A 44,081-nucleotide genomic window follows, 5' to 3' on the forward strand; every position below is an offset into this window, starting at 1 on the left:
AAGGCCATTGACGGAATGAAAACAGGCAGAGGTTCTCATACTGCCGGTGTGATTGAGGCTGATTCAATAGCATCCGTATCTGAAGGTGAAAGCCATCAGCAGTTACGAATTCAATTTTCGGGGAAACAAACAGCGGAAGATTCGTTAAAGGGTATTCTGATGATTGAAGGGCTGCTGCTCACTGCGAAAGAATTTGGTTTTTCAGAAGTGCTGTTTACACATACGCGTGCAAAAAAGATCGGGGAATATGATGTAACAAAGCCGATTTCTGTTCCCGCTGCGCCTAATCCGATTCCTGTTCAGTAAACAGATAGAAAAACCCAAAACATGATGTTTTGGGTTTTTCGCTTGTTATGGAAGGTCAATCAATTTAACGGATACAATATCCTGAATAGCGGTCAGCTCATTGACGACTTTTTCATCTAAGTGTTTGTCAAAAGAAAGCATCATGATCGCTTCTCCGCCTTTTTCTTTACGTCCTACCTGCATGGTGGCGATATTGACATCATTATCACCGAGGATGCGGCCGACACGCCCGATAACGCCGGTTGTATCTTGATGCTGGATGTACACAAGGTGTCCGGCAGGGTTTAAGTCAATATTAAATCCGTTCAATTCAACGATACGCTCACCGAAGTGCGGGATATACGTAGCCGTTAATGTAAATGTGCTCCGGTCTCCGGCTACTTTTACGCTGATGCAGTTATCATATCCAGATTCAGAGGAGGAAATCTTTTCACTGAAGCTGATACCGCGTTCCTTAGCGACACCGCCGGCATTGACTTCATTAACCGTTGAATCAACACGCGGTTTTAGGAAGCCGGACAGCAGGCTTTTTGTAATAAACGATGTTTCAAGTTTGGCGATGGTTCCTTCATATTGTATTGCGACATCCTTTACGGGTTCCTTCATGCACTGGGACACGAGGCTGCCGATTTTGTCAGCAATTTGATGATACGGCTGAATTTTTTTGAATTCGTCTTTTGTCATTGCCGGCAGGTTGATCGCTGACATGACAGGCAGGCCTTTTGCAAACTGCAGGACCTCTTCCGACACTTGAGCAGCGACATTCAGCTGGGCTTCTTTTGTGGAAGCGCCTAAATGAGGTGTGGCAATCACTAACGGATGATCAGGAAGCTTTGATTCAACAGGCGGCTCCACTTCAAACACGTCAAGCGCAGCTCCTGCGACATGGCCGCTTTCCAGCGCCTCCAAAAGCGCGGCTTCATCAATTATTCCGCCTCTTGCACAGTTTACAAGGCGAACGCCTTTTTTTGTTTTGGCAATCGTTTCTTTATTAAGCAATCCTTTTGTTTCCTTTGTTAAAGGAGTGTGGACGGTAATGATATCTGCGTTTTCAAGCACTTCTTCAAACGTACGGCTGTTGACGCCGATTTTGCCTGCTCTTTCTTCAGTTAAAAACGGATCGAACACATGAACCGTCATGCCGAAAGCTCTTGCGCGCTGTGCAATTTCGCTGCCGATTCGGCCCAGGCCGATAATGCCCAATGTTTTTCCGTAAAGTTCCGCGCCGACAAAGGCCGTCCGGTTCCATTCTTTTGATTTCACTGAGATATTGGCTTGAGGAATATGTCTCATTAATGAAGAAATCATCGCGAATGTATGCTCTGCAGTGGAAATTGTATTTCCGTTTGGCGCATTAATGACGATAACACCGTGTTTTGTGGCCTCATCGATGTCGATATTGTCCACGCCGACACCGGCTCTGCCGACGATTTTTAATGAAGTCATTTTTTTGAATAACTCTTCCGTTACTTTCGTGGAACTGCGGACTAACAAAGCATCAAAGGTATGTAATTCATCTTCTGCGTCCGCTGCGTTTTTTTGAACAATTTCTATAAAATCTGATTCCATCAGCGGCTTTAAGCCGTCACTGCTCATCTTATCTGAAACCAAAACTCGAAACATTGTTAGATTTCCTCCTAGTTTAGCTGACTAAATATCTGATAATTTATCATATTCTTAATAGAGTGTCAACGTGTATTGACGCAGTAAAGGAGAAAAGGAACCCACTCATTTCAATTGTGATAAGGCAGTGAACATGATAACTATTTTATTTTAAAATTGAGCAGTTCTCTATACAATTACATACGGATCGTTTATAATGTGAATAAATTCATATGATCAATCTTCGGGGCAGGGTGAAATTCCCTACCGGCGGTGATGAGCATAAGGCTCTAAGCCCGCGAGCTGCTTCGGCAGCAGGATCCGGTGACATTCCGGAGCCGACAGTATAGTCTGGATGGGAGAAGATGGAGGTTCAGCGAGCGTTTTGATGACCATATCAAACGTTTCTTTGTCAAGCCTAAGTAAGCTCCCGCTTTTTGATAAAAGCGGTTTTTTTATTGGGCTGTAAAAGAACCTTTCCACTTTTCGAGAGATTGGATCGAAAAGGAGAGAGCATTGTGAAAGTGAAAAAATTAGTTGTCATCAGTATGCTTAGCAGCATTGCCTTTGTGCTTATGCTGTTAAATTTTCCGTTTCCGGGACTTCCGGATTACTTGAAAATCGATTTCAGTGACGTTCCTGCGATCATCGCCATCTTGGTTTACGGACCTGCGGCGGGTATTGCGGTGGAAGCCATTAAAAATATTCTTCAATATATCATTCAGGGAAGCATGGCCGGCGTGCCTGTCGGGCAAGCCGCCAACTTTATCGCGGGGACGCTGTTTATTTTGCCGACAGCGTTAATGTTTAAAAAGCTGAATTCTGCAAAAGGGCTTGCGGTGAGCCTGTTGGCGGGAACTGCGGCTATGACCGTATTAATGAGCGTTTTAAACTATATTCTGATCCTGCCCGCATATACTTGGTTCTTACATTCACCGGCACTGTCAAACAGCCAATTAAAAACAGCGATTGTGGCGGGGATTTTACCGTTTAATATTGTAAAAGGCATCATCATTACGATCGTATTTACATTTATTTTTACGAAGCTTAAACCTTGGATTGAACAAAAACGCAGTATTCAAACGCCATAACGAAAAAAGCGTCCGGCTATGGAAAGAAGGCCGGACGCTTTTGTTTGTTCTTATAAAAAATAAAGACCCCGGCTGTAATTGGACCGGGGTCTTTTCTGAATGCAAAAGCTCCTCGCAGAGGGCTTTCTATTCGTATTTCAGCGGGTCGCCTTCGAACGGTTCATCCGCAACCTTGATTGAATCAGTAGGGCACCCTTCAAATGCGTCAATCATATCTTCTTCCAGAACTTCCGGAACTTCGACGACGCCTTTATTTTCGTCAAGTGTAACGAATGCAATGCCTTCATCATCATAATCATAAATGTCTGGTGCAGCTGCTCCGCAAGCGCCGCATGCAATACACGTATCTTTATCTACAATTGTGTACTTTGCCATGAATAAAACCTCCCAGATTGTTCGTGTTGGAACAAATGGTTTACCTTATATATTTTTTAAATATAACACCTATTCCTCTTACTTATTGTAATGATGTTAGTGTCAAATTTCAACAGAAAAATGATTGAGAATGCTTATCACATAAGGGATTCTCTATAGCACTTCCCCCTAAAAGATGACTTTAAACGTCAATTTTATTTGAAAATCTGTTAAAATAAAAAGAACAAAACAACGAATCTTGTCGGGAAGAAATGTAGGTGTGTTTAGATTGGCGATAAACTACTTCGATACCGTGGTTCTCGACTGTCTGGACAAAATAGACGGCGAACGGACACAAAGTGCTGTGTTTCATTTATTAAAAGGAAAAAAGTCGTCCCAAACCATACAGGATGCCGGGTTATTTCAAATCGCTAAATATTTCGGCATGGCTTCCCAGTGTGAACGCGGTGATATAGCAGCTTCAATTCATAAGCTCACCGAGCACTCTTACATTGAAGCCGGAAAAGAAACGGGCGCATTTAAAGTGACGGCCCGCGGCGTTCAGGAGCTCAAACAGGCGTTTGCCGAGCGGCCTTGGCCTGAGCACTGCCACGGCGCCAATTATCAAACGCCGGCCGCCATCTTTTGGAAGCGGCTGTCCCTGCTCGTTCAGGTGCTGTCAAATAAAGAGCATGAATGCAGTCAATATATACCGGTCACCAATGATGTGCAAACACTGAGATGGGTTAAACGGTTCATGCGGCAAAAGACAGACCATAAAGAACTCTCCGTCAAGCTGCATGACATGCTTTCTCATTATTTGAATCAATTGAACGGAAAGCAGGCGCTTATTTTTGTCTACTCATTAACCTCATTTGAACGAATCGGAAGCACAAATAAACAGCTGGCTGATGAATTGAACGAAGATGAGTGGTATGTGTCCATCCAGTTTTGGGGGGTGCTGCATTATGTTATTCAATCACTGCCTCAATGTGCACATCTCATTTTGCGGGAGCTGCTGTCCGATCTTCAGGCAGAAAGCGCCCTTACACAGTCCGCCAGAAAAACCCTTGAGCTTGTGCAAAAAGGATTTCCGATTGAACGGATTGCGGCCATCAGAAACTTAAAAACCGCCACGATTGAAGACCATATTGTGGAGATTTCTTTACATCAGCCCGCCTTTTTTATTGAACAGTATATTTCTGAAGAGGAGCAGCGCATGATAGCGGCATTTGCAAAACAGCATCAAACCAATAAAATCAAACGGATTCGTGAAGGATTGCAGATGCGCTTCAGCTATTTTCAGATCAGGCTGGCGCTGGCAAAGACGGTGAAACAAGTATGACTGAGCTGCAAAAAGCATTATATAGGCATTTTGGTTTCCGCTCGTTTAAAAAAGGGCAGGAAGAAATTATTAACAGCGTGCTTCAAAAGCAAGATACAATCGCAATGCTTCCGACGGGCGGGGGGAAATCATTGTGCTACCAGCTTCCCGGTTACATGCTGGAAGGTTTGGTGCTGATTATTTCACCGCTTCTCTCATTAATGGAAGACCAGGTGCAGCAGCTGAAGGCAGGGGGAGAAAAGAGAGTGGCGGCTTTAAACAGCATGCTGAGTCCAAACGAAAGGCATTTTATTCTCAGCAACATCAGCCGGTACAAATTTCTCTACATGTCTCCTGAAGCTCTGTCGTCACCATATGTGCTGAAACGTCTGAAAAGCGTACCCGTCAGTTTATTTGTCATTGACGAGGCTCATTGCATTTCCGAATGGGGACATGATTTCAGGCCTGATTATTCAAAACTCGGGCCCTTCAGAAAAGCACTCGGCCAGCCGCCTGTGCTGGCGCTGACTGCGACGGCAACGAAAGAAACGCTGCTTGACGTGGCGGATGTGCTCGGGCTGGAGCATGCTGTGAGACATCTTTATTCAGTCAACCGGCCGAATATTCTTTTGGCGGTTGAAAATTGCGCAGATACAGCCGAAAAGATAAATAGGATAGCAGAGCTTACTGAAAAGCTTGAAGGCCCCGGCATCGTATATTGTCCGACGAGAAAGTGGGCGGAAGAGCTTGCAGCTGAGCTGAACGAAAAAACGGGAAAGCGGACGGACTATTATCACGGAGGAATGGACTCCGGAGACAGAATTTTGATTCAGCAGCAGTTTATCCATAATCAGCTTGATTGTATATGCTGTACAAATGCGTTTGGCATGGGTGTGAACAAGGCTGATATCCGCTTTGTGATTCACTTTTCTCTTCCTCAAACGGCTGAAGCCTTTATGCAGGAAATCGGCAGAGCGGGCCGCGACGGCAAACCGAGTGTCAGCATTTTGCTGAGAGCTCCCGGCGATATCGAGCTTCAGCAGCAGATCATTCAGATGGAAAGCCTGTCGGATTATGATCTGGAAGCCATTCTGTCCATCATAAAAAAAGCCGGAACAAGAGAAGAAAGGCAGCTTCGCGACGTTCTGATAAACGGAGGCGTTCAAGAAACACAGGCGCGGACAGCCGTCCATCTGTATCTTCAGGGCATAACGTCCAAGGAGCTTCTTCAGGAAGAGCTGACACGCCGTTTAGAGAACAAGCTTCATAAAATGCACCGCGTTTCGGCGCTATTAGGGCGAAAAGAGTGTATAAGAGAAGCGCTATTAGCTTATTTTGATGAATCGTACGAGCCTGACGGTCAATCCGGGCAATGCTGCAGCAGCTGCGGAATCGACCTGTCGCCCTACGAACAAAAAGGAGAACGGAAAAACATGGAGCGGTTTGAAAATTGGAAGCTGGAATTAGATCGAATCTTCGGCCTGCGGTCTGCGGGTGAGCTCAGCTGAGACGGCAAAGCGAAATGATCTATCAGCTCACAGATCGGGAAATTGTAAAACAGCTGTATTTTACGCAATTTGTTATATTGATTGCGTCAGCTGTAATAGGCTTTTTCTTTTTTGAGGATTTGCACGATTTTTTCAAGCTGTGGAATATCAGGGACGAATATATCATATGGTACGGTGTAACTCTTGCCGTCTTCGTCATTTTTGCCGATATGGCGGTGATGAAGTGGTGTCCCCGTCATTTATATGATGACGGCGGGATTAACGAATTGCTTTTTCGGAACAGGCCGGTGCCTCATCTGCTGTTTTTGACGCTTCTGATTGCGTTTACTGAAGAAATCTTATTTAGAGGCGTCTTGCAGACACATATCGGTTTATGGGCAGCAAGCCTTGTTTTTGCCGTGCTTCACTTCAGGTACTTGACGAAATGGCTGCTATTTATCATGGTAACAGGTATCAGCTTGATGCTTGGGCTTATCTATGAATGGACCGGCAATTTATTCGTTCCGGTTACAGCGCATTTTATTATTGATGCGGTATTTGCCTGTCAGATCCGTTTTCAATATGTTAGGAGGGGTTTGCATGACGGAAATGTCAAGAGTTGAAAGAAAAAAAGCTCAGCTGCGTGCCGAGCAGCAGATTGCCGCGGCAGCGGATGAACAAATTGATTATCTTGAAGACAGCCTCCCGACAAGACAATCTGTAAAAGAGGAGCGTAAAAAAAAGGAAGAACAGGTGAAAGAAAAAACCAAATCGAAAACGCCGCTGTTTACCTTTCTCACCGTGCTGTTTATCGTTGTAACGATAGGCGTCTTTTTCGGCCTTCTTTATATGACCAACAGCAGCAGATTTGACCCGAAGGATTATGAAGATGTCTTCATCGACCACAGCGAAAGCGCGCCTGCCGTTATCCCGAAAACGGATGTGCAGAAGGAAACGTCAGAAACCGCTCTTTTGCAAAAGCCTGAAAAAAAGGCAGAGAATAAAAAAGAAAAGCAAGAAAAAGTAACGGCGCCGAAAAAAACGGCAGAAAAAACAGCTGCAGTTTCAGAAAAAACAGCTGCGGCTGAAACCGATACAGTTTCAGAAAAAAAGGAAAAACCGGCAGATACCGAATACGCGGAGACAAAACAGCAGTCTCCGCCGGCTGTCCGTGAAGCAACGGCTGAAACAAATAAGCCAAATGAACCGGAGACCCGAAAAGAGCAGCGGGTCGTGAAACATACAGTGCAGCAAAAAGAAACGCTTTACCGCATTTCTATGAAATATTACAAAAGCAGAGCGGGCGAGGAAAAAATCCGCAGCTATAACCATTTAAACGGAAATGAAGTTTATACCGGTCAGGTTCTGAGCATACCTTTATCCGATTGAATGCATGTTTTTACCGCGTCTTTCATATAGTGTATCAATGAAAATGGACAAGGTGTGAAGCGCATGGATTCATTATGGAAGCAATTAGACGGATTTGTTGACGGGCCGACAAAACAAATGCTTCAGGCGCTGGTCAAAAGAAAATTGAAATACGAAAATTATGCCAGACAATGCCGAAGATGGCAGTGGGCTTCCCTCGTTTGTTTTTCCCTGATGTGCGTATTGCTCATCTTTAAAAGCTTCAATGCGCCGCAAACTTCTCCGCAGCTGATTCTTCAAGAGATATTAAGCCATACCGTTTATTTATGCTGGATTATGGCTTCCGCTTTCGCATACTGCACTTCTTACTATTTTAAAAAAAAGGAAGAAAAAGCTGAGGGAGAATATCATAAGCTGAGATGTGAAATTATCCAAAAAAGCACGGATTTGTGGCCGCAGCCGGAGAAATGGAGAGCGAGAGAATCTGTTTTTCACCTGATGAAACATCGGTATGATATAAATCTTTATTTTGAAAGCAAATAAAATGGGGCGTTTTCCGGAAAGGATAGAAACGTCTTTTTTTGTTTGTCCGTCTAATCATAGACATTTACAGAATGGAGAGTGCTTTTATGAAGCTTACAGCCGGTATTGCGGGCGCATTGGCAGGAGCGGCTGCTGTCATGGCCGCCGTCATGTACAAAACAGCAAAAGGCAGCCATCTGAAAACACATACCTTTACCCTGCGGAAGATGAAAGGGATGGAGCCGCTCACATTTTTCTTTATTTCTGACGTGCACAGACGTTTAATTGACGAAAGCCTTTTAAAGGAAGCATCCGCTCATAAGCCTGATGCGGTGTTGCTCGGCGGTGATTTAGCCGAGGGCGGAGTCCCTTACGCGAGAATTGAAGAAAACATCAAGCGGCTTACAAGACTCGCACCCGTGTTCTATGTATGGGGGAATAACGATTACGAAGTCAGCCAGCAGAAGCTGCTCTCTATTTTCAACACATACAAGGTCATTCCGTTAAGAAACGAATCTGTTTTGTTTACTTATAAAGGAGAGACCGTTACGATCATCGGTGTCGATGACATCAGAATGATGATGGATGATTACGGTTCTGCAATCAGAAATATCGACGAAAGCCGGGTAAATGTACTGCTTTGCCATAATCCCGATATCCGCGGGCAGATGAGTGAATCAGACGGGATTGACGCTGTATTCAGCGGCCATACGCATGGCGGACAGATCCGGTTCGGACGATTCGGGCCGTATGAATTAGGCAGAACAGGCACCGTAAAGCAGGCGCATTATTTGATCAGCAACGGATACGGCACGACAAAAGTTCCGCTGAGATTCGGAGCAAAACCCGAGACGCACATCGTCCGGCTGTGCGGACCCGATGAGTCTTTTTCTTAAAACGGGCGGCCCGGCGGATAAAAAACGGCATTGTGCTTGTCTTCCCGCTGTACACGGTGTAAACTGATAACAAATTAAGAACCAATGACTCATTTATTCATATACTGTGTTATATGATTTGTGTGCAAGAAGAGGCAGGAGGGAACATTATGCGGCTTGAGCGTCTGAATTATAATAAGATTAAAATCTTTTTGACCCTCGACGATCTTACAGATCGGGGACTGACAAAAGAAGACCTCTGGAAGGACTCGTTTAAAGTCCACCAGTTATTTAAAGATATGATGAATGAAGCAAATACAGAGCTCGGCTTTGAAGCGAATGGTCCGATCGCGGTTGAAGTGTATTCTCTTCAGGCACAAGGCATGGTTGTGATTGTGACGAAAAATCATGACGCGGAGGCAGAAGACGACGAATACGATGATGACTATATCGAGATGCAGGTCAAACTTGACGAAAGCGCGGATATTATTTATCAATTTCATTCCTTTGAAGATATCATTCAGCTTGCCGGCAGCCTGCATCGCATCGGTATTACCGGCGGCACCGTCTATCACTATGAGGACCAGTATTATGTAAGCCTTGAAGACCTCGGCTCTCATTCTGCCGAAGGCGTCGTCGCAGTTTTAGCCGAATACGGGCATCCGGCGACCCTGACGATTTACAGGCTTCACGAATACGGAAAACTGATTATGGACGGAAATGCAGTGGAAACCATCCAAGCTCATTTTTCGTAAAAACGTATATGAAACGGCTGCTGTTATTGGCAGCCGTTTTTTTAAAGCGAAATAATGGAAAAATCATTGTTTTTCTTCTATGCACAGCCAATATGAAGGTGTATACTATTCACTGAAAGGGAGCATGAGAGAAACAGAAGATTTTAGGAGGTTAACTCAAATGGCAGCCGATCGATTCACCGGTCATATTGATGAAGACAAACATGATGTATTAAAATCAACCCAAACCGTAATACATAAAGCGCTGGAAAAATTGGGGTATCCAGAGGAAGTGTATGAACTGCTGAAAGAGCCGCTCAGATTATTAACGGTTAAAATTCCGGTTCGGATGGATGACGGATCTGTAAAAATATTTACAGGCTATCGTGCGCAGCACAATGACTCCGTCGGTCCGACAAAAGGCGGTATTCGTTTTCACCCGAATGTAACGGAAAAAGAGGTGAAAGCACTTTCCATTTGGATGAGTTTAAAATGCGGAATCATTGATCTTCCTTATGGCGGTGGTAAAGGCGGAATTGTTTGTGATCCGAGAAATATGTCATTCAGAGAGCTTGAAAGGCTGAGCAGAGGGTATGTCAGAGCAATCAGCCAGATTGTCGGACCGACAAAAGACGTTCCGGCACCTGATGTATTTACAAACTCGCAGATTATGGCTTGGATGATGGATGAATACTCAAGAATGGATGAATTTAACTCACCTGGCTTTATTACGGGAAAACCGCTTGTCCTCGGGGGGTCCCACGGCAGGGAATCAGCTACGGCAAAAGGCGTAACGATTTGTATAAAAGAAGCGGCCAAGAAAAAAGGTCTTGATATTCAAGACGCGCGCGTCGTCGTTCAAGGTTTCGGGAACGCGGGCAGCTATTTGGCTAAATTTATGCATGACGCCGGTGCGAAAGTTGTCGGAATTTCTGATGCGTACGGCGGTCTTTACGATCCTGAAGGGCTTGATATTGATTACTTGCTTGACCGCAGAGACAGCTTCGGAACAGTAACGAAGCTTTTCAATGACACCATTACGAACCAGGAACTGCTTGAACTGGACTGTGATATCCTTGTCCCGGCAGCGATTGAAAACCAAATTACTGAAGAAAACGCGGACCGCATCAAAGCGAAAATCGTTGTGGAGGCGGCAAACGGCCCGACGACGCTGGAAGGAACAAAAATCCTTACAGACAAAGGCACGCTGCTCGTTCCGGACGTTTTAGCAAGCGCCGGCGGGGTAACGGTTTCTTATTTCGAATGGGTTCAAAATAACCAAGGCTTCTACTGGAGTGAAGAAGAAGTAGAAGAAAAACTGGTAAACATGATGGTTAAATCGTTTAATAATATTTATGAAATGGCGCAGAACCGCCGAATCGACATGAGGCTCGCGGCTTACATGGTCGGCGTGCGGAAAATGGCCGAGGCTTCTCGTTTCAGAGGCTGGATATAAACCAATTGTTTGCATAAAGATAAAAAATCTCCTATGATTGTATAGGAGATTTTTTATATGAGTGGAAACAATTGATGGAAATGCCAATCGCAGGAGTTGAAGGACATGACAGAAGAAAAAGCAATTATAATAGGCGGAGGTCCTTGCGGATTATCAGCGGCTATACATCTGAAGCAAATTGGCATAGATGCCCTTGTCATCGAAAAAGGAAATGTCGTAAACAGCATTTATAACTATCCGACACATCAAACTTTTTTCAGTTCAAGCGAAAAACTGGAAATCGGTGACGTGGCCTTTATTACTGAAAACAGAAAACCGGTCAGAATACAGGCCCTCTCGTACTACAGGGAGGTTGTCAGAAGAAAAGAGCTGCGGGTAAACGCATTCGAAAAGGTAGAGCGCGTCACAAAGCAGGAAGACGGCCGCTTCCTCGTAGAAACGTCAAAAGACCGTTATCGCACCCCATTTTGTATTATTGCGACAGGATATTATGATCATCCAAATTATATGAACATTCCGGGTGAAGAGCTGCCTAAGGTTTTTCATTACTTTAAAGAAGGCCACCCGTATTTTGATAAGGACGTTGCCGTGATCGGCGGAAAAAATTCAAGTGTGGACGCAGCTCTGGAACTGGTCAAATCGGGCGCCCGCGTGACAGTGCTTTACAGAGGGAACGAGTATTCCCCAAGCATCAAGCCGTGGATCTTACCCGAATTTGAAGCCCTTGTCAGAAACGGCACAATTCGTATGGAGTTTGGCGCCTGTCTTGAAGAGGTGAAAGAAGATGAAATCATTTTTCGATCCGGCCAAAATGAAACGGTCCGGCTGAAAAATGATTTCGTATTTGCCATGACGGGCTATCATCCCGATCACGGTTTTCTTGAAAAGATCGGTGTACGGATAGATGAGGAGTCAGGCCGTCCGTTTTTCCACGAAGAGACGATGGAAACAAATGTCGACGGTGTTTTTATTGCCGGAGTCATTGCGGCGGGAAATAACGCCAATGAAATTTTTATTGAAAACGGACGTTTTCACGGCGGCTTGATCGCGGCGGAAATTTCAAAAAGACTCGGTATGCAGAGCATATGATCATTCATATGCTCTTTTTTTAGAAACTGGAAGATGTAAAATAGTGCACAACATGGTACGATAGATTTAGGAATATAAAGGAAAGAGGTTGCCTGATGTTTGCAATCATCTCTGCAGGAATCGCTCCCGGCATTGCGCTGTTAAGCTACTTTTATTTAAAAGATCAGTATGACAATGAACCCGTACATATGGTGCTGAGGTCTTTTTTTCTTGGGGTCGTTCTTGTGTTTCCGACCATGTTTATCCAATATGTCCTCGAAAAAGAACATGTAGGGGGAGGAAGCTTTTTTGTTTCGTTTTTGTCTTCAGGCTTTTTGGAAGAATCGGTTAAATGGTTTATTCTGATGGTCAGTGTGTATCCGCATGCCCATTTTGATGAGCATTACGACGGTATCGTTTACGGAGCCAGTGTGTCTTTGGGCTTTGCCACCCTTGAAAATATTCTTTATTTATTCGGCCATGGTGTTGAGCATGCTTTCATCAGGGCGCTGCTGCCGGTCTCCTGCCATGCGCTTATCGGAGTCATCATGGGTTTTTATCTTGGAAAAGCGCGTTTTTCGCAAAAAAAAGCCCGCGCTAAATGGCTGCTGATCTCGCTGTTTGTGCCTTCATGCCTGCACGGGTCTTACGATTTTATTCTGACCGCCTTGCATCATTGGGGGTATTATATGATTCCGTTTATGCTGTTTTTATGGTGGTTCGGTTTGCGAAAGGCAAAAAAAGCCCGTTCTGTTAATATGATCCAAGTTTAAAGAAGCCGCGCAATGCTGTGCGGTTTCTTTTTTATGTCCCGGTGAGGGATAAGAAGGAAAAGGTGTATAAAAATAACCGCGTGACAGACAATACGGTTACACTTTAAATTTTTTGCTGTAGGAGGCTTGAAAAGATGAAGTCCAAAGGAGCGTTTATGGCATGTCTCATTCTTTATTCCTTTGTTATCACCTCTTTCTTCAATCATGAAACGGCTTATGCGTTTTCAAATCAAGTGATTCAAAGAGGAGCGACGGGGGATGACGTTATAGAATTACAGGCCCGTCTTCAATATAACGGATTTTATAACGGGAAAATCGACGGAGTTTACGGCTGGAGCACATATTGGGCCGTACGGAACTTCCAGGAGAAATTCGGGATGAAGCCGGTTGACGGCCTGGTCGGAGCAAAAACAAAACAGACCTTGATCTCAAAATCAAAGTATTATCGTGAATATGTCATGGAGCAGATTTACAAAGGAAATACCTTCACACATTACGGCGGTATTCCGCTAAAAAATCAAACAAAACCATCAGCAGCCGCCCAAAAGCCGGCGCAGCAGGCTGGAAAAAATCAGCCTGCTCCAAAACCGCAAAACAAAACAGGCGGCCAAACACAGGCCCCTAAAAAACAGAATACGACTGCGGCAAATATGCCCGGGGGCTTTTCAAACAATGACATTAATCTGCTGGCGCAAGCCGTATACGGAGAAGCGCGGGGCGAGCCTTTTGAAGGACAAGTCGCCATTGCAGCGGTCATCTTAAACCGGATAAAAAGCCCGTTATTTCCGAATACGGTGGCTGGCGTTATTTTCGAACCGCTTGCTTTTACAGCCGTTGCTGACGGACAAATTTATATGCAGCCGAATGAAACGGCGAAAGAAGCCGTTCTTGACGCAATTAATGGCTGGGACCCTTCCGAAAACGCGTTATACTATTTCAACCCTGACACGGCGACAAGCGCATGGATATGGGGCCGTCCGCAGATTAAGAGAATCGGAAAGCACATTTTCTGTGAGTAAAAGAACACAAAAAAGAGGTGTTAAATATGATCAGAGGAATCATTATTGCTGTTCTCGGAGTCGCCATTGCTGCAACCGGCTATTGGGGATATAAAGAGCATCAGGAAAAGGATGCAGTCCTTCTGCATGCCGAAAATAATTATCAGAGGGCTTTTCATGAATTAACGTATCATGTTGACCAGCTTCACGACAAAATCGGGACGACGCTGGCCATGAACAGCAAAAAATCTCTGTCACCGGCACTGATTGATGTGTGGCGGATTTCGTCAGAGGCCCATAACAATGTGAGTCAGCTTCCGCTTACTCTCATGCCTTTTAACAAGACGGAGGAGTTTTTATCCAATATAGGAGATTTCAGCTATAAAACGTCAGTCAGAGATTTAGACCAAAAGCCGCTCGATAAAAAAGAGTATACGGCATTAAACAGCCTTTATAAACGGGCGGAGAACATTCAAAATGAACTGCGCAGCGTTCAGCACCTCGTGATGAGCAAAAATCTGCGGTGGATGGATGTTGAAATGGCGCTCGCATCTGACAGGAAACAAAGTGACAATACTATTATCAACAGCTTTAAAACCGTCGAGAAAAATGTGAGCGCCTATTCGGAAGGCAATTTCGGCCCTACATTTACGAGCGCAAAAACAGCGCAAAAGGGTTTCAATCATCTTCAGGGGAAACAAATTACCGAAAAAGAAGCGATAAAGATCGCGGAACGGTTTGCTCCGGATCATAATTATTCCATTAAAGTGGTCAAAAGCGGCAGAAAAACGAATCGGGATGTATACAGCATCCGTATGAACGATGCGGATCACACATCTAAGATCTATATGGATATTACGCAAAAAGGCGGCCATCCGGTTTATTTAATCCAAAACCGTGCCGTGAAAAAGCAAAAGATCAGCCTTAATGAAGCATCAAATCGGGCAATCGCTTTTTTAAAGAAAAATGGCTTTGAAACGAAAGCCCTCGAAATTGACGAAAGCGCGCAATATAATAATATCGGTGTTTTTACCTTTATTCCTGTTGAGAAAAATGTCCGTATTTATCCGGAAGCGATCCGTATGAAGGTTGCGCTGGATGACGGTGAAGTCGTCGGCTTTTCCGCAAGGGATTATTTAGCGGCGCACCGTACGAGGACCATTCCGTCTCCGGCTTTATCGGCGGATGAAGCGAAAGCGAAACTGAATAAAAATGTCGAGGTAAGAGAAACGCGTCTCGCATTAATAACAAATGAACTCGGTCAGGAAGTGCTGTGCTACGAAATCCTAGGCACGATAGGTAATGATACGTATCAAATGTTCATCAATGCGGACGACGGGAAAGAAGAGAAAATCGAAAAGCTGAAAAGTGCAGAGCCTGTATATAAAGACCTATAAAAATGAAGGAGGAAAGGACTAAAAGTCTTTTCCTTTTTTTCATTACATGCTTTAATAAAAGCATAAAGTTAATGAAAGAGTGAAGCCCCATGATAGATGTCGGAGATTACATATGGATTGAATACATAGAAAACAATGAATGGAAAAAAGTAAAAAGCAAGGCGGTCAGCGCGGAAAACGGAGAGCTGCTGATTTCGTATCCTGTCGATCTCGACTCTGGACGGACGGTCTTTTTGCACAGAGGATTAGAGATTACAGTTGAATTTACAGGCAGCGGCCAAGTGCCGTACCAATTTAAAAGCACGGTAAAAGGAAAGAGAAAAGATCCCATTCCGATGATTGGGCTGGACATCCCTCCCAAGGAAGAAATGAAACGAATTCAACGGCGCCAATATGTGCGGGCAGACGCTGTATTGGATGTGTCGGTGCAATCGGAAAAAGCTGCGTTTCAAACGATTTCATCTAATGTCAGTGCAGGGGGAATGGCTCTTGTGATTCCTGAGCATGTTTCTGCAAAGCCCGGTGAAAAGCTGAACGTCTCATTCTGCCTTCCTCATCCGGAAAACCCGGCTGATATTACGGCAAAAGCGGTGATTCAGCGGGTTTTCTATGATTCAAAAGCGGATAAACAGAAAATAACGCTTGAATACACAGAGATTGACCCCGGTTCACAACAGCTGCTGATCCAATACTGTATGCGCATGCAGCTCCAAAACAGAAGAAACAGGCTGTCCGAATAAACAGCGGCGCACTTTTCCATACTAATCATAATGGAGGTGCGCATGAATGAAAACGTTTGAACGGCTGCTTGTAAAATTAGTATGCATCCAGCTCTTAATTCTGGCCGCAGTACAGTTTCTGCTTCATTATCAGCCTATTGAACCCTATATTTCAAAAGCGGTGAAATATGAAGGAGTTGATAAAATGGAGAAAAAAGAATGGATTGAAACGGTGAAACGGTAAATCATCTCAATTTTTTTCGCCCTTTTTATGCAGTTCGTGATACAATCCATAGAGGAGAAAAGAGCAAGGAGAGAGATTATGGACAAGAAATTATCGATTGCAATTGACGGCCCGGCAGCTGCCGGAAAAAGCACCGTTGCTAAAATAGTGGCTGAAAAAAAATCATATGTGTACATTGATACAGGCGCGATGTATCGTGCAATTACATATACGGCGTTAAAACAAAATATAGATTTAACTGATGAAGCGGCGCTTACAGAGCTGCTGAAGCAGACGGAGATTGAGCTTGTTTCAGCTCCGGAAGGGCAAATCGTTTTAGTAAACGGAGAAAATGTGACAGAAGAGATCAGAAAAGATGAAGTCAGCAACCAAGTATCCATTGCCGCCAAGCATAAAGGCGTCAGAGAAGAAATGGTCAAAAGACAGCAGCAGCTTGGAGAAAAGGGCGGCGTTGTCATGGACGGCCGGGATATCGGGACACACGTGCTGCCTGATGCGGAAGTGAAAATTTTCCTCTTGGCATCGGTAGAAGAGAGAGCGAAGCGCCGTTATGAAGAAAATGTGAAAAAAGGCTATGACGTTCATTACGAGACGCTGATTGAAGAAATAGAAAGACGCGACAAGCTTGACTCAGAACGGGAAGTCTCGCCGCTGCGCAAAGCGGAAGATGCGATTGAAATTGATACGACGTCTCTCAGCATTGCTGAAGTTGCAGGCAGAATTCTTGAAATCGCCGATCAGAAATCACGTTAACCTGTTTGCCTTACATTTTTAATTTTTTTCCGCAGACAAGATGTTATTGCTTGACAAACCAGTCCTTTTATTAGAAGTTAATACTAATAAAACTTTTTATTGAACATTCAAATTCTTTTTGGATGATTCTTTAATACATATTCGGCTAAAAGCGGACAGTCACATGTTCAGCTTTCAAACCGTTTTAATTAAGCTGTGTAGGTTTGGACCAAGGAGGTTATTCAAATGACAGAGGAAATGAATCAAATTGATGTTCAAGTGCCAGAGGTTGGAGATGTAGTAAAAGGGATTGTGACAAAGGTTGAGGATAAACATGTAGATGTTGAAATTATTAACGTCAAACAGTCCGGCATCATTCCAATCAGTGAATTATCAAGTCTTCATGTAGAGAAAGCATCGGATGTCGTGAAAACAGACGACGAGCTTGACCTGAAAGTAACAAAAGTGGAAGACGATGCTTTGATTTTATCTAAACGTGCCGTTGATGCTGACCGCGCTTGGGAAGACCTTGAGAAAAAATTCGAAACAAAAGAAGTGTTTGAAGCTGAAGTGAAAGATGTGGTGAAAGGCGGTCTCGTCGTTGATATCGGCGTTCGCGGCTTTATCCCCGCATCACTTGTCGAGGCTCATTTCGTCGAGGATTTCACTGACTATAAGGGGAGAACCCTCTCTCTTATCGTCGTTGAACTTGACCGTGATAAAAACCGGGTGATTCTGTCACATCGGGCTGTTGTGGAAAAAGAACAAGCAAACAAAAAACAAGATTTTCTCCAAACGCTTGAGGTTGGAAGCGTGCTTGACGGCAAGGTGCAGCGCCTGACTGATTTTGGCGCATTTGTTGATATCGGCGGAATCGACGGCCTTGTTCACATTTCCCAGCTTTCCCACTCACATGTTGAAAAACCGTCTGACGTAGTGGAAGAAGGCCAGGAAGTAAAAGTGAAGGTGCTGTCTGTAGACCGCGATAACGAGCGTATTTCTTTATCCATTAAAGAAACGCTGCCAGGACCGTGGAGCCAAATCGGCGAAAAGGTAAAACAGGGAGATGTGCTTGAAGGAAAAGTGCAGCGCCTCGTCAGCTTCGGTGCGTTTGTTGAAATTCTTCCGGGCGTTGAAGGCCTTGTTCACATCTCGCAAATTTCCAATAAACATATCGGAACGCCGCATGAAGTGCTTGAAGAAGGACAAACTGTTAAAGTCAAGGTCCTTGATGTCAACGAAAGCGAAGAGCGTATTTCCTTGAGCATGCGTGAGCTTGAAGAAGCGCCTAAAGCCGATCAGGAGGACTTCCGCCAATATCAGGCGAAGGAAGAGCCGAGCACTGGGTTCCAGCTGGGCGATTTAATCGGAGACAAGCTTAATAAATTAAAATAATTAATTTGGTGATAAAACGTGACACGAGCAGAACGGAAAAGAGAACATATAAATCATGCGCTGTCGACCGGCCAAACCCGGGGAACGGGGCTTGATGATATTACGTTTGTTCATGTCAGCCTGCCAAACCTAGCATTGGAAAAAGTGGATATTTCAACGAAAATCGGCGGACTAACAAGCAGTTCGCCGATTTTTATCAATGCCATGACAGGCGGCGGCGGACAGCTTACATACGAGATTAACCGATCACTGGCAAGAGCCGCACAGAAAGCAGACATTCCGCTCGCAGTCGGGTCGCAAATGTCTGCTTTGAAAGACCCGTCCGAGCGGTTTTCTTATGAAATTGTAAGAAAAGAAAACCCGGACGGTTTAATCTTTGCGAATTTAGGCAGCGAAGCAGACGCTGAGCAGGCAAAAAGAGCCGTTGATATGATTGAAGCGGACGCGCTGCAGATTCATTTGAATGTCATACAGGAGATCGTCATGCCTGAGGGGGACAGAAGCTTTACGGGCGCCCTGCACCGCGTTGAGCGCATTGCAGGTGAAGCGGGTGTTCCTGTCTTCGTAAAAGAAGTCGGATTCGGCATGAGCAAAGAGTCGGCGCAGCAGTTATTTGACATCGGAGTTTCAGCTGTTGATGTCGGCGGTTACGGCGGAACGAATTTCTCCAAAATTGAAAATCTGCGCAGAGATAAGGAGCTTCAATTTTTTAATACGTGGGGAATTTCGACCGCAGCAAGTTTAGCGGAAATCCGTTCGGTTTGCAGTGAACAGCCGATTATCGCATCCGGAGGGCTGCAAAGTGCGCTGGATGTTGCGAAATCGATTGCTCTCGGCGCTTCTTTTACCGGAATGGCGGGCAATTTCTTAAAAGCACTGACTTCAAACGGGGAAGAGGGCCTATTTAACGAGATAACAGCATTATTGCAAGAGCTCAAGATGATCATGACCGCCCTCGGCTGTCAGTCTGTTGCCCAATTGCAGCAGGCGCCCTTGGTCATAAAAGGTGACACCCACCATTGGCTTTCAGAAAGAGGAATTGATACATCCCGATTTAGCAGACGTTAAAAGGCATGCGGTCCGCATGCCTTTTTGTATGCTTAAGATTTCCTTTTTCTGAACTCCCCGTTTTGTTCGAGGCTTGTCGCTCCCTTATGGTGTATAGACTGGTCACGGTCTGATTCTACTCTGCGTGAGGCTTTCAGTTTTCCTTCCTGTCTGTCCTTTCCCATCATCATTGCTCCTTTCAGTTATCATATGGTTTAAAAAATGCGTTCCCGCTCCATACTGATCAGAGGAGGAGCGATTATGGAACTGTTTTATTATTACTGGTCTATGTGGTTTTTGTGGATACTTGCGACTTTTATTTTCGCCAAGACGAAAAGCCGTTTTCATGTATCAGTCTTTATTTTGACTAATATCATGGCAAGCATACATCATATGACGGTTTATTTTACGCTGAACGCAGCGTATGTGATGTTTTTTGCAGCGGCGTTTGTCTATGCGGGACGCTTAGGCATGCACAAACAGCTCCGTTATATTGTCATACATTTGACGACGGCGGCAGCGTACGGATTTATTTTTCTTTTTGCATTATATGATCCGGTTTGGTTTATTATAAAACCTGAATGGGCGGCGGTCATATTGCTGACCGTCATTATGGTTTCCGTTGAGGGGCGGTTTCCTGAGCGGCTCTGTCTGTTTGTTCTCGGCATGTGCCAAGGGGAGCTTTTATATTCAATGGTCATTCATAAGATTGCAGGCGCGGCAACCGTCGGAGACTATCCTTGGCTCTCCGGGTGTTCGGCGGGAGCGGTTTTGCTTGTCGGGCTGACCACATATGAGCAGCTCGTCGCACGCATCAGCGCAAAAAGCAAAAAGACGGGCAAAGGAGCTACAAAAATGTCATGAAAACAAGCCGGGACTGTTACATGATTGCGAAACATTTTGAAGAATACATTGTGATCTCAGTGAAAACTGATATAATAAATGAGTTAAGCCCTTCTGTTTGAAGGGTTCTTTTCATAGCGAAGATGATTTTAATAACCGGTTGAACAATTTTTATGAAAATGTAAGCGGCTGGATTGAAAGGAAGGGTACTATGGGTAAACCTGTCGTAGCCATTGTCGGAAGACCGAATGTGGGTAAGTCCACAATCTTTAACCGGATTGCGGGTGAAAGAATTTCAATAGTAGAAGATACCCCCGGAGTGACGAGGGACCGGATATACAGCTCGGCGGAATGGCTGAATTATGATTTTAACCTGATTGACACAGGCGGAATCGATATCGGAGACGAACCGTTTCTGACACAAATCCGCCAGCAGGCTGAAATCGCCATGGACGAGGCTGATGTGATTATATTTATGGTGAACGGCCGTGAAGGTGTGACGGCTGCGGATGAAGAAGTGGCGAAAATACTTTACCGGACGAAAAAGCCGGTCGTATTAGCCGTTAATAAATTAGACAATACCGAAATGAGATCGAACATTTATGATTTTTACGCGCTCGGCTTTGGCGAGCCTTATCCGATTTCCGGTACACACGGCTTGGGTTTAGGCGATTTGCTTGACGCGGCTGCCGAGCATTTTAAAAACATTCCGGAAACGAAATACAGTGACGATGTCGTTCAATTCTGCCTGATCGGCCGTCCGAATGTCGGCAAATCTTCCCTTGTAAACGCGATGCTCGGCGAAGAGCGTGTCATCGTCAGCAACGTGGCGGGTACGACGAGAGACGCGGTGGATACGGCGTTCACATACAACCAGCAGGAATTTGTGATCGTCGATACAGCAGGAATGAGAAAAAAGGGTAAAGTATACGAAACGACTGAAAAATACAGCGTGCTCCGGGCGTTAAAAGCGATTGACCGCTCTGATGTCGTCGGTGTGGTGCTGAACGCTGAAGAAGGCATCCTCGAGCAGGACAAGCGGATCGCCGGCTATGCTCATGAAGCGGGAAAAGCCGTCGTCATCGTCGTAAACAAATGGGATGCCGTTGAGAAAGATGAACGCACGATGAAAGAATTCGAACAGAATATTCGGGAGCATTTTCAATTTCTCGATTACGCGCCGGTCTTATTTATGTCTGCATTGACGACAAAACGGATCCATACATTGATGCCTGCGATTATTAAAGCAAGTGAAAACCACTCGCTTCGCGTGCAGACAAACGTTTTAAACGACGTGATTATGGATGCGGTCGCGATGAACCCGACTCCGACGCATAACGGCTCGCGCCTGAAAATTTATTATGCGACTCAGGTCGCTATAAAGCCGCCGAGCTTCGTTGTTTTTGTCAATGATCCGGAACTGATGCATTTTTCATATGAACGCTTTTTAGAAAACCGAATCAGAGATGCGTTCGGTTTTGAAGGGACGCCAATCAAAATATTTGCAAGAGCGAGAAAATAAAAAGGTGTGATACAGAGATGAAAAAAGTGGCAATGCTTGGAGCGGGAAGCTGGGGCACTGCACTTTCTTTAGTGCTGGCTGATAACGGACATCAAGTCATGGTGTGGGGACACCGTGACGAACTAATCAATCAAATCAATGAACTGCATGAAAATAAAGATTATCTGCCTGGTGTGGAGCTTTCAAGTTCCGTGATCGGCACCACTGATTTAAGCGAAGCTTTAACAGGGGCTGAGTTCATTATTGTCGCAGTGCCGACAAAAGCCATTCGTGAAGTGCTCAAGCAGGCTCTGCCTTACCTTTCTAAAAACTCGATTTTTGTTCATGTCAGTAAGGGAATCGAGCCGGACACGCTTCTCCGCATTTCAGAATTAATGGAAGAGGAACTGCCTGAGGAATACAGAAAAGATATCGTCGTGCTTTCCGGGCCGAGCCATGCTGAAGAAGTCGGATTAAGACACCCGACGACCGTAACGTCATCCTCTAAAAATATTGAGGCCGCAGAAGCGGTTCAGGATTTGTTTATGAACCAGCATTTCCGCGTTTATACGAATCCCGATATGCTCGGTGTTGAAATAGGGGGAGCTTTAAAAAATATTATTGCTCTGGCCGCCGGGATTACAGACGGATTGGGCTACGGAGATAATGCGAAAGCGGCGTTAATCACCCGCGGGCTTGCTGAAATCGCAAGACTTGGGACAAAAATGGGGGGCAATCCTCTTACTTTTTCCGGCCTGACCGGCGTAGGCGATTTAATTGTGACGTGTACAAGCGTTCATTCACGGAACTGGCGCGCCGGCAACCTGCTTGGAAAAGGGTATAAGCTTGAAGAAGTCCTTGACCAGATGGGAATGGTTGTTGAAGGAGTGCGGACAACCAAAGCGGCATATCAGCTTTCTCAAAAATACCAAGTGAAAATGCCGATCACAGAAGCGCTTCACCAAGTGTTATTTAATGGGCAAAAGGTAGAAACGGCTGTTGAATCCTTGATGGCCAGAGTAAAAACCCATGAGATGGAGGACTTGGTCAACACATTTGAAAACCAAGCAAAGTGACAATAAAACGCTGTCTGCATATTCTGAAGAGATGAAAGTCCAAATCGCGGAACTCTCCGGCTGAAATCGCTTAAAACATTTGCTGATTTAGGCAGAAGAGGATGCATACGTACGCACACCCGCATACTATAGCATCGAAGTCCAAGAGAGTGAATCTTAGACGTGCAGGTAAATATAGTCAACTTGACTGAAGCAAAGTCCCCCTCTTTGCTTCAGTTTTTTTGTTTTCTTTCAATAGATGGAAAACCTGTTGATCTTTTCAACATTTGTATATTAAAATAAAATATAACGCTTACAAAAGAATGATCGGGGGGCACGAACGTGAGTGTGGCATTGATGAAAATGTGGTTTGCGCTTGGAGCTATGGGATTAATGTTTGTCGCGGTTGCGTCTATTTATGTAAGCCGGTATAAATGCAAAAACAAGTTTATAAAAGCCGCAGTTTCTTCGCTTGCTTATGCCTGTATGCTCATATCAGGCTTGATCGTGTTAATGGTTGTGTTCAGCGGGCCTGTTAATGAATAAGCAGGAAAGGAGGGCGCGGGATGAATAAATTGAAAATGGCCGTAATAACGGCCGCAGTGTTTCTGCTATCAGGCTGCTTATATCCGGAAGCGAAAAAAACTGAAAATCAAGTGTCTTATCAACATCAGCTTGAGCAGGTTCAAGCGGCCGTTGATGAATTTAAAAAGGCAAACGGCGGGCTTCTGCCCATTCAGACAAAAGATATGAAAACACCGATCTATCAAAAGTATCCGATAGATTTTAAGCGTCTGGCGCCGAGATACATGGAAGAACCGCCTGCTTCGGCCTATGAAAGCGGAGGAACGTACCAATACGTGCTCGTCGACGTGGAAAACAAGCCGACAGTTAAGCTCATCGACCTGCAAATGGCCGAAAAAATCCGTGATATGAAGCTTCGTGTCAAAATGTATCAGGAAAAACATACATACCCTCCCTATCAGGACGTCGTCTCTAAGGGACTGTTCACATTGGATAAAACAAAGCTCGGCATAAAAGAACCTCCTTCAGTCAGAAGCCCGGTATCCGGCGTTTCGCTGCCGCTTTTGATCGGCGCGGACGGAGATATCTATGCAGACTATCGCGTCGATCTCGCCCGCTGTCTGAAAGAAAACAAAAAAACAGTAAAACCAGGTACGGAAATTCAGGATATCTTATGGAAGGACACCCCATTTGTCCCGGTTTTTTCAGTCAAATACACCGTCAATGAAAAGCAGGAACCCGTTTTTTTAGAAAGTAAAACGAAACAGGAATGAACCTTTCTCCCTCGCATACAAATAGGGAGAAAGGTTTTTTTTTGATTGTAATAGAAAGACTGCCTGAAAATTTTCTAAAGATGTCATATTGAAATAGGACAACGTCATACACATATAGTGTCCTGTATTTGATTGAAGAATGGTGAAATAAAATTGATAAGGATAGGAAGTCCGGGAGGGGATCACTTGGAAAAGGTCGATATTTTCAAGGATATCGCTGAACGAACAGGAGGCGATATATACTTAGGAGTCGTTGGCGCTGTCCGTACAGGGAAATCTACATTCATTAAAAAATTTATGGAGCTTGTGGTGCTCCCGAATATCAGCAATGAAGCGGACCGCGCGCGGGCGCAGGATGAGCTTCCGCAAAGCGCCGCAGGAAAAACGATTATGACCACGGAACCTAAATTTGTACCGAATCAGGCAATGTCCGTTCATGTAGCGGAAGGGCTCGATGTCAACATCCGCCTGGTGGACTGTGTGGGATACACTGTTCCGGGGGCAAAGGGATATGAAGATGAAAACGGCCCGAGAATGATTAATACACCTTGGTACGAAGAGCCGATTCCATTTCACGAAGCAGCGGAAATCGGGACGAGAAAAGTCATTCAAGAGCACTCCACAATCGGGGTAGTCATTACGACAGACGGCTCGATCGGGGATATCGTACGGGGCGATTACGTAGAGGCGGAAGAAAGAGTCATTGAAGAGCTGAAGGAAGTCGGCAAACCGTTTATTATGGTAATCAACTCGGTGAAGCCGTACCATCCGGAAACCGAAGCGCTCAGGCAGGAATTAAGCGGAAAATATGATATACCAGTACTTGCTATGAGTGTTGAAAGCATGCGGGAAACAGATGTCTTAAGCGTCCTCAGAGAAGCGCTTTATGAGTTTCCTGTGCTTGAAGTGAACGTCAATCTGCCGAGCTGGGTCATGGTGCTCAAAGAAAACCATTGGCTCAGGGAAAGCTATCAGGAATCTGTAAAAGAAACCGTAAAGGATATCAAACGTCTGCGTGATGTAGACCGGGTTGTCGGACACTTCAGCGAATTTGAATTTATTGAAAGCGCCGGTTTAGCAGGGATTGAGCTGGGGCAGGGTGTCGCTGAAATCGATTTGTACGCGCCTGACCATTTATATGACCAGATTTTAAAAGAAGTAGTGGGCGTTGAAATTCGCGGAAAAGACCACTTGCTTGAATTGATGCAGGACTTTGCCCATGCGAAAACGGAATATGACCAAGTATCAGACGCTTTGAAAATGGTTAAACAGACCGGGTACGGAATTGCCGCTCCGGCTTTAGCGGATATGAGCCTTGATGAACCGGAAATCATCCGCCAAGGATCAAGATTCGGCGTAAGACTGAAAGCGGTAGCCCCGTCCATTCATATGATTAAGGTGGACGTGGAGAGTGAATTTGCGCCGATTATCGGCACGGAAAAGCAAAGTGAAGAGCTTGTCCGCTATTTAATGCAGGATTTTGAAGATGACCCGCTTTCCATCTGGAATTCCGATATTTTCGGAAGGTCATTAAGCTCTATAGTGAGAGAAGGCATTTCCGCAAAACTCTCGCTCATGCCTGAAAATGCCAGATATAAACTGAAAGAAACGCTGGAAAGAATTATTAACGAAGGATCAGGCGGCCTGATCGCCATCATTTTGTAATCAGAAGGACCTCTTCTTGAAACGGGAGGTCTTTTTTTATGTCCTTTTAGATACTGGAAATGAATCAAGGATTAGGAGGAAATAAGCAAAAAAAGGAATATTTGTTCGGTGAAACACGTGAAAACCTTGACGAGCAAGGGATTGGAGCTTTAAAATGCTTGATATGGCTTTTTATATGTGTTACTCTACATACAGAAAATCTTCACTTTGTTGGACAAACATTCCTCAAGGTGTCTATTTTCTTGTTTAAGCCGTTTACTTGTCTGTTCTTCCCTGCTTTGATTTTTTAATCAGACAGGTTTAGAATCAGGCTGAACTGTGAAGAAATGATAATAAACTGCTGAAATGATATTCTTTTGGGAGGAGGTGAAAGGCATGAACAAGACAGAACTAATCAATGCGGTTGCGGAAGCAAGCGAATTGTCTAAAAAAGACGCTACAAAAGCAGTTGATTCTGTTTTTGATACGATTTTAGATGCACTTAAAAACGGTGATAAAATTCAACTGATCGGTTTTGGTAACTTTGAGGTGCGCGAGCGTTCTGCACGTAAAGGACGTAACCCTCAAACAGGTGAAGAAATCGAAATTCCAGCAAGCAAGGTACCTGCTTTCAAACCAGGTAAGGCTCTTAAAGACGCTGTTTCCGGAAAATAATTGTGAATATAGATCGTGTATGCATCAGTCATACATACACTTTATTTCTTCACAGAAAAGCCCCTTTTTAAGGGGCTTTTCATATTTAAAAAGCCTCAGTCACCAGGCAGGGCTTTCGTTTTGCTTTTGGCGCGGCAAATGTGCTAGAATCGAAATTAAATGTATTCAATGGTGGAGGACACAGAAGATGAAAGAAGTTAATAAAGAACAGATTGAACAGGCGGTTCGCCAGATTTTAGAGGCGATTGGAGAAGACCCGAACCGAGAAGGGCTTTTAGATACGCCGAAACGGGTAGCAAAAATGTATGCCGAAGTATTCTCGGGATTGAATGAAGATCCGAAAGAACATTTTCAAACCGTTTTCGGGGAGGATCACGAGGAGCTTGTTCTTGTAAAAGATATCGCGTTTCATTCTATGTGTGAACATCATCTTGTTCCTTTTTACGGAAAAGCGCATATTGCCTACATTCCGCGCGGCGGCAAGGTGACAGGCCTCAGTAAATTGGCCCGCGCAGTGGAAGCCGTCTCAAAACGCCCTCAGCTTCAAGAGCGTATCACCTCAACAATTGCAGAAAGCATTGTAGACACCTTAGATCCGCACGGCGTCATGGTTGTCGTGGAAGCTGAGCATATGTGCATGACGATGAGAGGCGTAAGAAAGCCGGGTGCAAAAACAGTTACATCCGCTGTGAGAGGTATTTTTAAAGATGACGCAGCAGCACGTTCGGAAGTTTTAGAACATATTAAACGTGCGGATTAATAATGATAGAGGGTGCCGATATGAATTCAAAGCATTCAAATGATTTTGTCGTCATTAAAGCGGTCGAGGACGGCGTGAACGTCATCGGTTTAACGAGAGGAACAGATACGAAGTTTCACCATTCCGAAAAACTGGACAAAGGTGAAGTGATCATCGCTCAATTTACTGAGCATACGTCCGCCATTAAAGTGAGAGGCAACGCCCTCATCCAAACCGCTTACGGAGAAATGAAAAGCGAAAAAAAATAAGCTGGCTGTTTCCCGCTGCTGCACAATGCTCGCAAACAGCGGGAGAATACAGCCAATTTCTTTTTTTTGTGCTATAATGGTACGTGCGTATAATAACGAGTAAATCTCATACATATTAGAATAAATGTGAATTTGGGGACAAGGGTGATATTTTTGCAAGACATCTACGGAACTTTAGCAAATTTGAATACGAAATTGAAACAAAAGCTGTCTCATCCTTATTTAGCGAAACATATTTCTGCGCCTAAAATCGATGAAGATAAACTTCTTCTTTTTCACGCTTTGTTTGAAGAAGCGGACATTAAGAATAACGACAGAGAAAATTATATAGTAACTGCGATGCTTGTCCAAAGCGCCCTTGATACCCACGATGAAGTGACAACAGCCAGAGCGTTAAAGCGAGATGAAAATAAAAATCGGCAGCTGACCGTGCTTGCCGGAGACTATTTCAGCGGACTGTACTATTCGCTTTTATCTGAAATGAAGGATATCTACATGATTCGGACGCTCGCAACGGCAATTAAAGAGATCAATGAGCATAAAATCCGTCTGTACGATCGGTCTGTCAATGACATGAACCAATTGATCGAAAGCATGGCGATTGTGGAAGCGGCGCTGTTTCACAGAGTGTCAGACCACTTCAATCTTCCGCGCTGGAAAAGGCTGGCGAGTGATTTTTTTGTATATAAGCGGCTGATGAACGGCAATGCTATATTTCTCGATGTAATCGGCAATATTGTAAAGTCAGGAAAAACAAAGGCTGAAATACTGGAAGAAAGCTTTACAAAAGCAAAGCAGAGCATTGAAACGCTGCTGCCGCTCAATTCACCTATTCAAAATCTATTGCTGAACCGGCTTAAAACAATCAGCCAAGACAAAACTTATCATCAGAAAGTGGAAGAAGGGTAACCATCATGCAGGAGTCAAAAGAACAGCGGGTACACGGCGTATTTGAAAAAATTTATAAAAACTATGACCAAATGAACTCTGTCATCAGTTTTCAGCAGCACAAAAAATGGCGCGATAAAACGATGCAGATCATGAATGTGAAAGAAGGCGCCAAAGCGCTCGATGTCTGCTGCGGAACGGCTGACTGGACGATTGCCCTTGCGAAAGCGGCCGGGAAAAGCGGCGAAGTAAAGGGACTGGATTTCAGTAAAAATATGCTGAGCATCGGTGAAAAAAAAGTAAAAGAGGGCGGTTTCAGCCAAATTGAGCTGCTGCACGGAAACGCGATGGAGCTTCCTTTCGAAGATGATTCATTTGATTTTGTCACCATCGGTTTCGGCTTGCGGAACGTCCCTGATTATCTGACAGTGCTGAAGGAAATGCGGCGCGTGGTCAAACCGGGCGGCCAAGTGGTGTGCCTGGAAACATCCCAGCCGGAAATGTTCGGCTTCAGACAGGCTTACTTTATGTACTTTAAGTATATTATGCCTTTTTTCGGAAAGATGTTTGCGAAAAGCTACAAAGAATATTCTTGGCTTCAAGAATCGGCAAGAGAATTTCCCGGTATGAAAGAGCTTGCGCGCCTGTTTGAAGAAGCGGGCCTGACGAATGTCAAATACCATCCGTTTACCGGCGGCGTGGCTGCTACACATATCGGATGGAAATGATGAATAACAGATGTTTGGGTGAATGATATGAAATTTAAAATGGCCTATTCTTTTTTAAATGACGATATTGATGTGATTGAAAGGGAGCTTGAGCAAACGGTACGGTCTGATTATCCCCTGTTAAGCGAAGCGGGGCTTCATTTGCTGCAGGCAGGGGGCAAGCGGATCCGCCCTGTTTTCGTATTGCTTTCCGGCATGTTTGGCGACTATGACATTAATAAAATCAAATATGTCGCAGTGACGCTGGAAATGATTCATATGGCATCGCTTGTTCACGACGACGTCATTGATGACGCCGAACTGCGGAGGGGAAAACCGACTATTAAAGCCAAATGGGACAATCGCATTGCCATGTACACCGGTGATTACATGCTTGCCGGTTCGCTTGAAATGATGACGAGATTAGATGAGCCGAAAGCCCATCGGATCCTGTCCAAAACCATCGTAGAAGTATGCCTCGGAGAAATTGAGCAAATCAAAGACAAATACAATATGGAACAAAACCTCAGAACCTATTTGCGCCGCATCAAACGAAAAACGGCTCTTCTCATCGCCGTCAGCTGCCAGCTTGGCGCAATTGCCTCGGGTGCCGATGAAAAGATTCATAAAGCATTATATTGGTTCGGCTATTATGTGGGAATGTCCTATCAAATCATTGATGATATTCTTGATTTCACATCAACTGAAGAAGAGCTGGGAAAACCCGTCGGAGGAGATCTGCTGCAAGGAAATGTCACCTTGCCTGTTCTGTACGCGCTGCATCAGCCTGAATTGAAAAATCAGCTGAAGTTAATTAACAGCGAGACAACGCAGGAGCAGCTCGCGCCGATCATTGAAAATATTAAACGGACGGACGCAATTGAAAAATCAATGGCTGTCAGTGAAAGATATTTAAAAAAAGCGTTCGAGCAGCTGAATACATTGCCGAGAGGCCGGGCCCGTTCTTCATTGGCCGCGATCGCAAAATATATCGGCAAACGGAAATTTTAAGTCCTTTACGAACAAGATGTGAACTTTCTCCGCCCTGGATTGATTAATTGTCAGAAAGATGTTACGATTTCGGTGTGCAACTTGAAAGCCTATACATAATGATGGGGTGGAGAATCTTATGGAAAAAACTTTTATCATGGTAAAACCGGACGGCGTACAGCGCCAGCTGATCGGAGAAATTTTATCCAGATTTGAACGTAAGGGCTTACAATTGGCAGGAGCCAAGCTGATGTCGGTTTCTGAACAAATGGCTGAAAATCATTATGCTGAACATAAAGGGAAACCGTTTTTCGGTGAGCTTGTGGAGTTCATTACGTCAGGTCCTGTATTTGCGATGGTATGGGAAGGCGAAAATGTCATTGACATCACAAGACAGCTGATCGGAAAAACAAACCCGAAAGAAGCGCTGCCGGGCACAATCCGTGGAGACTTCGGGATGTTTGTCGGCAAAAATATTATTCACGGCTCTGATTCTTTAGAAAGCGCTGAGCGTGAAATTCAAATTTTCTTTAAGCAAGAAGAGCTTGTGCCATATCAAAAATTACTGGCCGACTGGGTGTACTAAGCCATAACGGCTTTTCTTTTTATGTTTTATGTAAAGGTTTACAATTTTCGTGAAGGACAGAGTCAGTGATACTCTGTCTTTTTTGTTTTTCATAAATCAGCCAGCCGGCTGATTTTTTTATTGAAATCGTACAATTTAGAAAGAAAACAGGCTATACTAGGACAAAAGACAGCGAGATTGGGAGAGAAGCAATGGAGGCATATGAGGTTTTTATTACCAAGTGGAAAAAAATGACTGGCGTTGATCTATCTTTATACAAAGAAGCGCAAATGAAAAGAAGGCTGACTTCACTTTATGAAAAAAAGGGGTTCAAAGATTTTCAGGAATTTGCCGAAGCTCTTGAAAAAGACAAGCTCTTATTGAATGAAACATTAGACAGAATGACGATTAATGTTTCTGAATTTTACCGTAATTATAAGAGGTGGGAAGTTCTTGAAACATCAATTCTTCCGTTATTAAAACAAAATAAGCCGTTAAAAATATGGAGTGCGGCCTGCTCAACGGGGGAAGAGCCCTATACTTTGGCTATGATTCTCGATCAGCAGAAGGAGCTTCCCGGCTTTCAAATATTGGCGACTGATATAGATGAAAAAGCGCTCAGTAAAGCAAAGCAAGGAATCTATCAGGAACGTTCGCTTCAAGAGGTGCCGACTTCCGTAAAAAACCGGTATTTCATGAAACAGGCCGATAACAGCTATCAAGTAAAACAGGAGATCCAAAAAAACATTCGCTTTAAGCGGCACAATTTGCTTGCAGACACCTATGAGCAGGATTTTGACCTGATTGTCTGCCGCAACGTCTTTATTTATTTCACTGAAAAAGCGAAAGAAGAGCTGTATGTGAAAATGGCGGACAGCTTGAAGAAGAACGGCATTTTATTTGTCGGCAGCACAGAACAGATTTTTAATCCGGAGAAATTCGGGCTTGAGAGCACGGATACGTTTTTTTATCAAAAAAGATAGAAGACTTTTTATGAAAACTTGTGGTATAGTTCTACTTAAAAGCGTTAATGCGATGAAGGGAGAAGAAGGAATGAGATATTTAACAGCCGGTGAATCACACGGCCCTCAACTGACGACAATTATTGAAGGTGTGCCTGCAGGGCTTTATATAACTGAGGAAGATATTAATTTTGAGCTTGCCAGACGCCAAAAAGGCCACGGCCGCGGCCGCCGCATGCAGATCGAGACGGATCAGGCTAAAATCATGAGCGGGGTGCGTCATGCCCGGACTCTGGGTTCACCGATTGCGCTTGTCGTGGAAAATAAGGACTGGACCCATTGGACAAAAATCATGGGCGCCGCTCCGATTACAAAAGAAGAAGAAAGTGAAATGAAGCGGCAAATTTCAAGACCGAGACCGGGGCACGCAGATTTGAACGGCGCTATTAAGTATAATCACCGTGATATGAGAAATGTGTTAGAACGATCTTCCGCGCGTGAAACAACGGTTCGAGTGGCTGCCGGCGCTGTCGCAAAAAAAATTCTGTCGGAGCTTGGCATTACAGTGGCCGGACACGTTTTGGAAATAGGCGGGGTGAAAGCTGAAAAAACCGATTACACGTCAATCGAAGACTTGCAGCGGGTAACCGAGGAATCACCGGTCAGATGCTACGATGAAGAAGCGGGCCGTAAAATGATGGCGGCTATAGATGAAGCGAAAGCAAACGGTGACTCAATCGGCGGAATCGTAGAGGTAATTGTCGAAGGCATGCCTGTCGGCGTCGGCAGCTACGTTCACTACGACCGCAAGCTTGACAGTAAGCTTGCCGCGGCCGTCTTGTCCATTAATGCATTTAAGGGCGTTGAATTTGGCATCGGCTTTGAAGCGGCCGGCAAAAACGGCAGTGACGTTCATGATGAAATCATTTGGGACGAGGAAAAAGGCTATACGCGTGCGACAAACCGTCTTGGCGGGTTGGAAGGCGGTATGACGACAGGAATGCCGATTGTCGTCCGCGGTGTCATGAAGCCGATCCCGACCTTGTACAAACCGCTGAAAAGCGTTGATATTGAAACGAAAGAGCCGTTTTCTGCAAGCATTGAGCGTTCAGACAGCTGCGCAGTTCCCGCAGCAAGCGTAGTGGCAGAAGCAGCAGTGGCCTGGGAAATAGCCAATGCCGTCGTGGAACAATTTGGCCTGGACCAAATCGACCGCATTAAAGAAAATGTAGAAAACATGAGAAAACTGTCGAGGGAATTCTGATGAAAGAGCTTGAGGTACGGACTGCTTCCTCATCGTATCCCGTTTATATCGGTGAAGGCATAAGAAAACAGGCCGCTGCATTTTTGACTTCACTGAACAGGCCGATGACGAAAATTTTACTTGTGACAGATGCTGAAGTCGACCGCCTGTACGGCGATGATATGTATCAGCTCTTAAGCGAAAAATGGCCCGTAAAAAAAGTCATCGTGCCGAGCGGTGAAGAAGCGAAGTCCATGGAAATGTATGAACGGATTCAAACGGAAGCCATTTCTTTTCATATGGACCGCTCCTCGTGTATGATCGCATTCGGAGGCGGTGTCACGGGTGATTTAGCAGGTTTTTGCGCAGCGACTTTTATGCGCGGAATTGATTTTATTCAAATGCCGACGACGCTGCTTGCCCATGATAGTGCGGTTGGGGGCAAGGTGGCTGTAAATCATAAGCTCGGAAAGAATTTAATCGGCGCGTTTTATCAGCCGAAAGCGGTGATTTATGATACAGAGCTTTTACAAACATTGCCGGAACAAGAACTGAGATCAGGTATGGCCGAAGTGATTAAACATGCGCTTATTGCCGATCACGTTTTTTTAGAGCAGCTTCTTGGGCTTCAAACATTAAACGGACTGACAAGCGATGATTTAAATGAGATGATTTATAAAGGCATTTCTATTAAATCTGCCGTTGTGCATGAGGACGAAAAGGAAGAGGGAATCAGAGCTTTCTTGAATTTCGGGCATACACTCGGCCACGCCATTGAAGCCGAATACGGGTACGGTCAAATCACACATGGAGATGCCGTAGCCCTAGGCATGCAGTTTGCTCTTTTTGTAAGTGAACAGGCTGTTGGATGCCGAATGGACAGAAAAAGGCTCACAGAGTGGCTGAGAGGGCTCGGCTATCCCGGCACCATCAGAAAAGATATCGAAACGTCTGTTCTTTCCGGCCGGATGATGAATGATAAAAAAACGCGCGGAGGCATGATCCAGTTCATTGTCTTAAAGGAATTAGGCAAAGCAGGAGACCTTATGCTTTCAAGAGATGAGCTGGAAAATTGGCTGAACAAGTGGCGAATGGAGGAGACAGCATGATGATACGCGGCATTCGCGGAGCAACGACGGTTGAACATGACACCGAACAGGAAATTTTAGAAAAAACGCAGCAGCTGCTTGAAAAAATCATTGAGGAAAATCAAACAAAGGCAGAAGACGTTGTGCAAATACTGCTATCTGCCACTCCCGATCTTCATTCTGTTTTTCCGGCTAAAGCGGTTCGGCGCCTTTCCGGCTGGCAGTATGTGCCGGTGACGTGCATGCAGGAAATGGACGTGAACGGCGGCCTGAAAAAATGTATTCGGGTCATGATGACCGTTCAGACGGATACGCCTCAAGATGAGATCAGGCATGTATATTTAGAAAAAGCCGTTGTGTTAAGGCCAGATTTATCATTGACAAAAAATGCTGAATTGTAATACGATAAACAAAGCTTTAGAAATACACAGGAGTGTGTATAAAAGCAAAAGCAAGACCATGAAACAGCTGAGTTTAGAATAGGGTAGCAGAGAATGAGTTTAGCCTGAGCTGAGATAAACTAGTCTTTATTCTGCCCAAAAGAAGCCTTTCTTTTGGGTTTATTTTTTATACGTACGATCCCTCTCACTCTTCATCTCATTCTCCTTCCCGTAAGGAGGAGAAGCATGAACATACAATCGGATGTTTCCTTATTTTTAAAGGACAGTCTGACACACCGCACCATTCCGATCGTAGAGACATTTACGGTTGACACGATCACACCCATCCAAATGGTAGAAAAACTGGACAGGAACATTACGTATCTGCTGGAAAGTAAGGATGATACGTCAAGCTGGTCAAGATATTCCTTTATCGGCCTTGATCCGTTTATCACAATTAAAGAGAGTGATAACGAGTTCACCGCTGCCGATTCAAAAGGCCATACGCTTTTTACGGCCGGCGAATTAAAAGAGGTACTTGACTGGATGAATGAAAGCTTTCTCATTAAAATTCCCGATATCGACATCCCATTTTCAGGCGGAGCCGTCGGTTACTTGAGTTATGACATGATACCGCTTATAGAGCCTTCAGTGCCAAGCCACGCAAAAGAAACGGATTTGGAAAAATGTATGCTGTTTGTCTGCCGGAAAATCATTGCGTACGATCACGAAACGAAACAAGTGCATTTTATTCAATATGCATCGCTTAACGGACAAGAGACAGACGAAAAAAAACGGGCTGTTTTTAAAGAGAATTGCACAGAACTTCAGCAGCTGTTTGACACATTAACAGAACCGAAAAGCGTGAAAGAGCTGTTTTTTTCAAAAGAAGCCTATGACACCCCAAGCTTTGCAAACGTCTCTTCCAATTATCAGAAAGAAGAGTTTATGGCAGATGTCCGCAAACTAAAAGAATATATAAAAGCGGGAGACATTTTTCAAGGCGTTCTTTCACAGAAGTTCGAGATACCGGTATCGCGAAATTCGTTTGAGCTGTACAGGGTGCTGCGAATCGTCAATCCGTCGCCTTATATGTATTATATAAAACTGCCGGACAGGGACATCGTGGGCAGTTCGCCCGAGCGTTTAATCCGCGTGCATGACAGGCACTTGGAAATCCATCCGATCGCCGGAACGAGGAAAAGAGGAGCCGGAAAAAAAGAGGATGAGCGCCTGAAAAGAGAGCTGATGAATGACGAAAAGGAAAAGGCCGAACATTATATGCTCGTAGATCTTGCGCGCAATGATATCGGCAGAGTGGCAGAGTACGGTTCAGTATCCGTGCCTGAATTCACGAAAATCGTGTCCTTCTCCCATGTAATGCACATCATTTCGATTGTGACCGGCCGCTTAAAACAAGGCATCCATCCTGTTGACGCGCTGATGTCTGCATTTCCGGCAGGCACGCTCACGGGCGCTCCGAAAATACGTGCGATGCAGCTTTTACATGAACTGGAGCCGACACCCCGGGAAACATATGGCGGATGTATCGCTTATATCGGGTTTGACGGTTCGATTGATTCATGTATCACGATACGCACAATGAGTGTCAAAAACGGTACAGCGTCCATTCAAGCGGGTGCAGGGATCGTAGCTGATTCTGTCCCAGAAGCCGAATATGAAGAGAGCTGCAATAAAGCGGGTGCGCTCTTAAAAACGATTCAAATCGCCGAAGACATCTTTTCAGGCAGGGAGGAGAAGCCGGATGAACAAATTTCTGCAGCGATGCGTTAACGGAAGCACACTTGCCGCTGATGAGGCGGAGCAGCTGATGGAGATGATGATGAACGGAGAAATGAGTCAGCCGGAGATAGGCGGGATATTATCCGTTTTAGCCCACCGCGGCGAAACCGCAGATGAGCTTGCGGGGTTTGTAAAAGTCATGCACGCCCAGGCCCGGACGGCGGAAGGCTTGCCGGACGTCGTTGATACGTGCGGGACCGGGGGAGACGGACTTTCTACGTTTAACATATCAACCGCAGCCGCCATCACGGCCTCGGCAGCCGGAGCCAAAATTGCCAAGCATGGAAACCGCTCAGTCTCGTCTAAGAGCGGAAGTGCGGATGTTCTGGAAAAACTAGGGGTATCGTTTCAAGCCACTCCTGACAGCGTCAAACGGAGCATTCAGACGAAACAGATGGGATTTCTATTTGCTCCGCTGTTCCATTCGTCTATGAAACACGTAGCCGCTGCGAGAAAAGAGCTTGGCTTCAGAACCGTTTTTAATCTGCTCGGCCCGCTCAGCAATCCGTTGCAGGCAAAGCGGCAGGTGATCGGAGTCTACTCGGCCGAAAAGGCGCGGCTGATGGCGAGCGCTCTGGAACGATTTGATGTAAGGCACGTGCTTCTCGTTTCCGGCCATGACGGGTTAGATGAGCTGTCAATCACATCACCGACCGATGTCATTGAGCTGAAAGACGGAGAACGGCGCGAATATACCGTATCACCGGAAGAATTCGGTTTAAAAAAAGGCTCCCTGAAGGATATTCAGGTGCAGTCACCGGAAGAGAGCGCCAGCCTCATTCAGAATATTTTTGCAAATCGATGCTCCCCGTCCGCTCTGCATATTACAGCTTTAAATGCAGGCGCGGCGATCTACACCGCAGGCATTGCAAACAGCCTGAAAGAAGGAACAGAGGCTGCGCTGGAAACGATTAAAAACGGAAATGCCAAAAGGCAGCTTGAACGTCTGAAACAGAAAGAGGAAGAAATCTATGCTTGATCAAATCATCAAACAGAAAAAAGAAGAAATGAAATCAATTATCTTACCTGAAACCCGTCATGTCGAACGGCGCTCCTTTAAAGAAGCGCTCGCCCATCCGAACCGTTTTATCGGGTTAATCGCCGAGGTGAAAAAAGCTTCGCCATCGAAAGGGCTGATCAAAGAGCATTTCTTCCCGGAAACAATTGCGGCAGATTACGAAGCGGCAAGGGCTGATGCGCTTTCTGTCCTGACGGAAACCCGTTTTTTTCAAGGGAACAATCAATATTTGACAGACGTCAAACAGACCGTTTCTCTTCCTGTGCTGAGAAAAGATTTTATTATCGATTCCGTTCAGGTGGAAGAATCATATCGGATCGGGGCCGACGCTATATTGCTGATAGGAGAAGTGCTGGAGCCCATACAGCTTCACGAGCTTTACACGGAGGCCCGGGAGAAGGGCATGGATGTTCTCGTTGAAGTCCATGACGAAGCAGCTCTTGAACGGATTTTAAATGTGTTTCAGCCGGAGATACTCGGCATTAACAACCGAGACTTGAAAACGTTTCGAACATCTGTGGCTCAAACGGAAAAAATAGCGGCGCTTGTGCCGGACGGCTGTCTGTTAATAAGCGAAAGCGGCATCGGCTCTTTAGACGATCTGCAATTCGTCAAGGAACACGGGGCGCAGGCTGTTCTGATCGGAGAATCATTGATGAGACAGGATTCGCAGCAGCAGGCGATCCGCCGCTTATTTGGAGAGTGAGGACGTGGAAAAACCTGAATTAAAATATTGCGGCATCCGCTCAGAGCGTGATTATGAGCTTGCTGCGCTGTCACAAGCGGATTATCTCGGATTTATTTTTGCCGAAAGCAAACGGAAAGTCACACCAGGCGACGTACAGGAATGGTTCGGACGGTTTCAGACAGATCAAAAACGCGTCGGTGTTTTTGTCAATGAGACGGCGGAAAACATCGCGCGCATCGCAGCAGATCTCTCACTCGATGTCATTCAGCTGCATGGAGATGAATCACCCGAAGATGCCCGCCGCCTTCGCCCGCTTGTGTGCTGTGAGATATGGAAGGCGCTCCATCATCGTGGAGGAACGCTTCAGCAGATGACACAATTTGAAAGCGCAGTTGACGGCTATGTCATTGATTCCTCCGTAAAAGGAATGAGAGGCGGAACCGGCATCACCTTTTCATGGGATTGTGTCCCCTTATACAGAAATCAGGCCCGGCATGCAAAAAAACGCTGTTTTATCGCAGGCGGCGTCAATCCGGAAACAATAACCGATTTACTCAAATGGCGACCCGGCGGCATAGACCTTGCAAGCGGAATTGAAAAAAAAGGACAAAAGGATAAAACACTTATCCGGCTTTTAGAAGAAAGGATGAACCATTATGTATCCATACCCAAATGAAATCGGAAGATACGGCGAATTCGGAGGCAAATTTGTCCCTGAAACATTAATGCAGCCGCTGGAAGAAATCGAAAAAGCCTTCAAAGAATTAAAAAATGATCCGGCTTTTCACGCCGAATATAAAAAATTGCTGTTTGATTATTCCGGCAGGCCGACGGCATTAACCTTCGCCGACCGGGTGTCGGAGTATTTGGGAGGGGCTAAAATTTATCTGAAAAGAGAAGATTTAAATCACACGGGTTCCCACAAAATCAATAACGCATTAGGTCAGATTCTGCTAGCTGAAAAAATGGGCAAAACAAAAATCATCGCTGAAACAGGTGCAGGCCAGCACGGCGTGGCTGCCGCAACGGTTGCTGCGAAATTCGGTTTTGACTGCACGGTTTTCATGGGGGAAGAGGACGTCGCGCGCCAGTCGCTGAACGTCTTCCGGATGAAATTGCTCGGCGCAAAGGTTGTGCCGGTTTCAAGCGGAAACGGAACGCTGAAGGATGCGACAAATGAGGCCATCAGGTATTGGGTGCAGCATTGTGAAGACCATTTCTACCTCATCGGTTCTGTAGTCGGCCCGCACCCGTATCCGTATATCGTCCGAGAATTTCAGAAAATGATCGGCGCGGAAGCAAAAGAGCAGCTCCGGCAGATGGAAGGATCGCTTCCGGATAAGGTGGTCGCGTGTGTCGGCGGAGGCAGCAATGCGATGGGTATCTTTCAGGCCTTTTTAGAAGAGGATACAGAACTGGTCGGTGCCGAAGCGGCCGGAAAAGGAATTGACACGCCGCTGCACGCGGCCACGATTGCAAAAGGAACGCTCGGTGTGATTCACGGTTCGATGACCTATTTGATACAGGACGAATACGGACAAATCATAGAACCGTATTCCATTTCAGCGGGGCTTGATTATCCCGGCATCGGGCCGGAGCACGCCTTTTTGCATAAGAGCGGGCGTGTGAAGTATGAAGGCGTGACAGATGATGAAGCAATTGCTGCATTACGCCTGCTTTCTGAAAAAGAAGGCATTCTGCCGGCGATTGAATCCGCACATGCGCTGGCAAAAGCGTTTGAAATGGCAAAAGAGATGGATAAGGACCAAATCATTCTCGTCAGTTTATCGGGAAGAGGGGACAAGGACGTTCATACGCTGATGCAAGTATTAAAAAACGAGGTGGGTACACATGTTTAATCTGAAAGCGTCGGAGAAGTTATTTATTCCTTTCATAACAGCAGGCGATCCGCATCCTGAGATTTCGGTTGAACTGGCAAAATCACTGCAAAAAGCCGGCGCCTCGGCCCTTGAAATCGGCGTGGCATATACAGATCCGCTCGCGGACGGCCCCGTCATTCAGCGGGCTTCCAAACGGGCTCTGGGTAACGGAATGAATATCGTGAAAGCAATTGAACTTGGCGGCCAAATAAAAAAAAACGGCGTTCATATACCAATTATCCTCTTTACGTATTATAATCCTGTGTTACAATTAGATAAAGAATACTTTTTCGCTTTACTGCGGGAAAACGACATAGACGGTCTGCTTGTACCGGATCTTCCATTAGAGGAAAGCGCCCTTTTGCAGGAGAAATGCAGGCAGGAGAACATCGCTTATATCTCGCTTGTTGCTCCGACGAGTGAAAACCGTTTGAAAATAATTACTGAACAGGCCGGCGGCTTTGTGTATTGTGTATCTTCTTTAGGCGTGACCGGCGTCCGCAGCGAATTCGAGCCGTCTGTTTACTCCTTCATCCGCAAGGTAAAGGAATTAAGCTCCGTCCCGGTGGCGGTCGGTTTTGGCATTTCAAGCCGCAAACAGGTTGCCGAGATGAATGAAATATGCGACGGGGTTGTTGTCGGCAGCGCGCTTGTCAGAAAGATTGAAGAGCTTGAAAGCAGGCTTATGAATCCGGAAACGAGAGAGGGTGCGCTTCTTGAATTTGAAGAATATGCGAAGACGTTCGGCGGTCTGTACAGTTTAAAATGAGGTGACTGGATTTGCAGATCAAAGAACAGATACGGCAGCTGAAACCTTATCAGCCGGGAAAACCAATAGAAGAAGTTAAAAGTGAATACGGGCTCGAAAAAATAGTGAAACTAGCCTCTAATGAAAATCCGTTCGGCTGTTCTCAAGCCGCTAAAGATGCGCTTCATCAGGAAATAGAGCAGCTGGCACTGTACCCTGACGGATACAGTGCCGCTCTGAGAACACGGCTGAGCGAGCATCTTCAGGTCAGTGAATCATCGATCATCTTCGGCAACGGTTCAGATGAGCTTGTGCAAATTATCTGCCGCTCTTTCCTGCACGGGCAAACAAACACGATCACTGCCGCTCCGACGTTCCCGCAGTACAGACATAATGCGGTCATAGAAGGCGCAGAGGTGCGTGAAATACCGCTCCGTTCTGACGGCGCTCATGATTTGGATCAGATGCTTGAAGCGATTGACGGACAGACAAAGGTTGTGTGGGTGTGCAATCCGAATAATCCGACGGGGACGTATACGTCTGAGGGAGAGTTAATTTCCTTTTTAGACCGGGTGCCCGAGCATATTCTCGTTGTGCTCGATGAAGCGTATTACGAATATGTCACCGCGGAAGATTACCCGGAGAGCATTCCGCTTTTAAAACAATATCCGAATGTGATGATTTTACGCACATTCTCTAAGGCATACGGGCTTGCAGCGCTCCGCGTCGGATACGGAATCGCGAGTGAGGCTTTGATCCGCCAGATCGAACCTGCGAGAGAGCCGTTTAATACGAGCCGCATCGGTCAGGCTTCAGCACTTGCAGCGCTTGACGACCAGGCATTTATTGAAGCTTGTGTCGAAAAGAATAAAGCCGGTTTGAAGCAGTATTATGATTTTGCCGAAACACATGGTCTAACATGCTATCCTTCGCAAACAAACTTTGTGCTCATTGATTTTAACCGTCCGGCGGATGAACTGTTTCAAGCCTTGCTTCAAAAGGGGTATATCGTTCGATCAGGACAGGCGCTCGGATTTCCTACTGCACTCCGGATTACGGTCGGAACGAAGGAGCAGAATGAGGAAATACTGACAATTTTAGCTGAGTTATTATAAGAGGTGATCTAGCGTCACCTCTTTAGTCTATTAAATTAGGTGATAAGGAAATGAATGAAATGAAGGATACAATATTGCTTGCCGGGATAGGGCTGATCGGCGGGTCTATCGCATTGGCCATAAAAAAGCAGCACCCTCATAAACGCATCATCGGCGTAGATATATCAGAAGAACAGCTTACCGCCGCGCTGAAACTGCGCATTATCGATGAACGGGCGGATTCGTTTACAGAAGGTGCGCAAAAAGCGTCAGCCGTCATTATTGCCACGCCTGTCACCCAAACGCTGCACATGCTGGATAAGCTGGCGGCATCAGGCATCAGCCACGACCTGCTGATTACAGATGTGGGCAGCACAAAACAGAAAGTCGTCAGCTATGCCGATCAAGTGCTGCCGCCTCATTATCAATTTGTCGGCGGCCATCCGATGGCGGGGTCCCATAAATCCGGCGCCGCTGCTGCGAAAGAGTTTTTATTTGAAAATGCGTTTTATATTTTAACACCCGGACAATCAACATCAAAAGAATCAGTAGGGCAGCTGAAGGATCTGCTGAAAGCGACAAATGCGCATTTTGTTGAGATGACGCCCGAGGAGCATGACGGCGTAACAAGCGTGATCAGCCATTTTCCTCACATTGTCGCTGCAAGCCTCGTCCATCAGGCTCATCATTGTGAAGAAGATTACCCGCTTGTGAAGCGGTTCGCAGCCGGCGGATTCCGGGATATTACGAGAATTGCCTCAAGCAGTCCGGCCATGTGGAGAGACATTCTTTTGCACAACAAGGAAAAATTGCTTGAACGCTTCAAAGAGTGGAAACGTGAGATTGACACGATAGAATCATACGTAGAAAATGAAGATGCGGACAAACTGTTCGGCTACTTTAAAAAGGCGAAGGATTATCGTGACGGCCTGCCGCTGCGCCAAAAAGGCGCTATTCCGTCGTTTTATGATCTTTACGTTGATGTACCGGATCACCCGGGAGTGATCTCGGAAATTACGGCGATATTGGCAGATGAACATATCAGCATTACCAATATCCGCATTATTGAAACGAGAGAAGATATAAACGGGATATTAAGAATCAGCTTCCAAACTGACGATGACCGCAAGCGGGCCGAAAACTGCATACAAAACCGCGCCAATTACGAAACATTTTACGCTGACTGAGGTGGAAAACAATGAAAAGAGAAAAAGTGCTGTCTTTAAACGGTGAAATTCATATTCCGGGTGATAAATCCATTTCTCACCGCTCTGTTATGTTCGGAGCGCTTGCAAAAGGAAAGACAACGGTAAAAAACTTTTTGCCTGGAGCTGATTGCCTCAGCACCATCGCTTGCTTCAGAAAAATGGGTGTATCCATCGAGCAAAACGGAAGTGATGTAACGATACACGGGAAAGGCATAAACGCTCTTTGTGAGCCTGACAGCCTTCTTGATGTCGGAAACTCAGGTACGACGATCCGCCTGATGCTCGGCATTTTAGCCGGACGCCCTTTTCACAGTGCGGTGGCAGGCGACGAAAGCATTGCAAAACGTCCGATGAAACGGGTTACGGAGCCTTTAAAGCAGATGGGAGCCGTAATTGACGGAAGAGCGGGCGGTGAATTTACGCCTTTATCTGTACGGGGCGGAAATTTGAACGGCATCGAATACGTATCGCCTGTCGCCAGCGCACAGATTAAATCGGCTGTGCTCCTTGCCGGATTGCAGGCTGAGGGAACGACGACCGTTACCGAGCCGCATAAATCAAGAGACCATACGGAACGGATGCTGAACGCTTTTGGCGTTGAACTGTCTGAAACAAAGACGAGCGCTTCCGTAACAGGCGGACAAGAACTTCGGGCCGCTGACATTTTCGTGCCGGGCGATATTTCTTCGGCAGCCTTTTTCCTTACAGCGGGGGCTATTGTTCCCGAAAGCAGAATTGTATTGAAAAATGTCGGTTTAAACCCGACCCGCACGGGAATTATTGACGTTTTACAGCAGATGGGAGCGGCGCTTGAAGTCATTCCGTCTGAAACAGGAAGCGCGGAGCCTTACGGAGATCTGATCATTGAATCCTCAGCTCTGAAAGCAGCGGAAATCGGCGGAGAGATTATTCCCCGCTTAATTGACGAAATTCCGATTATTGCCCTTTTAGCAACGCAGGCGGAAGGCACGACGATCATTAAAGATGCGGCAGAGCTGAAGGTAAAAGAAACGAACCGGATTGACACAGTCGTATCAGAGCTTCGTAAAATCGGTGCGGACATCGAGCCGACCGAGGACGGAATGAAAATACACGGCAAAAAAACGCTCGCTGGCGGTGCGGCCGTATCAAGCCACGGTGATCACCGGATCGGCATGATGCTCGGCATTGCTTCGTGCCTGACACAGGAACCGATTGAGATTTTACAGACAGAAGCGATTGATGTCTCCTACCCGACATTTTTTGAGCATTTAAATCAATTAGCAAAAAAAGCCTGAAGATGATGGGACTGACCCCATAGAGT

At 45.5% G+C, this 44,081-nt stretch carries 48 protein-coding genes and 1 riboswitch (1 of these 49 cut by a window edge); of the genes, 45 read left to right on the forward strand and 3 right to left on the reverse strand.

Going from position 1 to position 44,081, the window contains the following annotated elements:
* Positions 1-306: the 3' end of a sugar dehydratase gene (locus AXI59_RS06420; protein WP_476693138.1), read on the forward strand. Its footprint begins 789 nt before the window's first position; 306 of the gene's 1,095 nt are visible here — the last part of the coding sequence; the start codon falls outside the window, past its left edge; its stop codon occupies positions 304-306.
* A gap of 45 nt (positions 307-351) precedes the next feature.
* Here the strand turns inward: AXI59_RS06420 and serA are convergent, their stop codons facing one another.
* Positions 352-1,929, reverse strand: a complete 1,578-nt coding sequence (serA, locus tag AXI59_RS06425) for a phosphoglycerate dehydrogenase (RefSeq protein WP_061527687.1) — start codon at positions 1,927-1,929, stop codon at positions 352-354.
* A 215-nt stretch (positions 1,930-2,144) separates the two neighbouring features.
* Positions 2,145-2,279, forward strand: a riboswitch (FMN riboswitch).
* Between the two features lie 147 nt (positions 2,280-2,426).
* Between serA and AXI59_RS06430 the strand changes: the two genes are divergently transcribed.
* The gene (locus AXI59_RS06430; RefSeq protein ID WP_061527688.1) at positions 2,427-2,999 is read left to right on the forward strand and encodes an ECF transporter S component; all 573 of its coding nucleotides are present in this window, start codon (positions 2,427-2,429) and stop codon (positions 2,997-2,999) included.
* Positions 3,000-3,125: 126 nt separating this feature from the next.
* On the opposite strand, the gene AXI59_RS06435 is transcribed toward AXI59_RS06430, so the two are convergent.
* A complete protein-coding gene (locus AXI59_RS06435) occupies positions 3,126-3,374 on the reverse strand; it encodes a ferredoxin (RefSeq protein WP_003153403.1) in 249 nt (82 codons plus the stop codon).
* Positions 3,375-3,642: 268 nt separating this feature from the next.
* Between AXI59_RS06435 and AXI59_RS06440 the strand changes: the two genes are divergently transcribed.
* The 17 genes from AXI59_RS06440 (at position 3,643) to fni (ending at position 19,513) form a co-directional block, all read left to right on the forward strand.
* The gene (locus tag AXI59_RS06440; protein ID WP_061527689.1) at positions 3,643-4,698 is read left to right on the forward strand and encodes a YpbB family protein; all 1,056 of its coding nucleotides are present in this window, start codon (positions 3,643-3,645) and stop codon (positions 4,696-4,698) included.
* A complete protein-coding gene (locus AXI59_RS06445; RefSeq protein WP_061527690.1) occupies positions 4,695-6,185 on the forward strand; it encodes a RecQ family ATP-dependent DNA helicase in 1,491 nt (496 codons plus the stop codon). Before AXI59_RS06440 ends, AXI59_RS06445 begins: the two co-directional genes overlap by 4 nt.
* Positions 6,186-6,199: 14 nt before the next feature.
* Complete coding sequence (locus tag AXI59_RS06450) at positions 6,200-6,787, forward strand: CPBP family intramembrane glutamic endopeptidase (protein ID WP_061527691.1); 588 nt, start codon at positions 6,200-6,202, stop codon at positions 6,785-6,787.
* Positions 6,765-7,553, forward strand: a complete 789-nt coding sequence (locus tag AXI59_RS06455) for a LysM peptidoglycan-binding domain-containing protein (protein ID WP_061527692.1) — start codon at positions 6,765-6,767, stop codon at positions 7,551-7,553. The genes AXI59_RS06450 and AXI59_RS06455 overlap by 23 nt, the downstream gene beginning before the upstream one ends.
* Positions 7,554-7,616: 63 nt before the next feature.
* On the forward strand, positions 7,617-8,075 hold the full coding sequence (locus tag AXI59_RS06460; protein WP_061527693.1) for a YpbF family protein: 459 nt from the start codon (positions 7,617-7,619) through the stop codon (positions 8,073-8,075).
* Positions 8,076-8,161: 86 nt separating this feature from the next.
* On the forward strand, positions 8,162-8,950 hold the full coding sequence (locus AXI59_RS06465; protein WP_061520926.1) for a metallophosphoesterase: 789 nt from the start codon (positions 8,162-8,164) through the stop codon (positions 8,948-8,950).
* Between the two features lie 149 nt (positions 8,951-9,099).
* On the forward strand, positions 9,100-9,684 hold the full coding sequence (locus AXI59_RS06470; RefSeq protein WP_061520927.1) for a genetic competence negative regulator: 585 nt from the start codon (positions 9,100-9,102) through the stop codon (positions 9,682-9,684).
* A gap of 160 nt (positions 9,685-9,844) precedes the next feature.
* Entirely contained in the window at positions 9,845-11,119 is a 1,275-nt protein-coding gene (gene gudB, locus AXI59_RS06475; RefSeq protein ID WP_061520928.1) for an NAD-specific glutamate dehydrogenase, read from the forward strand.
* Positions 11,120-11,224: 105 nt separating this feature from the next.
* Positions 11,225-12,208 carry a YpdA family putative bacillithiol disulfide reductase gene (locus AXI59_RS06480; RefSeq protein ID WP_061520929.1) on the forward strand — a complete coding sequence of 328 codons (984 nt, stop codon included), beginning with the start codon at positions 11,225-11,227 and terminating at the stop codon, positions 12,206-12,208.
* Positions 12,209-12,303: 95 nt separating this feature from the next.
* Complete coding sequence (gene prsW / locus AXI59_RS06485; protein WP_061527694.1) at positions 12,304-12,960, forward strand: glutamic-type intramembrane protease PrsW; 657 nt, start codon at positions 12,304-12,306, stop codon at positions 12,958-12,960.
* 134 nt (positions 12,961-13,094) lie between these two features.
* Positions 13,095-13,979, forward strand: a complete 885-nt coding sequence (gene sleB, locus AXI59_RS06490) for a spore cortex-lytic enzyme (RefSeq protein WP_061527695.1) — start codon at positions 13,095-13,097, stop codon at positions 13,977-13,979.
* 26 nt (positions 13,980-14,005) lie between these two features.
* On the forward strand, positions 14,006-15,355 hold the full coding sequence (gene ypeB / locus AXI59_RS06495; RefSeq protein WP_061520932.1) for a germination protein YpeB: 1,350 nt from the start codon (positions 14,006-14,008) through the stop codon (positions 15,353-15,355).
* Positions 15,356-15,444: 89 nt separating this feature from the next.
* Positions 15,445-16,095: a flagellar brake protein gene (locus tag AXI59_RS06500; RefSeq protein WP_061520933.1), complete on the forward strand. Its 651-nt coding sequence runs from the start codon at positions 15,445-15,447 to the stop codon at positions 16,093-16,095.
* 46 nt (positions 16,096-16,141) lie between these two features.
* Positions 16,142-16,318, forward strand: a complete 177-nt coding sequence (locus AXI59_RS19955; protein WP_167348361.1) for a YpfB family protein — start codon at positions 16,142-16,144, stop codon at positions 16,316-16,318.
* A gap of 78 nt (positions 16,319-16,396) precedes the next feature.
* The gene (gene cmk, locus AXI59_RS06505) at positions 16,397-17,071 is read left to right on the forward strand and encodes a (d)CMP kinase (RefSeq protein ID WP_061527696.1); all 675 of its coding nucleotides are present in this window, start codon (positions 16,397-16,399) and stop codon (positions 17,069-17,071) included.
* Between the two features lie 225 nt (positions 17,072-17,296).
* The gene (gene rpsA / locus AXI59_RS06510) at positions 17,297-18,445 is read left to right on the forward strand and encodes a 30S ribosomal protein S1 (RefSeq protein ID WP_061520935.1); all 1,149 of its coding nucleotides are present in this window, start codon (positions 17,297-17,299) and stop codon (positions 18,443-18,445) included.
* Positions 18,446-18,463: 18 nt separating this feature from the next.
* Positions 18,464-19,513, forward strand: a complete 1,050-nt coding sequence (gene fni / locus AXI59_RS06515) for a type 2 isopentenyl-diphosphate Delta-isomerase (RefSeq protein WP_061527697.1) — start codon at positions 18,464-18,466, stop codon at positions 19,511-19,513.
* 32 nt (positions 19,514-19,545) lie between these two features.
* On the opposite strand, the gene AXI59_RS19235 is transcribed toward fni, so the two are convergent.
* On the reverse strand, positions 19,546-19,677 hold the full coding sequence (locus AXI59_RS19235; RefSeq protein ID WP_064485272.1) for a YpzI family protein: 132 nt from the start codon (positions 19,675-19,677) through the stop codon (positions 19,546-19,548).
* Positions 19,678-19,753: 76 nt separating this feature from the next.
* Between AXI59_RS19235 and AXI59_RS06520 the strand changes: the two genes are divergently transcribed.
* From AXI59_RS06520 to aroA, 26 genes are all read left to right on the forward strand, one after another.
* Positions 19,754-20,356 carry a YphA family membrane protein gene (locus tag AXI59_RS06520; protein ID WP_061527698.1) on the forward strand — a complete coding sequence of 201 codons (603 nt, stop codon included), beginning with the start codon at positions 19,754-19,756 and terminating at the stop codon, positions 20,354-20,356.
* Positions 20,357-20,546: 190 nt separating this feature from the next.
* Positions 20,547-21,857 carry a ribosome biogenesis GTPase Der gene (der, locus tag AXI59_RS06525; RefSeq protein ID WP_061527699.1) on the forward strand — a complete coding sequence of 437 codons (1,311 nt, stop codon included), beginning with the start codon at positions 20,547-20,549 and terminating at the stop codon, positions 21,855-21,857.
* A 17-nt stretch (positions 21,858-21,874) separates the two neighbouring features.
* Entirely contained in the window at positions 21,875-22,912 is a 1,038-nt protein-coding gene (locus tag AXI59_RS06530) for an NAD(P)H-dependent glycerol-3-phosphate dehydrogenase (RefSeq protein WP_061527700.1), read from the forward strand.
* A gap of 321 nt (positions 22,913-23,233) precedes the next feature.
* Positions 23,234-23,437, forward strand: coding sequence for a DUF2768 domain-containing protein (locus tag AXI59_RS06535; RefSeq protein WP_061520940.1), 204 nt, complete (start codon positions 23,234-23,236; stop codon positions 23,435-23,437).
* 20 nt (positions 23,438-23,457) lie between these two features.
* Complete coding sequence (locus AXI59_RS06540) at positions 23,458-24,189, forward strand: hypothetical protein (RefSeq protein ID WP_061520941.1); 732 nt, start codon at positions 23,458-23,460, stop codon at positions 24,187-24,189.
* Between the two features lie 186 nt (positions 24,190-24,375).
* Entirely contained in the window at positions 24,376-25,854 is a 1,479-nt protein-coding gene (gene spoIVA / locus AXI59_RS06545; RefSeq protein WP_061527701.1) for a stage IV sporulation protein A, read from the forward strand.
* Between the two features lie 375 nt (positions 25,855-26,229).
* Complete coding sequence (gene hbs, locus AXI59_RS06555) at positions 26,230-26,508, forward strand: non-specific DNA-binding protein Hbs (protein ID WP_061527703.1); 279 nt, start codon at positions 26,230-26,232, stop codon at positions 26,506-26,508.
* A 187-nt stretch (positions 26,509-26,695) separates the two neighbouring features.
* On the forward strand, positions 26,696-27,268 hold the full coding sequence (gene folE, locus AXI59_RS06560; RefSeq protein ID WP_061520944.1) for a GTP cyclohydrolase I FolE: 573 nt from the start codon (positions 26,696-26,698) through the stop codon (positions 27,266-27,268).
* Between the two features lie 20 nt (positions 27,269-27,288).
* Entirely contained in the window at positions 27,289-27,516 is a 228-nt protein-coding gene (mtrB, locus tag AXI59_RS06565) for a trp RNA-binding attenuation protein MtrB (RefSeq protein WP_061520945.1), read from the forward strand.
* A gap of 153 nt (positions 27,517-27,669) precedes the next feature.
* The gene (hepS, locus tag AXI59_RS06570) at positions 27,670-28,425 is read left to right on the forward strand and encodes a heptaprenyl diphosphate synthase component 1 (protein ID WP_061527704.1); all 756 of its coding nucleotides are present in this window, start codon (positions 27,670-27,672) and stop codon (positions 28,423-28,425) included.
* Between the two features lie 5 nt (positions 28,426-28,430).
* The gene (gene menG / locus AXI59_RS06575; RefSeq protein WP_061527705.1) at positions 28,431-29,132 is read left to right on the forward strand and encodes a demethylmenaquinone methyltransferase; all 702 of its coding nucleotides are present in this window, start codon (positions 28,431-28,433) and stop codon (positions 29,130-29,132) included.
* A gap of 27 nt (positions 29,133-29,159) precedes the next feature.
* The gene (gene hepT, locus AXI59_RS06580; protein ID WP_061520948.1) at positions 29,160-30,122 is read left to right on the forward strand and encodes a heptaprenyl diphosphate synthase component II; all 963 of its coding nucleotides are present in this window, start codon (positions 29,160-29,162) and stop codon (positions 30,120-30,122) included.
* A 118-nt stretch (positions 30,123-30,240) separates the two neighbouring features.
* Positions 30,241-30,687, forward strand: a complete 447-nt coding sequence (ndk, locus tag AXI59_RS06585) for a nucleoside-diphosphate kinase (RefSeq protein ID WP_061520949.1) — start codon at positions 30,241-30,243, stop codon at positions 30,685-30,687.
* A 191-nt stretch (positions 30,688-30,878) separates the two neighbouring features.
* Positions 30,879-31,649 (forward strand): protein-glutamate O-methyltransferase, encoded by a 771-nt coding sequence (locus AXI59_RS06590; protein ID WP_061527706.1) that lies wholly within the window; start codon positions 30,879-30,881, stop codon positions 31,647-31,649.
* A 70-nt stretch (positions 31,650-31,719) separates the two neighbouring features.
* Positions 31,720-32,892: a chorismate synthase gene (aroC, locus tag AXI59_RS06595; RefSeq protein ID WP_061527707.1), complete on the forward strand. Its 1,173-nt coding sequence runs from the start codon at positions 31,720-31,722 to the stop codon at positions 32,890-32,892.
* Positions 32,892-33,980 carry a 3-dehydroquinate synthase gene (aroB, locus tag AXI59_RS06600; protein ID WP_061527708.1) on the forward strand — a complete coding sequence of 363 codons (1,089 nt, stop codon included), beginning with the start codon at positions 32,892-32,894 and terminating at the stop codon, positions 33,978-33,980. The genes aroC and aroB overlap by 1 nt, the downstream gene beginning before the upstream one ends.
* Positions 33,977-34,360 (forward strand): chorismate mutase, encoded by a 384-nt coding sequence (gene aroH, locus AXI59_RS06605; RefSeq protein ID WP_061520953.1) that lies wholly within the window; start codon positions 33,977-33,979, stop codon positions 34,358-34,360. Before aroB ends, aroH begins: the two co-directional genes overlap by 4 nt.
* 225 nt (positions 34,361-34,585) lie before the next feature.
* Positions 34,586-36,133 (forward strand): anthranilate synthase component I, encoded by a 1,548-nt coding sequence (gene trpE, locus AXI59_RS06610; RefSeq protein WP_061527709.1) that lies wholly within the window; start codon positions 34,586-34,588, stop codon positions 36,131-36,133.
* Entirely contained in the window at positions 36,105-37,121 is a 1,017-nt protein-coding gene (gene trpD / locus AXI59_RS06615) for an anthranilate phosphoribosyltransferase (protein ID WP_061520955.1), read from the forward strand. Before trpE ends, trpD begins: the two co-directional genes overlap by 29 nt.
* Positions 37,114-37,866, forward strand: coding sequence for an indole-3-glycerol phosphate synthase TrpC (trpC, locus tag AXI59_RS06620; protein ID WP_061527710.1), 753 nt, complete (start codon positions 37,114-37,116; stop codon positions 37,864-37,866). The genes trpD and trpC overlap by 8 nt, the downstream gene beginning before the upstream one ends.
* Before the next feature lie 4 nt (positions 37,867-37,870).
* Positions 37,871-38,524, forward strand: a complete 654-nt coding sequence (locus AXI59_RS06625; RefSeq protein ID WP_061527711.1) for a phosphoribosylanthranilate isomerase — start codon at positions 37,871-37,873, stop codon at positions 38,522-38,524.
* Positions 38,505-39,707 carry a tryptophan synthase subunit beta gene (gene trpB / locus AXI59_RS06630; RefSeq protein ID WP_061527712.1) on the forward strand — a complete coding sequence of 401 codons (1,203 nt, stop codon included), beginning with the start codon at positions 38,505-38,507 and terminating at the stop codon, positions 39,705-39,707. Before AXI59_RS06625 ends, trpB begins: the two co-directional genes overlap by 20 nt.
* Positions 39,700-40,497 (forward strand): tryptophan synthase subunit alpha, encoded by a 798-nt coding sequence (gene trpA, locus AXI59_RS06635; protein ID WP_061527713.1) that lies wholly within the window; start codon positions 39,700-39,702, stop codon positions 40,495-40,497. Before trpB ends, trpA begins: the two co-directional genes overlap by 8 nt.
* An 11-nt stretch (positions 40,498-40,508) precedes the next feature.
* On the forward strand, positions 40,509-41,591 hold the full coding sequence (gene hisC / locus AXI59_RS06640) for a histidinol-phosphate transaminase (protein ID WP_061520960.1): 1,083 nt from the start codon (positions 40,509-40,511) through the stop codon (positions 41,589-41,591).
* Between the two features lie 50 nt (positions 41,592-41,641).
* Complete coding sequence (locus AXI59_RS06645; RefSeq protein ID WP_061520961.1) at positions 41,642-42,757, forward strand: prephenate dehydrogenase; 1,116 nt, start codon at positions 41,642-41,644, stop codon at positions 42,755-42,757.
* An 11-nt stretch (positions 42,758-42,768) separates the two neighbouring features.
* Entirely contained in the window at positions 42,769-44,055 is a 1,287-nt protein-coding gene (gene aroA / locus AXI59_RS06650; protein ID WP_061527714.1) for a 3-phosphoshikimate 1-carboxyvinyltransferase, read from the forward strand.
* Positions 44,056-44,081 lie beyond the last annotated feature (26 nt).

This window comes from Bacillus nakamurai (assembly GCF_001584325.1).
Lineage (GTDB): Bacteria > Bacillota > Bacilli > Bacillales > Bacillaceae > Bacillus > Bacillus nakamurai.

Excerpts from the sequence above, each read along its gene's own strand:
- trpE (WP_061527709.1), top strand. The coding sequence starts at position 34,586 with ATGAACATACAATCGGATGTTTCCTTATTTTTAAAGGACAGTCTGACA.
- menG (WP_061527705.1), top strand. The coding sequence starts at position 28,431 with ATGCAGGAGTCAAAAGAACAGCGGGTACACGGCGTATTTGAAAAAATT.
- ypeB (WP_061520932.1), top strand. The coding sequence starts at position 14,006 with ATGATCAGAGGAATCATTATTGCTGTTCTCGGAGTCGCCATTGCTGCA.
- aroA (WP_061527714.1), top strand. The coding sequence starts at position 42,769 with ATGAAAAGAGAAAAAGTGCTGTCTTTAAACGGTGAAATTCATATTCCG.
- AXI59_RS06590 (WP_061527706.1), top strand. The coding sequence starts at position 30,879 with ATGGAGGCATATGAGGTTTTTATTACCAAGTGGAAAAAAATGACTGGC.
- hepT (WP_061520948.1), top strand. The coding sequence starts at position 29,160 with ATGAAATTTAAAATGGCCTATTCTTTTTTAAATGACGATATTGATGTG.
- trpC (WP_061527710.1), top strand. The coding sequence starts at position 37,114 with ATGCTTGATCAAATCATCAAACAGAAAAAAGAAGAAATGAAATCAATT.
- AXI59_RS06645 (WP_061520961.1), top strand. The coding sequence starts at position 41,642 with ATGAATGAAATGAAGGATACAATATTGCTTGCCGGGATAGGGCTGATC.
- AXI59_RS06460 (WP_061527693.1), top strand. The coding sequence starts at position 7,617 with ATGGATTCATTATGGAAGCAATTAGACGGATTTGTTGACGGGCCGACA.
- serA (WP_061527687.1), bottom strand. The coding sequence starts at position 1,929 with ATGTTTCGAGTTTTGGTTTCAGATAAGATGAGCAGTGACGGCTTAAAG.
- AXI59_RS06480 (WP_061520929.1), top strand. The coding sequence starts at position 11,225 with ATGACAGAAGAAAAAGCAATTATAATAGGCGGAGGTCCTTGCGGATTA.
- AXI59_RS19235 (WP_064485272.1), bottom strand. The coding sequence starts at position 19,677 with ATGGGAAAGGACAGACAGGAAGGAAAACTGAAAGCCTCACGCAGAGTA.
- rpsA (WP_061520935.1), top strand. The coding sequence starts at position 17,297 with ATGACAGAGGAAATGAATCAAATTGATGTTCAAGTGCCAGAGGTTGGA.
- AXI59_RS06465 (WP_061520926.1), top strand. The coding sequence starts at position 8,162 with ATGAAGCTTACAGCCGGTATTGCGGGCGCATTGGCAGGAGCGGCTGCT.
- cmk (WP_061527696.1), top strand. The coding sequence starts at position 16,397 with ATGGACAAGAAATTATCGATTGCAATTGACGGCCCGGCAGCTGCCGGA.
- prsW (WP_061527694.1), top strand. The coding sequence starts at position 12,304 with ATGTTTGCAATCATCTCTGCAGGAATCGCTCCCGGCATTGCGCTGTTA.
- der (WP_061527699.1), top strand. The coding sequence starts at position 20,547 with ATGGGTAAACCTGTCGTAGCCATTGTCGGAAGACCGAATGTGGGTAAG.
- mtrB (WP_061520945.1), top strand. The coding sequence starts at position 27,289 with ATGAATTCAAAGCATTCAAATGATTTTGTCGTCATTAAAGCGGTCGAG.
- hbs (WP_061527703.1), top strand. The coding sequence starts at position 26,230 with ATGAACAAGACAGAACTAATCAATGCGGTTGCGGAAGCAAGCGAATTG.
- aroC (WP_061527707.1), top strand. The coding sequence starts at position 31,720 with ATGAGATATTTAACAGCCGGTGAATCACACGGCCCTCAACTGACGACA.
- folE (WP_061520944.1), top strand. The coding sequence starts at position 26,696 with ATGAAAGAAGTTAATAAAGAACAGATTGAACAGGCGGTTCGCCAGATT.
- AXI59_RS06450 (WP_061527691.1), top strand. The coding sequence starts at position 6,200 with ATGATCTATCAGCTCACAGATCGGGAAATTGTAAAACAGCTGTATTTT.
- trpB (WP_061527712.1), top strand. The coding sequence starts at position 38,505 with ATGTATCCATACCCAAATGAAATCGGAAGATACGGCGAATTCGGAGGC.
- AXI59_RS19955 (WP_167348361.1), top strand. The coding sequence starts at position 16,142 with ATGAAAACGTTTGAACGGCTGCTTGTAAAATTAGTATGCATCCAGCTC.
- gudB (WP_061520928.1), top strand. The coding sequence starts at position 9,845 with ATGGCAGCCGATCGATTCACCGGTCATATTGATGAAGACAAACATGAT.
- AXI59_RS06540 (WP_061520941.1), top strand. The coding sequence starts at position 23,458 with ATGAATAAATTGAAAATGGCCGTAATAACGGCCGCAGTGTTTCTGCTA.
- AXI59_RS06470 (WP_061520927.1), top strand. The coding sequence starts at position 9,100 with ATGCGGCTTGAGCGTCTGAATTATAATAAGATTAAAATCTTTTTGACC.
- AXI59_RS06455 (WP_061527692.1), top strand. The coding sequence starts at position 6,765 with ATGACGGAAATGTCAAGAGTTGAAAGAAAAAAAGCTCAGCTGCGTGCC.
- AXI59_RS06445 (WP_061527690.1), top strand. The coding sequence starts at position 4,695 with ATGACTGAGCTGCAAAAAGCATTATATAGGCATTTTGGTTTCCGCTCG.
- AXI59_RS06530 (WP_061527700.1), top strand. The coding sequence starts at position 21,875 with ATGAAAAAAGTGGCAATGCTTGGAGCGGGAAGCTGGGGCACTGCACTT.
- aroH (WP_061520953.1), top strand. The coding sequence starts at position 33,977 with ATGATGATACGCGGCATTCGCGGAGCAACGACGGTTGAACATGACACC.
- aroB (WP_061527708.1), top strand. The coding sequence starts at position 32,892 with ATGAAAGAGCTTGAGGTACGGACTGCTTCCTCATCGTATCCCGTTTAT.
- trpD (WP_061520955.1), top strand. The coding sequence starts at position 36,105 with ATGAACAAATTTCTGCAGCGATGCGTTAACGGAAGCACACTTGCCGCT.
- AXI59_RS06520 (WP_061527698.1), top strand. The coding sequence starts at position 19,754 with ATGGAACTGTTTTATTATTACTGGTCTATGTGGTTTTTGTGGATACTT.
- AXI59_RS06500 (WP_061520933.1), top strand. The coding sequence starts at position 15,445 with ATGATAGATGTCGGAGATTACATATGGATTGAATACATAGAAAACAAT.
- trpA (WP_061527713.1), top strand. The coding sequence starts at position 39,700 with ATGTTTAATCTGAAAGCGTCGGAGAAGTTATTTATTCCTTTCATAACA.
- sleB (WP_061527695.1), top strand. The coding sequence starts at position 13,095 with ATGAAGTCCAAAGGAGCGTTTATGGCATGTCTCATTCTTTATTCCTTT.
- AXI59_RS06435 (WP_003153403.1), bottom strand. The coding sequence starts at position 3,374 with ATGGCAAAGTACACAATTGTAGATAAAGATACGTGTATTGCATGCGGC.
- ndk (WP_061520949.1), top strand. The coding sequence starts at position 30,241 with ATGGAAAAAACTTTTATCATGGTAAAACCGGACGGCGTACAGCGCCAG.